At 63.1% G+C, this 55811-nt stretch carries 54 protein-coding genes and 3 pseudogenes (2 of these 57 running past the window's edge); 20 read left to right on the top strand and 37 right to left on the bottom strand.

From position 1 onward, the window contains the following. From rpsC to rpsL, 12 genes and pseudogenes are all read right to left on the bottom strand, one after another. Positions 1–105: the 5' end (the start) of a 30S ribosomal protein S3 gene (rpsC, locus tag VDQ28_RS21905; protein ID WP_323037948.1), read on the bottom strand. Its footprint begins 603 nt before the window's first position; only the first 105 of its 708 coding nucleotides appear in the window; the start codon lies at positions 103–105; its stop codon lies beyond the left edge, outside the window. Then, on the bottom strand, positions 105–485 hold the full coding sequence (rplV, locus tag VDQ28_RS21910; RefSeq protein ID WP_323037949.1) for a 50S ribosomal protein L22: 381 nt from the start codon (positions 483–485) through the stop codon (positions 105–107). Before rplV ends, rpsC begins: the two co-directional genes overlap by 1 nt. A 3-nt stretch (positions 486–488) precedes the next feature. After that, complete coding sequence (gene rpsS / locus VDQ28_RS21915) at positions 489–767, bottom strand: 30S ribosomal protein S19 (RefSeq protein ID WP_323037950.1); 279 nt, start codon at positions 765–767, stop codon at positions 489–491. A 3-nt stretch (positions 768–770) separates the two neighbouring features. Continuing rightward, entirely contained in the window at positions 771–1610 is an 840-nt protein-coding gene (gene rplB / locus VDQ28_RS21920) for a 50S ribosomal protein L2 (RefSeq protein ID WP_323037951.1), read from the bottom strand. 334 nt (positions 1611–1944) lie between these two features. Next, complete coding sequence (locus VDQ28_RS21925) at positions 1945–2241, bottom strand: 50S ribosomal protein L23 (protein WP_323037952.1); 297 nt, start codon at positions 2239–2241, stop codon at positions 1945–1947. Further along, complete coding sequence (gene rplD, locus VDQ28_RS21930) at positions 2238–2858, bottom strand: 50S ribosomal protein L4 (protein WP_323037953.1); 621 nt, start codon at positions 2856–2858, stop codon at positions 2238–2240. The genes VDQ28_RS21925 and rplD overlap by 4 nt, the downstream gene beginning before the upstream one ends. Beyond that, positions 2855–3577 carry a 50S ribosomal protein L3 gene (gene rplC, locus VDQ28_RS21935; protein ID WP_323037954.1) on the bottom strand — a complete coding sequence of 241 codons (723 nt, stop codon included), beginning with the start codon at positions 3575–3577 and terminating at the stop codon, positions 2855–2857. The genes rplD and rplC overlap by 4 nt, the downstream gene beginning before the upstream one ends. A 12-nt stretch (positions 3578–3589) precedes the next feature. Beyond that, positions 3590–3898, bottom strand: a complete 309-nt coding sequence (gene rpsJ / locus VDQ28_RS21940; protein WP_323037955.1) for a 30S ribosomal protein S10 — start codon at positions 3896–3898, stop codon at positions 3590–3592. Positions 3899–3952: 54 nt separating this feature from the next. Further along, positions 3953–5129, bottom strand: a pseudogene (gene tuf / locus VDQ28_RS21945) (elongation factor Tu). Positions 5130–5216: 87 nt separating this feature from the next. After that, positions 5217–7340, bottom strand: a complete 2124-nt coding sequence (gene fusA / locus VDQ28_RS21950; RefSeq protein ID WP_323037956.1) for an elongation factor G — start codon at positions 7338–7340, stop codon at positions 5217–5219. Positions 7341–7352: 12 nt separating this feature from the next. Beyond that, on the bottom strand, positions 7353–7823 hold the full coding sequence (gene rpsG / locus VDQ28_RS21955; protein WP_323037957.1) for a 30S ribosomal protein S7: 471 nt from the start codon (positions 7821–7823) through the stop codon (positions 7353–7355). 12 nt (positions 7824–7835) lie between these two features. Next, positions 7836–8207 carry a 30S ribosomal protein S12 gene (rpsL, locus tag VDQ28_RS21960; protein ID WP_323037958.1) on the bottom strand — a complete coding sequence of 124 codons (372 nt, stop codon included), beginning with the start codon at positions 8205–8207 and terminating at the stop codon, positions 7836–7838. Positions 8208–8577: 370 nt separating this feature from the next. On the opposite strand from rpsL, the gene VDQ28_RS21965 reads away from it, so the two are divergent. Further along, positions 8578–9441, top strand: a complete 864-nt coding sequence (locus tag VDQ28_RS21965; RefSeq protein WP_323037959.1) for a putative rhamnosyl transferase — start codon at positions 8578–8580, stop codon at positions 9439–9441. 46 nt (positions 9442–9487) lie between these two features. Here VDQ28_RS21965 and VDQ28_RS21970 read toward each other — a convergent pair whose 3' ends face one another. The 10 genes from VDQ28_RS21970 to VDQ28_RS22015 all read right to left on the bottom strand — a co-directional run bounded on the left by VDQ28_RS21970 (position 9488) and on the right by VDQ28_RS22015 (position 19865). Then, complete coding sequence (locus VDQ28_RS21970; RefSeq protein ID WP_323037960.1) at positions 9488–10402, bottom strand: FAD:protein FMN transferase; 915 nt, start codon at positions 10400–10402, stop codon at positions 9488–9490. Between the two features lie 2 nt (positions 10403–10404). Continuing rightward, complete coding sequence (locus VDQ28_RS21975; RefSeq protein WP_323037961.1) at positions 10405–10977, bottom strand: nitrous oxide reductase accessory protein NosL; 573 nt, start codon at positions 10975–10977, stop codon at positions 10405–10407. After that, positions 10974–11795: an ABC transporter permease gene (locus VDQ28_RS21980; protein ID WP_323037962.1), complete on the bottom strand. Its 822-nt coding sequence runs from the start codon at positions 11793–11795 to the stop codon at positions 10974–10976. The genes VDQ28_RS21975 and VDQ28_RS21980 overlap by 4 nt, the downstream gene beginning before the upstream one ends. After that, positions 11792–12688 (bottom strand): ABC transporter ATP-binding protein, encoded by an 897-nt coding sequence (locus VDQ28_RS21985; RefSeq protein ID WP_323037963.1) that lies wholly within the window; start codon positions 12686–12688, stop codon positions 11792–11794. The genes VDQ28_RS21980 and VDQ28_RS21985 overlap by 4 nt, the downstream gene beginning before the upstream one ends. Then, complete coding sequence (locus VDQ28_RS21990; RefSeq protein WP_323037964.1) at positions 12654–14006, bottom strand: nitrous oxide reductase family maturation protein NosD; 1353 nt, start codon at positions 14004–14006, stop codon at positions 12654–12656. Before VDQ28_RS21990 ends, VDQ28_RS21985 begins: the two co-directional genes overlap by 35 nt. 9 nt (positions 14007–14015) lie before the next feature. Continuing rightward, on the bottom strand, positions 14016–15959 hold the full coding sequence (gene nosZ, locus VDQ28_RS21995; RefSeq protein WP_323037965.1) for a TAT-dependent nitrous-oxide reductase: 1944 nt from the start codon (positions 15957–15959) through the stop codon (positions 14016–14018). Between the two features lies 1 nt (position 15960). Then, positions 15961–18153 (bottom strand): 4Fe-4S binding protein, encoded by a 2193-nt coding sequence (locus VDQ28_RS22000; protein WP_323037966.1) that lies wholly within the window; start codon positions 18151–18153, stop codon positions 15961–15963. A gap of 5 nt (positions 18154–18158) precedes the next feature. Beyond that, a complete protein-coding gene (locus tag VDQ28_RS22005; RefSeq protein WP_323037967.1) occupies positions 18159–18542 on the bottom strand; it encodes a hypothetical protein in 384 nt (127 codons plus the stop codon). Positions 18543–18766: 224 nt separating this feature from the next. After that, positions 18767–19093: a hypothetical protein gene (locus tag VDQ28_RS22010; protein WP_323037968.1), complete on the bottom strand. Its 327-nt coding sequence runs from the start codon at positions 19091–19093 to the stop codon at positions 18767–18769. A gap of 67 nt (positions 19094–19160) precedes the next feature. Further along, entirely contained in the window at positions 19161–19865 is a 705-nt protein-coding gene (locus VDQ28_RS22015) for an SGNH/GDSL hydrolase family protein (RefSeq protein ID WP_323037969.1), read from the bottom strand. Positions 19866–19953: 88 nt separating this feature from the next. On the opposite strand from VDQ28_RS22015, the gene VDQ28_RS22020 reads away from it, so the two are divergent. After that, positions 19954–20349, top strand: a complete 396-nt coding sequence (locus VDQ28_RS22020) for a rhodanese-like domain-containing protein (RefSeq protein ID WP_323037970.1) — start codon at positions 19954–19956, stop codon at positions 20347–20349. 39 nt (positions 20350–20388) lie between these two features. On the opposite strand, the gene dapD is transcribed toward VDQ28_RS22020, so the two are convergent. Beyond that, positions 20389–21216 carry a 2,3,4,5-tetrahydropyridine-2,6-dicarboxylate N-succinyltransferase gene (dapD, locus tag VDQ28_RS22025; protein WP_323037971.1) on the bottom strand — a complete coding sequence of 276 codons (828 nt, stop codon included), beginning with the start codon at positions 21214–21216 and terminating at the stop codon, positions 20389–20391. 89 nt (positions 21217–21305) lie between these two features. On the opposite strand from dapD, the gene VDQ28_RS22030 reads away from it, so the two are divergent. Further along, on the top strand, positions 21306–21752 hold the full coding sequence (locus tag VDQ28_RS22030; RefSeq protein ID WP_323037972.1) for a DMT family transporter: 447 nt from the start codon (positions 21306–21308) through the stop codon (positions 21750–21752). Here VDQ28_RS22030 and VDQ28_RS22035 read toward each other — a convergent pair. Continuing rightward, positions 21749–22669 carry a threonine/serine dehydratase gene (locus VDQ28_RS22035; RefSeq protein ID WP_323037973.1) on the bottom strand — a complete coding sequence of 307 codons (921 nt, stop codon included), beginning with the start codon at positions 22667–22669 and terminating at the stop codon, positions 21749–21751. The two genes, VDQ28_RS22030 and VDQ28_RS22035, sit on opposite strands and share 4 nt — an antisense overlap. A gap of 89 nt (positions 22670–22758) precedes the next feature. Between VDQ28_RS22035 and VDQ28_RS22040 the strand changes: the two genes are divergently transcribed. Further along, on the top strand, positions 22759–23577 hold the full coding sequence (locus VDQ28_RS22040; RefSeq protein ID WP_323037974.1) for a TIGR00730 family Rossman fold protein: 819 nt from the start codon (positions 22759–22761) through the stop codon (positions 23575–23577). Here VDQ28_RS22040 and VDQ28_RS22045 read toward each other — a convergent pair. Further along, positions 23574–25766 (bottom strand): ATP-binding protein, encoded by a 2193-nt coding sequence (locus VDQ28_RS22045; protein ID WP_323037975.1) that lies wholly within the window; start codon positions 25764–25766, stop codon positions 23574–23576. The genes VDQ28_RS22040 and VDQ28_RS22045 overlap by 4 nt on opposite strands. Positions 25767–26024: 258 nt before the next feature. Here VDQ28_RS22045 and dapE point away from each other — a divergent pair, with 258 nt between their 5' ends. Continuing rightward, complete coding sequence (gene dapE / locus VDQ28_RS22050; RefSeq protein WP_323037976.1) at positions 26025–27176, top strand: succinyl-diaminopimelate desuccinylase; 1152 nt, start codon at positions 26025–26027, stop codon at positions 27174–27176. Between the two features lie 97 nt (positions 27177–27273). Here the strand turns inward: dapE and lexA are convergent, their stop codons facing one another. The 8 genes and pseudogenes from lexA to paaG form a co-directional block, all read right to left on the bottom strand. Next, positions 27274–27966 carry a transcriptional repressor LexA gene (lexA, locus tag VDQ28_RS22055; RefSeq protein WP_323037977.1) on the bottom strand — a complete coding sequence of 231 codons (693 nt, stop codon included), beginning with the start codon at positions 27964–27966 and terminating at the stop codon, positions 27274–27276. 72 nt (positions 27967–28038) lie between these two features. Further along, positions 28039–29209, bottom strand: a pseudogene (gene glp / locus VDQ28_RS22060) (gephyrin-like molybdotransferase Glp). 85 nt (positions 29210–29294) lie between these two features. After that, a complete protein-coding gene (gene moaC / locus VDQ28_RS22065; RefSeq protein ID WP_323037978.1) occupies positions 29295–29777 on the bottom strand; it encodes a cyclic pyranopterin monophosphate synthase MoaC in 483 nt (160 codons plus the stop codon). Beyond that, positions 29774–30574, bottom strand: coding sequence for an indole-3-glycerol phosphate synthase TrpC (gene trpC, locus VDQ28_RS22070; protein ID WP_323037979.1), 801 nt, complete (start codon positions 30572–30574; stop codon positions 29774–29776). The genes moaC and trpC overlap by 4 nt, the downstream gene beginning before the upstream one ends. 171 nt (positions 30575–30745) lie before the next feature. Further along, positions 30746–31354, bottom strand: coding sequence for a TetR/AcrR family transcriptional regulator (locus VDQ28_RS22075; RefSeq protein ID WP_323037980.1), 609 nt, complete (start codon positions 31352–31354; stop codon positions 30746–30748). A 93-nt stretch (positions 31355–31447) separates the two neighbouring features. After that, complete coding sequence (paaK, locus tag VDQ28_RS22080; RefSeq protein ID WP_323037981.1) at positions 31448–32758, bottom strand: phenylacetate--CoA ligase PaaK; 1311 nt, start codon at positions 32756–32758, stop codon at positions 31448–31450. A 4-nt stretch (positions 32759–32762) separates the two neighbouring features. Then, positions 32763–33197, bottom strand: coding sequence for a hydroxyphenylacetyl-CoA thioesterase PaaI (gene paaI / locus VDQ28_RS22085; protein ID WP_323037982.1), 435 nt, complete (start codon positions 33195–33197; stop codon positions 32763–32765). Beyond that, complete coding sequence (gene paaG / locus VDQ28_RS22090) at positions 33194–33982, bottom strand: 2-(1,2-epoxy-1,2-dihydrophenyl)acetyl-CoA isomerase PaaG (protein WP_323037983.1); 789 nt, start codon at positions 33980–33982, stop codon at positions 33194–33196. The genes paaI and paaG overlap by 4 nt, the downstream gene beginning before the upstream one ends. 154 nt (positions 33983–34136) lie before the next feature. On the opposite strand from paaG, the gene VDQ28_RS22095 reads away from it, so the two are divergent. Beyond that, positions 34137–34997, top strand: coding sequence for an NAD(P)-dependent oxidoreductase (locus VDQ28_RS22095; RefSeq protein WP_323037984.1), 861 nt, complete (start codon positions 34137–34139; stop codon positions 34995–34997). Beyond that, complete coding sequence (locus VDQ28_RS22100) at positions 34994–35599, top strand: sugar transferase (protein ID WP_323037985.1); 606 nt, start codon at positions 34994–34996, stop codon at positions 35597–35599. The genes VDQ28_RS22095 and VDQ28_RS22100 overlap by 4 nt, the downstream gene beginning before the upstream one ends. Before the next feature lie 109 nt (positions 35600–35708). Here the strand turns inward: VDQ28_RS22100 and VDQ28_RS22105 are convergent, their stop codons facing one another. Both VDQ28_RS22105 and VDQ28_RS22110 read right to left on the bottom strand, forming a co-directional pair. Next, complete coding sequence (locus VDQ28_RS22105) at positions 35709–36344, bottom strand: GntR family transcriptional regulator (RefSeq protein ID WP_323037986.1); 636 nt, start codon at positions 36342–36344, stop codon at positions 35709–35711. Continuing rightward, positions 36341–37342 carry a phosphotransferase gene (locus VDQ28_RS22110; protein ID WP_323037987.1) on the bottom strand — a complete coding sequence of 334 codons (1002 nt, stop codon included), beginning with the start codon at positions 37340–37342 and terminating at the stop codon, positions 36341–36343. The genes VDQ28_RS22105 and VDQ28_RS22110 overlap by 4 nt, the downstream gene beginning before the upstream one ends. 123 nt (positions 37343–37465) lie before the next feature. Between VDQ28_RS22110 and VDQ28_RS22115 the strand changes: the two genes are divergently transcribed. The 7 genes from VDQ28_RS22115 to recQ all read left to right on the top strand — a co-directional run bounded on the left by VDQ28_RS22115 (position 37466) and on the right by recQ (position 48171). Further along, the gene (locus VDQ28_RS22115) at positions 37466–38737 is read left to right on the top strand and encodes an acyl-CoA dehydrogenase family protein (RefSeq protein ID WP_323037988.1); all 1272 of its coding nucleotides are present in this window, start codon (positions 37466–37468) and stop codon (positions 38735–38737) included. A 4-nt stretch (positions 38738–38741) separates the two neighbouring features. Further along, positions 38742–39539, top strand: coding sequence for an SDR family NAD(P)-dependent oxidoreductase (locus VDQ28_RS22120; protein ID WP_323037989.1), 798 nt, complete (start codon positions 38742–38744; stop codon positions 39537–39539). A gap of 195 nt (positions 39540–39734) precedes the next feature. After that, entirely contained in the window at positions 39735–41990 is a 2256-nt protein-coding gene (rnr, locus tag VDQ28_RS22125; RefSeq protein ID WP_323037990.1) for a ribonuclease R, read from the top strand. 228 nt (positions 41991–42218) lie between these two features. Further along, on the top strand, positions 42219–43394 hold the full coding sequence (locus VDQ28_RS22130; protein ID WP_323037991.1) for an acetyl-CoA C-acyltransferase family protein: 1176 nt from the start codon (positions 42219–42221) through the stop codon (positions 43392–43394). Positions 43395–43497: 103 nt separating this feature from the next. Next, on the top strand, positions 43498–45732 hold the full coding sequence (locus tag VDQ28_RS22135; protein WP_323037992.1) for a response regulator: 2235 nt from the start codon (positions 43498–43500) through the stop codon (positions 45730–45732). Positions 45733–45806: 74 nt separating this feature from the next. Continuing rightward, positions 45807–46094, top strand: a complete 288-nt coding sequence (locus tag VDQ28_RS22140) for a YggT family protein (protein ID WP_323037993.1) — start codon at positions 45807–45809, stop codon at positions 46092–46094. Positions 46095–46098: 4 nt separating this feature from the next. Beyond that, positions 46099–48171, top strand: a complete 2073-nt coding sequence (recQ, locus tag VDQ28_RS22145) for a DNA helicase RecQ (protein WP_416349413.1) — start codon at positions 46099–46101, stop codon at positions 48169–48171. Positions 48172–48178: 7 nt separating this feature from the next. On the opposite strand, the gene trhA is transcribed toward recQ, so the two are convergent. Together trhA and VDQ28_RS22155 are read right to left on the bottom strand one after the other, a co-directional pair. After that, on the bottom strand, positions 48179–48496 hold the full coding sequence (gene trhA / locus VDQ28_RS22150; RefSeq protein ID WP_323037994.1) for a PAQR family membrane homeostasis protein TrhA: 318 nt from the start codon (positions 48494–48496) through the stop codon (positions 48179–48181). 52 nt (positions 48497–48548) lie between these two features. Then, positions 48549–48899: pseudogene (locus VDQ28_RS22155) on the bottom strand (hemolysin III family protein); the annotation flags it as partial. 151 nt (positions 48900–49050) lie between these two features. Between VDQ28_RS22155 and VDQ28_RS22160 the strand changes: the two are divergent. From VDQ28_RS22160 to mrdA, 6 genes are all read left to right on the top strand, one after another. Then, positions 49051–49587, top strand: a complete 537-nt coding sequence (locus VDQ28_RS22160; RefSeq protein WP_323037995.1) for an acyl-CoA thioesterase — start codon at positions 49051–49053, stop codon at positions 49585–49587. Between the two features lie 280 nt (positions 49588–49867). After that, entirely contained in the window at positions 49868–51430 is a 1563-nt protein-coding gene (locus VDQ28_RS22165; RefSeq protein ID WP_323037996.1) for a 2-isopropylmalate synthase, read from the top strand. A 246-nt stretch (positions 51431–51676) separates the two neighbouring features. After that, positions 51677–52714 carry a rod shape-determining protein gene (locus VDQ28_RS22170; RefSeq protein ID WP_323037997.1) on the top strand — a complete coding sequence of 346 codons (1038 nt, stop codon included), beginning with the start codon at positions 51677–51679 and terminating at the stop codon, positions 52712–52714. Positions 52715–52741: 27 nt separating this feature from the next. Next, positions 52742–53749 carry a rod shape-determining protein MreC gene (mreC, locus tag VDQ28_RS22175; RefSeq protein ID WP_323037998.1) on the top strand — a complete coding sequence of 336 codons (1008 nt, stop codon included), beginning with the start codon at positions 52742–52744 and terminating at the stop codon, positions 53747–53749. Further along, positions 53742–54281 carry a rod shape-determining protein MreD gene (locus VDQ28_RS22180; RefSeq protein ID WP_323037999.1) on the top strand — a complete coding sequence of 180 codons (540 nt, stop codon included), beginning with the start codon at positions 53742–53744 and terminating at the stop codon, positions 54279–54281. Before mreC ends, VDQ28_RS22180 begins: the two co-directional genes overlap by 8 nt. Then, positions 54278–55811: the 5' portion of a penicillin-binding protein 2 gene (gene mrdA / locus VDQ28_RS22185; RefSeq protein WP_323038000.1), read on the top strand. Its footprint extends 416 nt past the window's final position; only the first 1534 of its 1950 coding nucleotides appear in the window; its start codon is at positions 54278–54280; the stop codon falls past the right edge of the window. Before VDQ28_RS22180 ends, mrdA begins: the two co-directional genes overlap by 4 nt.

Consider the following 55811-nt stretch of genomic DNA (forward strand, 5'->3'; position numbering starts at 1 on the left):
TTCAAGCAACAGATTGCCGTAGTTCTTGCCTTCGGCGTACCAGCGGCTGTCCCAGGTGCGGTTGACCTGAAGACGCATGCCGATCGGATTTACCTTCTGACCCATTACGCTTGCTCCTCGCGCTCACGCACCTTGATGGTGATCTCGGAAAATGGCTTCATGATCTTGCCGAAGCGACCACGCGCCCGCGGACGACCGCGCTTCATGGTCATGCGCTTGCCGACCCAAGCCTCGGCCACGATGAGGTTGTCCACATCAAGACCATGGTTGTTTTCGGCGTTGGCAACGGCCGACTGAAGGCATTTCTTCACGTCGATCGCGATACGCTTTTTCGAGAAGGTCAAATCGGCCATCGCCTTGTCGACCTTCTTGCCGCGGATGAGACCAGCAACCAGGTTCAGCTTTTGCGGCGAGATGCGCAGCATGCTGGCTTTGGCCATGGCTTCGTTATCAGCCACGCGGCGGGGATTATTCTCTTTGCCCATGACTTATTTCCGCTTCGCTTTTTTGTCAGCCGCGTGACCATAATAGGTCCGAGTTGGCGAATACTCACCAAACTTCTGGCCGATCATGTCCTCGGTCACGCTGACCGGGATGTGCTTCTTGCCGTTGTAAACGCCAAAGGTCAGCCCCACAAATTGTGGGAGAATCGTTGAGCGGCGCGACCAGATCTTGATCACTTCGCTGCGGCCGGAATCGCGCGCTTTTTCTGCTTTTTTCAGCAGATAGGCGTCGACAAAAGGGCCCTTCCAGACAGAACGTGCCATCGATTAGCGGCCCTTCTTCTTGGCGTGACGCGAGCGGATGATGTATTTATCCGTCGCCTTGTTCGAGCGGGTTTTCTTGCCCTTGGTGTCTTTACCCCAAGGTGTGACCGGAGTCCGACCGCCCGAGGTACGACCCTCACCACCACCGTGCGGGTGGTCGATCGGGTTCATGGCAACACCACGCACCGACGGACGCATGCCGTAGTGACGGTTGCGGCCAGCCTTGCCAAGGTTCTGGTTGGAGTGGTCAGCGTTCGAAACCGCGCCAATGGTTGCCATGCATTCCTGACGGATCATGCGCAATTCGCCCGAGGACAGGCGCAGCTGTGCGTAGCCACCGTCGCGACCGACGAACTGGGCATAGGTGCCAGCGGCGCGGGCGATCTGACCACCCTTGCCGGGCTTCATCTCGACGTTGTGCACGATCGTGCCCAGCGGCATGCCCGAGAACGGCATTGCGTTGCCCGGCTTGACGTCGGTTTTCGCGCCCGCGATGATCGTGTCGCCGACGGCCAGACGTTGCGGAGCCAGAATATAGGTCTGCTCGCCGTCTTCGTAGCGGATCAACGCGATGAACGCGGTGCGGTTGGGGTCATATTCAATGCGTTCCACGGTGCCGGGAACATCGAACTTGCGACGCTTGAAATCTACAATGCGATAGAGACGCTTTGCGCCCCCGCCGATGCGGCGCATCGTAATCCGTCCGGTGTTGTTCCGGCCGCCCGATTTCGTCAAACCCACGGTCAGGGATTTGACGGGACGTCCTTTCCAAAGCTCCGAACGGTCGATCAGAACCAGCCCTCGCTGGCCTGGCGTCGTCGGTTTGTACGACTTGAGTGCCATGCTTTCTGTCTTCCGTTGCTTTGCGGCGGGTTGCCCCGCCTCTCGGTTATAGCCCCCCGTAGGTGGCCTTAGTGCCAGACCCGGTAGGGCCCAAACTCATAACACACACGCCCCGGAACGAATCCCGAAGCGCGCGATCCGCGGCAGATAACAGGGATAGTTTGGGGTGTCTATAGGAGTCGCGGTGAATTTCCGCAGCGGGTGCGTGCAATGCCATTTTGCCGCTCGTGGCGCCATGCCCCGACGACACTGCCGGCGCCCCTCAACCAAACCCGGCATGGCAGAACGGCCCCCGCATACGCGAAGGCCGTTCCTGTTCTTCAGGATCTTCAGATCAAAGACCGGTGGAGACGTCGATTGCGTTGCCGTCCTCGAGGGTGACATACGCTTTCTTCACGTCTTTGCGCCGTCCGAGCATACCCCGGAAGCGCTTGGCTTTGCCTTTGGTGACCAGCGTGTTGACCGCTTTGACCTTGACGCCAAAGAGTGCCTCGACGGACTCCTTGATTTGCGGTTTGGTCGAGTCCATCGCCACTTCGAACACAACCGCGTTGGCCTCAGAGGCCATGGTTGCTTTCTCGGTGATGATCGGCTTGCGGATCACGTCGTAATGTTCTGCTTTCGCGCTCATGCCAAACGAGCCTCCAGTGCTTCGACACCCGCCCGCGTGATCACCAGGGTGTCGCGCTTGAGGATGTCATAGACGTTTGCGCCCATCGACGGCAGGATATCCACGCCGGCGAGGTTACGGGCAGCGGCGGCGAAGTTCGCGTTGACTTCGGCACCGTCGATGATCAGGACCTTTTTCCAGCCCAGATCGTTGACAGCTTTCGCCAGCATGGCGGTCTTGGCTTCGGCCAGATCGGCCGCATCCAGGATCACCAGTTTGCCAGCGGCCAGCTTTGCCGACAGCGCGTGCTTCAGACCCAGCGCACGAACCTTTTTGGGAAGGTCGAACGCGTGGCTGCGCGGAGTTGGGCCCTTGTAGACGCCACCCGAGCGGAAGATCGGGGCCTTCTTGGAGCCGTGGCGTGCGCCGCCGGTGCCCTTCTGGCGATAGATCTTCTTGGTCGAGAACGACACATCCGAACGGCCGAGAACCGAGTGGGTGCCGGCTTGCGCTTTCGCGCGCTGCCAGCGGACCACACGATGCAGCAGGTCGATGCGAGGCTCGAGGCCGAAGATCGCGTCGTTCAGCTCAAGCTCACCGGCGGAACCGGCGTCGAGTTTGATGACAGCGGCTTTCATTCTTGAGCTCCTTCAACAGCAGCAGGCGCAGCCTCTGCCGACGCCGTTGCTTTCAACGCAGCGGGACGCGGCGCATCAGCATGGGCAGGCTTCTTGACGGCATCCTTGATGGTGACCCAGCCACCCTTCGACCCCGGAACGGCGCCCTTGACCATGATCAGGCCACGGTCGGCGTCGCAACGGACGATCTGCAGGTTTTGGGTGGTCACACGGACAGCGCCCATGTGGCCGGCCATCTTCTTGCCTTTGAACACCTTGCCAGGGTCCTGACACTGGCCCGTGGACCCGTGCGACCGGTGGCTGACGGACACGCCGTGCGAGGCCCGAAGACCGCCAAAGTTGTGGCGCTTCATGACACCCTGAAAGCCCTTACCGATCGAGGTGCCGGCGATGTCCACGAACTGCCCGGGCAGATAGTGGTCAGCCGAAATCTCGGCGCCAACGTCGATCAGGTTGTCAGGGCTGACACGGAACTCGGCAAGCTTGCGCTTTGGTGCCACGTTGGCTTTCGCGTAGTGGCCACGCATCGGCGCGGACACTCGCTTGGCCTTGGCGGTACCGGCGCCGAGTTGGACAGCGGTGTAACCATCGGTATCAGCGGTGCGCTGGGCGACCACTTGAAGACCATCGAGTTGAAGAACGGTGACCGGAACCTGGCGACCATCCTCCATGAACAGCCGGGTCATGCCCAGCTTTTTTGCAATCACTCCAGAGCGCATCGTCTTGGCTCCTTATACCTTGATTTCGACGTCAACGCCGGCAGCGAGGTCGAGCTTCATGAGCGCGTCCACGGTCTGCGGGGTCGGATCGATGATGTCGAGAAGGCGCTTGTGCGTACGGATTTCCCACTGGTCGCGCGACTTCTTGTCGATGTGCGGACCACGCAGAACCGTGAACTTCTCAATTTTATTGGGCAATGGAATTGGCCCGCGAACGTTAGCGCCGGTACGCTTAGCCGTGTTCACGATTTCCGCGGTGCTGGCATCCAACACACGGTAATCAAAGGCTTTCAGCCGGATTCGAATAGTCTGACCTGACATTTGTCTTCCCTCAGGATTGGCGGCGGGGCCGGGTTACGGCCCCACCTCACCAAATCACTTGATGATCTTGGACACCACGCCAGCGCCGACGGTGCTGGCCGCCTTCGCGGATGGCGAAGCGCAGCTTCTCTTCCATGGCGATCGGCGCGATCAGTTCGACTTCGAACTTCAGGTTGTCGCCGGGCATCACCATCTCGGTGCCCTCGGGCAGCTTGACGGTGCCGGTGACGTCCGTGGTGCGGAAGTAGAACTGCGGGCGGTAGTTGGCGAAGAACGGCGTGTGACGGCCACCCTCATCCTTGGTCAGGATATAGGCCTCGGCCTCGAACTCGGTGTGTGGCAGAACCGACTTCGGCTTGCACAGAACCTGGCCACGCTCCACGCCCTCGCGGTCGATGCCGCGCAGCAGGATGCCGACGTTGTCGCCTGCCTCACCACGATCCAGCAGCTTGCGGAACATTTCCACGCCGGTGCAGGTCGATTTCTTGGTGTCGCGGATGCCGACGATTTCGATCTCGTCGCCAACGTTGATCACGCCGCGCTCGATCCGGCCGGTCACCACCGTACCACGGCCGGAAATCGAGAACACGTCCTCGATCGGCATCAGGAACGGCTGGTCCACGGCACGGGCCGGGGTCGGAATGTACTCGTCAACCGCTTTCAGCAGCGCGCGGATCGAGTTCTCGCCGATTTCCGGCTGCGTGCCGTTCATCGCGTGCAGCGCCGAGCCCTTGATGATCGGGATATCGTCGCCGGGGTACTCGTATTTGCTGAGCAGCTCGCGGATTTCCATCTCGACCAGCTCGAGCAGTTCCTCGTCATCCACCTGGTCGACCTTGTTCATGTAGACAACCATGTACGGAATGCCGACCTGACGGCCAAGCAGGATGTGCTCGCGGGTCTGCGGCATCGGGCCGTCGGCGGCGTTCACCACCAGGATCGCGCCGTCCATCTGTGCGGCACCGGTGATCATGTTCTTGACGTAGTCGGCGTGGCCGGGGCAGTCGACGTGTGCATAGTGACGCGTCTCGGTCTCGTATTCGACATGCGCGGTCGAGATCGTGATGCCACGGGCCTTCTCTTCGGGCGCGCCGTCGATCTGGTCATAGGCGCGGAAGTCGCCAAAATACTTGGTGATCGCAGCCGTCAGCGTCGTCTTGCCATGGTCAACGTGACCAATCGTGCCGATGTTCACGTGCGGTTTGTTCCGTTCAAACTTTGCCTTTGCCATGATGGCTTCTCCTAATCTTGTGTTGCGGGCGGCGGGGATAACCCCGCCCTACAGGGCTGGTAGGGCGGGGTTATCCCCGCCACACCGTCAAGCGTATTTCTTCTGGATCTCGTCCGAGATATTCTGCGGCACAGCGTCGTAATGGTCGAACTGCATCGAGAACACGGCGCGGCCCGAAGACATGGAACGCAGGTTGTTGATGTAGCCGAACATATTGGCCAGCGGCACCATGCAGTCGATGACGTTGGCGTTGCCGCGCGAGTCCTGACCCTGCACCATGCCGCGACGGCTGGTCAGGTCACCGATGATCGACCCGGTGTATTCCTCGGGCGTCACGACTTCGACTTTCATGATCGGCTCGAGCATCTTTGCCCCAGCCTTGCGCATCCCTTCGCGCATTGCGGCGCGGGCAGCGATTTCGAAGGCCAGAACCGACGAGTTGACGTCGTGGAAGGCACCGTCGATCAGCGACACTTTGAAGTCGATGACCGGGAAGCCTGCCAACGGGCCCGAATCCATCACCGATTTGATGCCCTTTTCGACACCCGGGATGTATTCTTTCGGCACCGTGCCGCCGACGATCTTGGATTCGAACGAATAACCTTCGCCCGGCTCGGTCGGTTCGATGATCAGCTTGACGCGCGCGAACTGGCCGGTACCACCGGTCTGCTTCTTGTGCGTATAGTCGATCTCGGCCTTGTGGCTGATGGTCTCGCGATAGGCCACCTGAGGCGCGCCGATGTTGGCCTCGACCTTGAACTCGCGCTTCATGCGATCAACCAGGATGTCGAGGTGAAGCTCGCCCATGCCCTTCATGATCGTCTGACCCGACTCAAAGTCGGTTTCGACGCGGAACGACGGGTCTTCGGCTGCCAGACGTGCCAGCGCAATACCCATCTTTTCCTGGTCGGCCTTGGTTTTCGGCTCGACTGCGATCTCGATCACAGGCTCAGGGAAGGTCATGGTTTCCAGAACCACCTGATTGGTCGGGCTGCACAGCGTGTCGCCCGTGGTGGTTTCCTTCAGACCGGCCAAGGCAATGATGTCGCCCGCAAAGGCTTCTTCGATTTCCTCACGGGCAATCGAATGCATCATCATCATGCGGCCGACGCGCTCGCGCTTGCCTTTGGTCGAGTTCATCATCTGGTCGCCCTTCTTGAGGGAACCGGAGTAGATCCGCGTAAAGGTCAGCGAGCCCACAAACGGGTCGTTCATGATCTTGAACGCCAGAGCCGAGAACGGCTCGGAGTCGTCGGCATGACGCTCGATGTTGCGGGTTTCCGTCTCATCGTCGGGCGAGAAGCCCATGTAGGCCGGAATATCCAACGGCGACGGCAGATAGTCGATGACAGCGTTCAGCAGGGGCTGCACGCCCTTGTTCTTGAACGCGGAACCAGCGGTCACCGGGAAGAACGCCAGCTTCAGCGTGCCCTTGCGGATCAGGCTGCGCAGGGTTTTCTCGTCGGGCTCCTTGCCTTCGAGATACGCTTCCATCGCCGCGTCGTCCATGTCGACGGCAAGCTCGATCAGATTGGCGCGCCATTCGTCGGCAACGTCCTGAAGCTCGGCGCGAATCGGCCGACGGACCCAGTTTGCGCCGAGGTCTTCACCGATCCAGACCCACTCTTCCATCTTGATGAGGTCAATGATCCCCTCCAGGTGGTCTTCGCAACCGATCGGCAGAGCGATCGGCAACGGCTGGCCACCGGTGCGGTCCTTGATCATCGCGACGCATTTGAAGAAGTCTGCGCCGATCTTGTCCATCTTGTTGACGAACACGATGCGCGGAACCTTGTAACGGTCAGCCTGACGCCAGACGGTTTCGGTCTGCGGCTCGACACCGGCGTTGGCGTCCAGCAAGCAGACAGCACCGTCGAGAACCGCCAGCGAACGCTCGACTTCGATGGTGAAGTCGACGTGGCCAGGGGTGTCGATGATGTTGAACCGGTATTTGGTTTCAGCCGTGCCTTCGTTGGTCGGATCTTCCTGACGCTGCCACGTGGTTGTGGTTGCAGCCGAGGTGATGGTGATCCCGCGCTCTTGCTCCTGCTCCATCCAGTCCATGGTCGCGGCGCCTTCGTGCGTCTCGCCCATCTTGTGGTTCTTGCCGGTGTAGAACAGGATCCGCTCGGTCGTCGTGGTTTTACCCGCGTCGATATGCGCCATGATCCCGAAGTTGCGGTAGCGTGGTAGCTGATACTCGCGTGCCATAATGTCAGCCCCTTACCAACGATAGTGGCTGAACGCTTTGTTTGCGTCGGCCATCTTGTGAGTGTCTTCGCGCTTTTTAACCGCGGTGCCGCGGCTGTTGACCGCGTCCGAAAGCTCGCCGGCAAGGCGCTCTTCCATGGTGTGCTCGTTGCGCTTGCGGGCCGCGATGATCAGCCAGCGAATCGCCAAAGCTTCACGACGGTTGGTCGCGACTTCGACAGGCACCTGATAGGTGGCACCACCGACGCGGCGCGACTTCACTTCGACCGACGGCTTGATGTTCTCAAGCGCCTCGTGGAACACTTCGATCGGCGAACGCTTCAGGCGCTGCTCAACACGCTCGAGCGCGTTGTAAACGATGGTTTCGGCGACCGACTTCTTGCCGTCGACCATCAGGTTGTTCATGAATTTTGTCAGTACCTGGTCGCCATATTTGGCGTCGGGCAGGACTTGGCGCTTTTCAGCGGCGTGACGACGTGACATCTGCGGATCTCCTTATTTCGGACGCTTCGCGCCGTATTTCGAACGACGCTGGCGGCGGTCTTTGACGCCTTGCGTATCGAGAACACCGCGGAGGATGTGGTAGCGAACACCGGGAAGGTCTTTGATACGACCGCCGCGGATCAGAACCACAGAGTGCTCCTGAAGGTTGTGCTTTTCACCGGGGATGTAGCTGATGACTTCAAAGCCATTGGTCAGACGCACCTTGGCGACTTTCCGCATAGCCGAGTTCGGCTTCTTTGGCGTCGTGGTGTAAACACGGGTACAAACGCCGCGCTTCTGCGGGCAGGATTCCAGGTGCATCGACTTGGAACGTTTAACTCGGGGCTGCCGCGGCTTGCGGATCAGCTGTTGGATCGTTGGCATATCAATCGCCCTATCTTGCAACCCGTTCGTCCATCCCTCGTCAGAGAGGTTTCCGGGGGCAGTCCGTACTTAGGCACCTTGCGCGTCCGCAAAGCACAAAACCGCATGCGTTTCCCGGTTGGGAGACGCCGCGGTGGAGTTCCAGAGGATCGAAGCGGTGAAGCCCGGATCATGACCACGTAGTGTTATCTAAAGCCCCGAGTCACACGACGTGCATGAACCGGGTGAGGGCCTTCTAGGGAGAGTCGCCCCCCTTGTCAACACAGCGCGAACCCCCGTGTGCCCCCGGTTTCAAGATTGTCGCCTTGGCCGCGTTGCCGCGCCGCTGGCTTGTTGCTAGGCTTGGGTTTTCCAACGGGAAATGCGCGCCATGTCGATCCGCCGCCGTCTTCTTCGCCATCGCGCGGCCCGCCGGTCGCAGGTCATCGGGTTGTGCCGGTTTTCCTATCCTGCCCTGGGCGGGTTTCAAAGGGTCCACGAGACACTCGACGAGCGAAGGGCGTTCCTGTACGCGCCCGAACGCCTGAATGAGCGCTTTCGCATGTTCGAGGCGCTCACCCTGCCCTCGCTGCGCGCGCAGACCGACCCGGATTTCACCTTTCTGATCGTCATCGGCGAGGATTTGCCGGGTGACCATCTGAACCGGCTGAAATCCCTCACGGCAGACCTGCCGCAGGTGATCATACAGGCGCATCCGCCGCTGCGGCACCGCACGATCATGGCCGAGGCGATCAACTCGGTGCGCCACAAGGACCGGTTCACCGTGCAGTTCCGGCTGGATGACGATGACGCGGTGGGGGTGAATTTCGTCGCGGCGCTAAGACGCAATTTGCGCCAGTGTCTCGATGTGTTCGACGACGCGGCTTTGTTGGCGATGGATTTCGTCAATGGCTATACCGCGCGCGCCAGTGCCAAAGGGCTGGAGGCCGAACCCGCCAAGCGGTTGCTGGTCAGTGCCGGTCTGGCAATCGCGTTTCGCCCCGGCCATCATCTGACGGTGATGAATTTCGGCCACCATGAGGTCTGGCAGCATATGCCGGTTCTCAGCCGCCTTGACCCGGATATGTGGATCCGCGGGGCAAATGATCACAACGATTCCCGAGAGGCCCTGGCGCAGAATGCCGTTTTGCTGACGCCCGCACAGGAACAGGACTTCCAGCGGGCGTTCGGCATCAATTCAGACGCGGTACGCGCAATCTGGCGGCGCAAAGATACGGCACAGGTTGGCGCGTGAGAGAGCAAAGGGCCTTGGTCGCGGCCCTTTGGTGTGGTGGCGCGACTTAGCTTGCGAAGGCGAGTGAGGCGCGCGGGAAGGCCGCCAGGGTCGCGGTGATCGCGTCTTGATCCATCAGGCAACACGCCGTGCTCAGGGCGTCGGCCAAGGCCGCCGTCGGCGCGGTCACGGTGATCAAGCGCCAATGCGCCGGGGCGGGCGCGCCGGTCTGCGGGTCAAGGATATGGCTGACCGTGCCCGACGCATCAAAGGTGATCGCGTGGGGCGAGGAGCTGGCCAAAGCGCCATCCCGCAGATGCACCGCATCCGGCGTCACCGTCTGCCCGTCGCTGAGCGAAACCGGCCAGTCGCCGCCCTGCGGATGCCCGCCAAGCGCCACGAACTCGCCGGTGTTGATCAGCACATCGTGCAACCCTTCGGCGCGCAGCAAAGCCGCCACTTTGTCGGCGATATACCCCTGCGCAATACCATTGAGGCTGAGCGCCATGCCGGGCTGCATCTCGATCGCGGCGGCGTCGATGCGCAGGCGCGACCAGCCGATCCGGCCCATCACCGTGGCAAGGCTGGCGGCGTCCGGCATCTGACCGGCGGAAATATGCTCGGCATACAGCGCCCAGAGCGGCTGGATCGTCGGGTCGAAACGCCCACCGCTGGCGGCATGAACGGCGCCGGCGGTGCTCAGGCATTCCAGCAGTTCAAAGGGCGGGTGATCCAGCCGCCCTGCGGTGTTCAGGCGAACCAGGGCCGAATTCGGATCATGCAAGGAGAAGATCGCCTCCAGCCGGGAAATCTCGCGCAGGGCGCGCGCGACAATCGCTTCGGCATCCGCATGCGCCAGCGTGATCGAGGCGTCCGCCCCCAGCGCCACGCCGCGCCATTGATGGATCGCTGTGGCCTTGGCCGGGGTGGCTGCGGCAAAGGCTGCGGAAATGGCGATGAAACGGCGTCGGGATAAAGACATGATCAGCCCTCCATTTGGCGTGACAAGGCGCGCAGGCGCTGTTCGAAATCGGATTCTTCTTCGGCGTCGGTGCCCTCGTCGATTTCGACAGGGGCCAGCACCAACGCATCGGGGATCGCATCGAGGCGCAGGATCTCGCCGCCATGCTCACCCACAAAGGCCTCGGCCTCGGCCTGGGTGGAGAATGGCACCAGTTCGGGCGCACCCATGCCGCCAACGATTTGCGAGCCCACCACATAAAGCGCCGTTTCCGCAGGTATCCAGTTGTGCGAGCCGGGGTCGTTCCAATCCGTCCCGCCGCCCATGTCGGACACATAGATCACGACAATGGCGTGGCTTTGCTCTGGCATCCGTTGATAGGCGACGGCATCGCGCACCTGGCTGAAGAACAGCGGATTCGGCAGGCCGCTCAAATGCACCTGCGCCTTGGGGCCGGGGTGTTCCAGCATGTTCATCTGGCAATAATGGCCCACCGCCTCGGCATTCATCTGCACGGCATCGGGCAACGAGGCGACCTCCTCGCGGCAGGCCCCGAGGGCCAGCAGCGACAGGGCAAACAGTGCGGGGCGGATCATGGCGTCACCTTGCGAAAAGCCAGCGTCGCCAGGCCGAGGCCGATCAACGGCCACAGCAGCACAGAGGCGAGCGCGTGGGTTGCGGGGATGGTGTTGGCGGCCCCGGCAATCCCGGCGGCGGCGGCGGTCGCCTCGGAGGCGGCGAGGTTGTAAAGCCGGAAGGCATCGGCCGGGTTGCCGATCAGCATCCACGGGAACACCTGCGTCGTGAAGGTGCCGCCGTTATCCGCGACCACGGCCGCCAGCAGCCCCAGATCATAGAGCACGATCACCACCAGCCACAGGCCGATCACCAGCCCCGCCGCTGCACCGGGGCGGCGCGCCCAGGCCGACAGGGCATAGCCCAGCGCCACAAAACTCGCACCCAGGAGTTCCGACGTCCAGAACAACCGCCACAGGGCCGGAAGGCCAGCCGTCGCGCGCGGGTCGGTCCAGATGGCGGCGGCGGCGGCGATGGCGTAGCCCACCGCCAAAGCCAGCGCCAGAATGCCGAGATGCGCCACGAATTTGCCCAGCAGCAGTTCCAGCCGCGACACGGGATAGGTCAGCACCAGCGACAGGGTGCCGCGTTCGACCTCGCCTGCCACGGCATCAAAACTCATCAACAAGGCCACCAGCGGCACGAGGTAAACCGCAAGGCTGGTCAGGCTGGCGACGGTGACCGACAGCCGGTCCGTGCCCACCTCGCCGGTCGGCGCGCTGCCCGCGGCGGACAGCACCATCGCGAACACCGCCATCATGCCGACGGCGATCACCACCCAGCGGTTGCGCAGTGCGATGCGGAACTCGGCGCCTGCGCCGGTCAGGATGCGGTTCATGACGGCCTCCTTTGGCTGAAATGGCTGTAGATATCCTCAAGGCTGGGCGGCAGGACCTCGACATCGTCAATCATCGCCCCCAGCGCCGCGATCTGACCGAGGCGGCCGAGCTTGTCGTCATACGAGCAGCTCAGATTGACCATCAGCCCATTGCAACGCGTGCCTTGCAGCATGGCCGCAACCTGATCGGCGGCGTCCGGCTTGGCGGTGATCTGCATCTGGATCGGCAAGGCCGCCCGACGCCGCAGCACCGACAGGGAATCGTTGGCGACCATCACGCCGCCCGACAGGATGACGATCCGGTCGGTGCGCGCCTCGACCTCGGTCAGGGCGTGGCTCGACAACAGGATCGACGCGCCATCGGCGGCCAATTCGTCGAGCATGGCGTAAAAATCGCGCCGCGACACCGGGTCGAGGCCCGAGGTCGGCTCATCGAGAACCAGCAGTTTCGGCTGCCCGATGATCGCCTGCGCCAGACCGACGCGCTGGCGCATCCCCTTGGAATAGGTGCCGATGCGGCGGTTGGCGGCATGGCCAAGGCCCACCCGCTCCAGCAGGGTATCGGCCATGTTCACCGGCTCGCCGCGCAAACGCAGGTAATAGCGGATCTGCTCGCGCCCGGTCAAAGCCGGGTGAAAGGCCACGTTTTCGGGCAGATAGGCCACCTGACGCCGCGCGGCATTGCTGCCCGGGGCGGCGTCGGTCACGCGGATCTCGCCGCTGTCGGCCTCGATCAGACCCAGGATGATCTTCATCAGGGTCGATTTACCGGCACCGTTATGACCCAGCAAGGCCACCCGCTCGCCGGGGGCCACGCTGAAGCCCACGGCATCCAGCGCGCGGGTCTCGCCAAAGGTCTTAGTGACCTTCGAGAGAAGAAGAGTCGTCATCATCTGTACTTCCGTCAAGCCACGCGGGCCGGGTTGTTGCCTCGATCTGGGCGATCTCGTCGGGCACCATGATCAGCAACGGCTGCGTGAGGGGAAAACTGTCGACCACGCCGCCAGGCAAGGTCGCGGGGAAATTGGCTTGGCTCCAGCGGATCAATTGCACCGCGGGCGAACCAAGCAGCAGCGCCGCAGCGGGTTGTGACCACAGGATATGGTCCATCAGGTCATTGGGGCGAAAGCGCGCATCGGCGATGCCGTCGCCATCCAGATCAAAGGCCGGATGGTCGGACCAGTAGTTGCCGCGCCCGTCATGGCTCCATTCGACATCGCTGGTGCCGACGTATTTGACCTGCGTCTGGTTGCCGATAAAGGCGTTGCCGGTGATCACGTTGCGTTCCGATCCGGCGGTGAAGTGAATGCCGATCTCGCAGCCCTCGAACCGGTTGCCCACGATCAGATTGCGGTGCGAGTTGTAGACAAAGGTGCATTTCTCGGTCGTCCCGCCGCGCACCAGATTGCCGCTGACATCGGCGTTGTTGGCATAGTTCAGCATCACCCCATGATCGCGGTCGGACAGCGACAGGTTGCCCACCAGCTGCACCCGGTTCGAGAACATGATCGCGTACCCCAGATGGTTGCCGATCGAGGCGTTCCCGGTCACCTCGCTCATGTTGGTATACATGAAATGCACGGCGAACCGCAGGTCGCGCATCACGTTGTCGCGAAAGATATTCTCGCGCGAGGCATTGGCGAATATCCCGTCGCGGCCATAGCGGATCTGGTTGCGTTCAACCAGGGTCCCCGGCGCATTCCAGACGTAGATGCCGTTCCCGCGCGAGTTCATGCGGTGCAGTCGCCGGCCAATGATCGTGTTGCCGCGCACGATGGAATCGCGGGCGCCGAACACATGCACGCCGACATGGTTCTCGATCAGGGTGTTGTTTTCAATCAGCGCGCGATGCGCCGTGCGGTCCAGCTTGATGCCCGAGTCAACCTCGGGGTGTGCATCACCAGAGCCGCGAATTTCCAGCCCGCGAATGGTGATATCGTCGCCGGTCACGGTGATCACCGAGCCCACGCCGTTGCCCTGCAACAGCGCCTCGCCGCCGCCGTCCAGCGTAATTTCAAATTCCAGCACCACCGGGCCGTCGTGACGGCCCGGGGCAAGCCGCAGAACATCGCCGGGGCTGGCCCCGGCGAGTGCCAACGCCAACGCCCCTGATTCAGCGGGCACCAACCGTTCCTCGGCACAGGCGAGGCCCGCGACCAAGGTGACGAGTGTCACCACAACGGCTGAAATCAGGAAACGAAGGCTTTGCATGGCTGTTCCTTATGCCGGTTCGACCAGCATCCGGCCGCGCATCTCCATGTGGAGCGCGTGGCAGAACCACTGGCAATAGTACCAGTAGACACCGGGCTTGGCCGCGACGAAGGTGATCGACGACGTTTGCTGCGGGCTGACCTCCATTGCGACGCCGTGGTCACCCAAGGTGAAGCCGTGGGTCAAATCGTCGATGTCGTCAAGGTTGGTGATGATCACAGTGACTTCATCGCCCTGCCGCACGGTGAACTTGTCCAACGAGAAGCTCGGTGCCAGCGAGGACATGTAGACCCGGACCTTGTTACCGTCGCGAATGACAGTATCCATCCACTCGTCAATGTTCACGCCGTCGATCTCGGCCTGGGCGCGCACGGCGTCAAAGCTGGGATCGTTGCGGTCATAGTTGTCGCGTGGATTCATCACCGACCGGTGCACGAGGATCGAATCGTGCGGCTCGGCAAAGGTTGGGCCGTCGTGGACCAGATGCAGCTCGTTGCCGTCGATGGCGAACAGTTGCTCGTTCTCTGGCTTGAGCGGGCCGACGTTGAGGAACCGGTCCTTGGAAAACTTGTTCATCGAAATGAAGTATTTTCCGTCGGCGTCGAGGGTTTCACCCATCGTCGTCGAGTTGTGGCCGGGCTGGTAGTGCACGTCGGTCTTCGAGAGCAGATACTCGACATCCGCGCCGTTGAAGTGCTCGATGGCTTTCTCGATGTTCCAGAAGGCAACCTGGCTGTCGAGGAACAACGTGGTATAGGCGTTGCCCTTGCCGTCGAACGCGGTGTGGAGAGGCCCGAGACCCAGTTCTGGCTCGGCCACGACACAAGACCGCATGTCAAGGCTGTCATCCTCGAACAGCGCATCCAGCAGACGCACGTCGATCACCGTCACGGTTGGCGACAGTTTGCCGGCAACGCACAGGTGGATCTTGTCGGGCGCCATGTTACAGCCGTGCGGGTTGTTCGGCACCGGGATGTAGCGGGTGTATTTCTTGTTATTGCCCTTGCGGCCGTCGATCACCTTGACGCCCTGAAGTTCAATATAGTCGCCCGCGGCGATACCGGCTTCGATCTCGGCGATGTTGAACACGACGACATGGTCCATGTCAGCCGCGGTCATATCGGGCAGATCCATGCCCATTTCCGAGTTGTACGAGGTCGAGAACGCGTATTTGCCGTCATAGTCGCAGTCGGTGTTATCGAGGTTGCCCGACACCATCACCTGCCACGCGACGGTCATCTCGTCGGCGTTGATCGCGGTGTAGAAGTTCACATACTGCGACGGATCATCCAGAATCGTGCCGTCGTTGACCATTGGCACTTCGTCTTCGCCGTTGGCGAACACATAGTTGGTGCGGGGCCATTTTTGCGGACGCAGACCGTGGATCGCCTTGGCGTTCGGGATTTCCAGTATCTTGTCGCATTTCATGACGTCGCAACGCACACGCGCAACGCGGGTGTTCGCCTTGTCGTTCATGAACAGGTAGCGCCCGTCATAGCGGCCTTCGGTGAAGGACATGTGGACGTGGTGCAAGTCGCCGTTGTCGTGGATCTTCTTGCCGTTGGCCTCAAGATAGGCCTTGGTGGCCGGCAGCATGTGCTCCTGGTGGATGGCGATCGACTCGTTGGTCGAGCCCCAGCCGGTGGCCGAGCAGCGGTTGAACACCGGCACGCGCATCAGTTCGCGCATCGACGGTACGCCCAGAATGCGCATCTCGCCGCACTGGCCCGAGGACCAGAAGCCATAGTATTCGTCCAACTGACCCGGTGCGACATGCGCATCTTCCATGGCGGTGGCCGAGGCACTGCGGCTTGACGCCAGGGTCGCCGTGCCTGCGGCACCGACCACCATCGCCGCGCGGGGCAAGCCCATCGCGCCCAGAGCTGCACCGGTTGCGGTGGCCCCCAGTACTCCGCGCCGGCTGATGCCGGTATTTTCAATTTTGTCAGACATTTTATGTCTCCTTTCTGACAGGTTTGGACTTAACGAGTTGGTCGAGTTTCTGGGCGGCGCTTCGCGTGCTCGCGGTCGCCGTTTCCATCCGCTTGACCTGCCGGATAACCACCGGGCATTTCGTTTTCGACTGATAGAGCACCTGACAATGCAGACAGTTCAGGCACTCATTGGGGTTGATCTCGCCGGTCGGGTGGATCGCTTGCACGAAACACTCATTGGCGCAGGTCTGACACGGGCTGCCGCATTCCTTGTAACGCTTGAGCCAGTCGAACATCCGCATCCGCGCCGGGATCGCAAGCGCCGCGCCCAGCGGGCACAGGTAGCGGCAATAGAAACGCTCGATGAACAGTCCGGCGAACAAAAGCGCCAGCGCGAACAGGACGAACGGCCAGGCGCGATCAAAACGCAGCACGATCGCAGTCTTGAACGGCTCGATTTCGGACAGCCGCTCGCCCCATTCCAGCGACGCCAGCGACGCGCCGAACAGTGCCAGGAAGATCATGTACTTGATCGGCCAGAGGCGCTCATGCAGCCCCCACGGCAGGGTGAGCTGTGGCACGCGCAGTTTGCGGGCGATCTGGTTGGTCAGTTCCTGCAACGCGCCGAACGGGCACAGCCAGCCACAAAACGCGCCCCGGCCCCAGAAGATCATCGCCGCCGCAACCGAGAACCACAGGATGAAGGTCAGCGGGTCCAGCAGGAAGGCCTGCCACGAAAACCCGGTCATCAAGGACTGGAACAGCGCCAGGATGTTGACCACCGACAGTTGCGCATTGGCATACCAGCCCAAAAAGAACAGCGTCACGGTCAGGAACGACATGCGGAACCAATAGGTGACACGCTCGGATTTGGTCAGGAAGCCCTGGAAGAAGAACGCCGCCGTCAGCACGAACAACATGCCAAGCAGGACGATGATCTCGTATTTCTGGTCGGACCAGATCCGCTCGATCAACGCCATTTGCGCATCGCGCTCGGCCTGTGCGTCGTGCAGGTCCTCGGCCATGACCGTGACCGGCACCGCGCGCTCGATCACGAAGGAGCGTGGCAGTTGATAGCCCAGATCGAAGGTGGTGAAGGCCCGTTCCAAGGCGGCAACGTCGCGCTGCACCAGCAGCTGCAAGCGCCATGGCTCGGCCGGATCGAACCCGGAGTCGGCGGGAATGCGGAACACGTCGGATTCGTTGAAGTCGGGCGCGCCATCGCTGGCCACGGTGCCCAGACGGCGGTGATCACGGTCGCGAAAGCGCACCGACATGTCGCCCTGGATCAGAACGATCCGGTCAAAAATGCCGCCGCGAACATACCCCGACCCCTTGAAGGAATACGGCCCCTGCCCGCCGACGAAGATCGCGTGATCGCCCTCGTCGAGCCAATCCGCCATATTGTCGTATTCGGCCTCGCCCATGATCTCACGGCCGATGCCCGGGACACTGACCAGCGCGGAATAGAGGTCGATGTAGGTGGACTCGGGCGGATCGGTCAGCGCACGACGGGCGGCGCGCGGGTCTTCCATTTCCGCGAAGGCGGCGTTGACCTGACCGACTTCCAGCGTCATGCGCCGCACGGTGCCGTCCCCAACCAGCCCGAACCAATCATTGGCGGCGACGGCCTCGGGGTTGATGTCGAATCGCGGACCGGTTGCGGGTGCTTGCGGCGTCAGCCCACCCAGCCCCAGCAACCGCGAGACACGAATACCCGAGCGCTGGATCGAATCGTCGATCACCATGATCGTGACCGTCGCACCCGAGATGATGTTGAGTTCTGGCGGTTCGGCACCGTTGGCCAACGCCGCCAGATTCAGCCCGACCTGTTCATCAATCGAGGCCCGGATACGCGACTCGGGGATACCAATCAGAACGATCGGCTCCGAGTGGTGGACGAGGTTGATGCCGAGGATGTTCGAGTCGTCGTCAAGCGCCACCATGATGTGAATCGGCTTGCCCGAATACCCCGTGGTGCCGACGAAATCGGAGGTGATGAACGCCCAGCCGATTCGCTCGGTGCCGCGCAGCAATGGCGCGACGGGCGCGTCCGCGCGGATCGCGCCAAAGCCATCCGCCCCTTCGACCAGTGCCGATGGCTCTGATTCTACCAAAAACCGCTGCAGGTGTGGCACTTGTGCGCTGGCTGCAATGGGCAGAAGCAGGGCCAATAAAAACGTGGCGAATAACCGGAGGGACGTGGCAAGCATGTGAATCAGACCTCGACGGGGGGGCCGCGTGCCGCCGTATGGAAGGCGGTAAACGAGCGCAGATTGACGTGCTGATCCACCGCGCGAACGCGCAAGGCGTTGCGGGTGAAGGACACATGGGTCAGCACGGGTGGAAGATAATATGCGACGGTGCTCAGGCAGTTGGAGCAGGGACGCGCATCGCAATGGCGGTCGGGATCAACCCGGTTGCCCGAACTGTCGACCGAGATGACGGAGGTGCCGCCGTTCGAATCGCAGATGACCATTTGCGTAAGCGGACCCATCTCTCGCTCAGGTTGCCCCTGCGCGAATCCCGTAATGGCCGCACCCGCCGCTAGCGACAGGGTCAGACACAAGGTCACGAGATATGAAAGAATCTTTTCACGCATGGGGCCACATAAGGGACAGTCGCAGGCAAGGGCATTGATATGGATCAACATGATCCAGTTTCGCGCCAAGACTCAGGCGTTGAAATGGATCAATCCGGCATCGGGCACGCGCAAGCCCGATAATTCAAGGTGTTACGACCCTGCTTGCCTTCCCTGGGGGAAAGACCAACCTGACATGCTTGATTTTCGAAACCGGGCTCGCAATCAGCGCTGTATGCGGCCGGTCAGTCGTTGAACGGCGTCATCTGTGCGACGATCACGGCGTTTTCCGCCAGCGCGCGCTCCATCAGGGTGCGCTCGGCGTCGTCGATCTCGTCGCCGTTTTCCAGCCGCTCTTCCAGCGTGCCATAACCGGTCACATCCAGCGGCGACATCTCGGCTTGCTTGAGGATTGCGACAGTTTCACGCACCGCTTCGGCCTCATCGACGCCCGAGGCATAGATCAGCAGCCCGGCCCCGGTGCTGCCCTTGGGCAAACCGTCCCCCTTGCTGCGGCCAACCTCGACCAAAAGGGTAAACACCTGCTGTTTGCTTTTGGGTTTCTCGGACATGGCGGCTTCTCGCATAGGGGGTGGACGCGGCAGTCTGGTCGCAGGAATCGCCTCAGGCCGCAAGGGTTCACGCAAATTCGCGGCGAATGGCGGCGGCCAGATCCTGCCCCCAGGCGGCATAGACCGCCGCGCCGGGGTGGAAGCCATCGCGCGCCATCATCGACGGCTCCAGCCGGGTTTCATCGAACGGCAGATGTTTCAACGCGTCGCTCGAGGCCGCCGCCAGCGCCCCGTCAAAGGCCCGCGCCTGCGCCCCCAGCACATCGCGCAGTGGGCGCGGCAACAGCGGAAACCGCGCCAGAGGCGGCAGGCCTGAGCGCCAATGCGCGCGCACCTGAAACCGTGCGGCCAGCAGGTCGGCAATCCGCGCCTGATCCGCCAGCCAGCGCCGCAGGGGCACCTGCCGCGTGACATCGTTGACCCCCAGCGCCGTGACCGCCACGTCAAAGGGCCCGGCCCGCAGCACCTGCAACCGGGTCAGCGTTTGCGCGGTGGTGGCGCCGGTTTGGGCTTCCAACTGCCATTCAACCGTGAAATCGGCCGCCAGCGCCTGCACCAACTGCCCCGCCAGCGCCAGATCCTGATGATCCACGCCAACCCCGGCAGCTGAGCTATCGCCCGCGATCAACAGCCGCAGCCGCGGCCCTGCCCCGGCAAGACCCCGGCGCGGCCCCGCCGCCTCGGGCAATTGCAAGGCGCGGCGGCGCACCTGCAGCGCTTGCGCCAGCAACACGGGAGACAGCAACACGCGGGAGGGAAACGACGCAAGCACTTGACTCCTCACTGTTCATATCATGCGTGCGATTGATACCGCGGCGGCGACGTGGCAGCATCCCCAAAATCCACAGGGAGAGATCACGATGAAGCGCGTCAAGGATATGGTGGCCGAGGCCAATGCAATTGTCCGCCACGCCCCGGCGGCAGAGCTGTTGGACTTGGCGCAAACCGAGGGCGTGACCTTCGTGGACCTGCGCGACCCGCGAGAGCTGGAGCGTGAGGGCATGATCCCCGGCGCGTTCCATTGCCCGCGCGGCATGTTGGAATTCTGGATCGACCCCGAAAGCCCCTATGCCAAGCCGCAATTCCAGACCGGCAACCAGTTTGTGTTCTACTGCGCGTCCGGGTGGCGCTCGGCACTATCGGCGCGCATCGCGCAGGACATGGGGCTGGAGAACGTGATGCACATCACCGACGGGTTCTTTGGCTGGCGCGACAGCGGCGGCCCGGTGGTGGCAAAGCCCGTAAAAAAGGGCTGACCCAAAGGCCAGCCCTTCAAACCTTGTCGTGCAACCCGATCAATCGCGCAGCAACTCGTTGATCGCCGTCTTCGACCGGGTCTGCGCGTCAACGCGCTTCACGATCACCGCGCAATACAGGTTGATGCCGTTCTTGGAGGGCATCGACCCGGCGACGACGACCGAATAGGGCGGCACTTCGCCATAGGTCACCGCGCCGGTCTCGCGGTCAACGATCTTGGTCGATTTGCCGATGAACACGCCCATGCCCAGCACCGAGCCTTCGCGCACGATGCAACCCTCGACGACCTCGGAGCGCGCGCCGATAAAGCAATTGTCCTCGATGATCGTCGGCCCGGCCTGCATCGGCTCCAGCACGCCGCCAATACCGACACCGCCCGACAGGTGCACGTTCTTGCCGATCTGCGCGCAGCTGCCGACCGTGGCCCAGGTATCGACCATGGTGCCGGAATCGACATAGGCGCCCAGGTTCACAAAGCTGGGCATCAGCACGACGCCGGGCGCGATATAGGCCGATTTGCGCACGATACAGTGCGGCACCGCGCGGAACCCGGCGCTGCGCCACTCGGCGTCACCCCAGCCTTTGAACTTGCTATCGACCTTGTCCCACCAGCCAGACCCCTGCGGGCCACCCGACTGCGGCTCCATATCTTTCAGCCGGAAGCCCAGCAAAACCGCCTTCTTGGCCCATTGGTTCACATGCCAGTCGCCGTTTTCCCGACGCTCGGCCACCCGCAGCGTGCCGCTGTCCAACGCATTCAGCGTCTGCTCGATCGCGTCCCGCGCTTCGCCCGTGGACGCGGGCGTGATCGTGTCGCGCACCTCCCAGGCAGCTTCGATGGCGGTTTCCAATTGTGCGTTCGACATGGTTGACTTCTCCCCCGGAGCTTGGCGTTGTTGCCTTGGCCTATAGCGGGCCGCCCGCCGCTGGGCAACCGTCAGTCAAAGGAAGCGCCATGTCGCCGCAGGTTCTGTTCTCATTATGCGTGGTCGCGGCATCGGGGGCGGCGGTCGCCCTGCAAGCCATGCTGAACGCCGCCCTGGGCCGCGCCGTGGAGTCAACCCTGGCCGCCGCCGCGATTTCCTTTGGCGTGGGGTTTGCGGCTCTGGTTGCCCTCACGCTGATCCTCGGCGACGGGGCGGCCTTTGCCCGCCTGCCCTCGGTGCGCATCGGCCTGCTGGCGGGCGGGTTGCTGGGCGCATTCTTTGTCTGGTCCATCGCCTGGGGCGTGCCGACACTGGGCGTCGTCTCGGCCTTTGCGGCGCTGATCCTGGGCCAGATGGTCGCCGCTTTGTTGCTTGATGCCGCGGGCGCGTTTGGTCTGGCCACCTATGACATCACCTGGAAACGCCTTGTCGCCGTGGCGCTGGTGGCGGGCGGCATGGTGATGTCGCGCCTCTAGGCAAGCGGGTCTTTGGACGGGTTCGCGCCACAGATCAAAACCGCCACACGCTCGCCCGGCGCGGGCGTGTAAACCCCGGACAACAACGCCGCAAGCGCCGTCGCCCCGGCTGGTTCGACCAATTGGCGGGCCTCTTTCCACAGCACCTGCTGCGCCGCGGCAATCGCGTTGTCCGTCACCCGCAACGCTGCAATGCCCTGCGCGCGCGCCAGATCGAAACAGATCGACCCGATCCGCTTTGCCCCCAGCGCATTCGCGGCGATGCTCGAAACCTCGACATCGACCGGCGCCCCCGCCGCCAAAGCCGCATGCAGCGTGCACGCCGTTTCAGGCTCCACGCCGACGACCTTGCGACGCGACTGCAACCACGCCATCGCGCCGCCGATCAACCCGCCACCACCGACGGCGATCAAGATCGTATCGGCCTCCAACCCCTGATGTTCCCATTCCGCCAGACAAGTCCCCTGCCCGGCAACCGTGGCAAGACCATCATACGCATGAACCTGCATCGCCCCGGTGCGCGACTCATAGTCCAGCGCCGCCGCCAGAGCATCGGCATAAACCCCTGGAACCACAGTCAAATCTGCACCTGTGCGGCGGATCAGTCCGATCTTTTCCGCGCCGGCCAACTCAGGCACAAAGATATGCGCCGGGATCCCGAGGCGGGCCGCGGCATACCCGACCGCCGCCCCATGATTGCCCCCCGAGGCCGCCACGACGCCCCCCGCAGGCACCTGCGCCGACAACAGGGAATTGAACGCGCCGCGCGCCTTGAAGCTGCCGGTGTGTTGCATTTGCTCCAGCTTCATCGCGACCGGATACGCCAGCCCCGACAGATCGAGGCTCAGAACCGGCGTGCGGCGGATATGGCCGGCAATGCGCTCTGCCGCGGCGATAATCTCAGGTTTCCAATCCATCGGACCTCTCTCGATTGCGTGTCTGCGTCTGGCGTTACCGGCTGCGCAAGGTTACTCATGAAACAAGAGTAGAAGAAAGGACTTAAGGCATGAAGAACCCGCGCAGCCATGTGTTCCGTGACAGCCACCAAGATATTGCGACCGCTCGCCAAATTCCGGACACGCCGCAAACGCGCTCACCTGCCTATCGGCTTGCGTTCGCCGACAACGACTTTTTGTGTCGTGAAGAATTGCGCCCCGTGCGGCTGCAACTGGAATTGCTCAAATGCGACATGGCGATGGTCGAGGCGGGGATCAAATCGACCGTGGTGTTGTTTGGCGGCGCGCGTATTCCCGCCCCCGAGAACGCCGACACCGCCCGCACGCCGATGTTGCGCGACTTGTCGAAATACTATGAAGAAGCGCGGCGGTTCGCGCAGATGGTGACAAAACTCAGCGTCGCCAAAGGCGGGACCGAAAACGTGATCTGCACGGGCGGCGGTCCGGGCGTGATGGAAGCGGGAAACCGAGGCGCGGCCGAGGCGGGCGGCATTTCCATCGGATTGAATATCGTATTGCCGCATGAACAAGCGCCGAATGCCTATGTCACGCCTGAACTGACCTTCAACTTCCATTATTTCGCGATCCGCAAGATGCATTTCTTGATGCGCGCCGGAGCGATTGTGGTGTTCCCCGGTGGGTTTGGCACGCTGGATGAAATGTTCGAAGCCCTGACCTTGATCCAGACCAAACGGATGAAACCGGTGCCCTTCTTGTTGTTTGGACGCAAGTTCTGGGAAACCGTCATCAATTGGCAGGCACTGGCCGATGCCGGGACGATTTCGGCCGAAGACCTCGAGTTGTTCCAGTTTGTCGAGACAGCCGAGGACGCCATCGCCGCGATCGAGAGGTCGTTGACCAACGCTTAATGCGCGCTGGATGCCCGCAACGGAACAACGCCGCCGGTTCGCCTGCGGCCACGTTCCAGAATCAGCTTGCCCAGGGCAGATCTGAGCCGGTCGAGTTGCAAGGGCTTTGTCAGGCAATCATCGAATCCGGCCTTCAGATAGCCGTCGACCTGATGCGACATCGCGTTGGCGGTGAATGCAATTATTGGAAGCAACGTCGCCGGGACGCGACCGCCCGGCGTCGTGGCGCGCTGGGCCTCGCGCGTGCGGATCTCCCGCAGCACCGTGACCCCGTCAATGGTCGGCATCGAGATGTCAAGGATCACCAGATCGAAGTCTTCTTTCTCATAGGCGGTCAGCGCTTCGGATCCATCGGACACCAAAACCGCCGCGATGCCAAGTTGCCCCATCATCGCCCCCAAGATCATGCGATTGGTGCGATTGTCGTCGGCGGCAAGGACCCGCAATCCTCTGATGTCGCAGTAATCCTCGGCATCCGAAACCTCGGGAACGATGATTTCGGCGGCATCGGTTTGCGGGATCGGAAGATCAATCGACACGACGGTTCCGGCACCGAGCGCGGACGTCAGCTCGATGGTCCCATGCATCATCTCGACCAGCCGGCGCACAATGGGCATCCCCAAGCCGGTGCCGCCGAATCGCCGCGCGATGGAACTGTCCGCCTGGCCAAACTCTTCAAAAACATAAACCTTTTGCGCCTCGGTCATCCCGATTCCGGTGTCGGCAATCGTGATGAGCATCCGATCGACCCTCTGGCAGTCGAAACTGACCGAGACAGATCCCGCCTCGGTGAATTTGACGGCATTCGAAATGACATTGTGCAAGATCTGAAGCACGCGGTGCGGATCACCCAGCCGCAGATATTGTCCGTCACCAAGGATTGTTACGCCCAAAGACAACTGTTTTTCCGATGCTTTCAACGTGTGCACGGATTCAACACGTTGCGCAATTTCGGCCGGCACAAAGGGGACGACCTCAATCACCATCTGATCCGCTTCGATTTTTGACATATCGAGCAAATCATTGATAATGTTCAGCAACAGCGCGCCTGAATCGTGCATGACCTTGACCATGCGTTGTTGATCCGGATCGTTGATCAACTGCTCAAGAACCTCGGCCACGCCCAACACACCGTTCAGAGGCGTGCGCATTTCGTGGCTCATTTTCGCCAGAAAATTCGACTTTGCCGCATTCGCGCGCTGCGCATCCGCGAGGGCCTCTTGCCGTTCACGCTCGGCAGCAACCTGGTTTGTGACATCGAGCAGGGCATAAACCACGCGCGCATCGCCGCCCTCTGCGCCAGTCACCGGGGCCGCATGCACCGAGCAATACCGCAAGCCGTCCGGACAATGGAGTGCGAAACGGTGCCCGACGACGGGTCTGGAGCTTTTGACGACGTCATCAAACGGCGTCTCGCCCGTGGCATAGGGCACGCCATCCTCGCGCGTGTAGGCCCAGCGGGCATCATCATGCGCAACGCCGATCATCTGCGCGCGCGTCGCCCCCAACACGGTTTCCGCCGCATCATTTGCAAACCGCACGATACCCGCGTGATCGAGCACCAGAATTCCCATCGCCGAGGTGGAGAGGATACTGGCAAGAAACGCCCGCTCATTGGCCAAGTCCGCCTGCGCCGCGCGCGCGGCATGATCTCGCTCGCGCCGCACCAAGACCGAACAGATCACATCCGCGACGGACTGCAAAAGATAGACCTCGCCGGGCAGGAACGCGTGCGTATTGCGGACACCGTCAAAGCCGACAAACCCGTAAGTGGCGCCTTCCCAACGCATCGGAACCAGTAAAATCGACTTGATCCCTTGAGATTCAAGAATTTCGCGCGAGGGAATCCCCTCTGGCAGTTCCGACACGTCAGGCACATGAAAATGCTCGCCCAAATCCAGCGACTCGGCAATCGGGCCATACATCTCAATAGGCAGGCCTTGCAGCTGGTCAATGGCCGGGTCAATGCCATTTGCACACCACTCATGCGTGTTGCTGGTATTGTCGCCCTCATGCACAAAAACATAGGCCCGATCGCGTACGCAATAATCACCGAGCCGCGCGATTGCCTGCTCTATCGAGGCGTCGGTTTCATCAATCGGCGCGCGCAGCAGATCATTCAGGATCTCGACAACCAGCGCCTGAATGCGTGTCAGGCGTGTTTCATTGCTGATGTTCTCGTTTTGCATGCGTAACCTGTTTTCGCGCCTTTTGCGCCCTACATACGTTCCCGTTTTTACACGACGTCGACTCTTGTGTACCAACAACTGGTTAAGTTTTGGTATTCAGCCATAAATGAATGTCACGCATATCGCAAAACACACGTTTTACGCGCGAAGTGTGGCCCTTTGCATCCTCTGCGTCAATAACCGCTGCAATCGCCAATGCTTGCGCGGACTCGGCCCATTCGATAGCACCCAGCGACAGGCCAGCAAAGGACCGCAATCATGACCGCTGTAGACCCCGTAGACCTGACCGCACGACTGATCCGATGCCCTTCGGTCACCCCTGATGAGGCGGGGGCGTTGACGCTTCTGGCCGATCTTTTGTCCGAGGCCGGGTTCGAGTGCACGCGTGTGGATCGGAATGGCACCGCCAATCTGTTCGCGCGTTGGGGGGCAAAGGGCGCGAACAAGAGCCTTGGCTTCAACGGTCATACCGATGTGGTTCCACCGGGAAACGCCGCCGATTGGCGGTTTGATCCGTTCAGCGCGACCGAAGCCGAGGGCAAACTCTGGGGGCGCGGGGCGTGCGACATGAAATCCGGGGTTGCGGCGTTCGTTGCCGCAGCCGTCGATCATGTGCGCAAGACACCCCCGGATGGGGCGCTCGTGTTGACCATCACCGGGGACGAGGAAGGCGACGCGACGGATGGGACCGTGGCATTGCTGGACTGGATGGCCGAGACCGGTGAAACCATCAGCCATTGCATCGTCGGCGAACCGACCTGTCCGACGGTGATGGGCGAGATGATCAAGAATGGTCGCCGCGGGTCGATGAACGCGAAAATTGTTGCCAGAGGGGTACAGGGGCACGCCGCCTATCCGCATCGCGCGAAGAACCCGGTTTCAGCACTGGTGCGGTTGCTCGATCATTTGGCGCGGTTCAGCCTCGACGATGGAAACGCGAACTTTGATCCGTCGACATTGGCGTTGACCTCCATCGACACGGGAAACCCCGCCACCAATGTCATCCCGGCGCAGTCCACGGCGGCCCTGAATATTCGGTTCAACGATCTGCATACGGGTGAGAGCCTGTCGCAGTGGCTTCATGCAGAGGCCGACAAGGTCGCCAAGGAGACGGGTGTCGCGTTTGACTTGAAGATCAAGGTTTCCGGGGAAAGTTTTGTCACCAACCCGGGCTGGTTTACCGATCTGGTCAGCGATGCGGTTGAGGTGGAGACCGGTCGGCGCCCGGTTTTATCGACCTCGGGCGGCACATCGGATGCTCGGTTTGTCAAGTCGATCTGCCCGGTGGTCGAAGTCGGTCTGGTTGGCTCGTCGATGCATCAGGTTGATGAGCATGTCGAGATCGCGCATATTCAGCAGCTCAACGCGATCTACGCGCGGATCATTGCGGCGTATTTCGATGACGCCTGACGCATAAGCGCCGCCGCCGTTTGTCTCGCGACCAAGGCAAAAGGCGCACCCTGACAGAGGCGCGCCTTCCAAACCCGGTTGCAGGGGGCTTTGCGTCTCAATAGCTGCGGATCAATCCCACCAGCCGACCCTGCACCTCGACCTGATCATCGCGCAACATGCGGGTTTCATAGGCCGGGTTCGCAGCCTCCAGTGCGATCATGCCGCGCATCCGCCGGAACCGTTTCAACGTCGCCTCTTGCCCCTCAACCAGAGCGACCACGATATCCCCGTTTTCGGCAGTCGATTGCTCGCGGATGACAACGATATCGCCATCGTTGATCCCCGCCTCGATCATCGAATCACCGCGCACTTCCAACGCGTAATGGTCGCCCTTGCCCGAGAGCATCGAGCCCGGAACCGCGACGTGATGCGAGATCTCCGAGATTGCCTCGATCGGCGTACCCGCGGCGATCCGGCCCATCACGGCCAGTTCGACCGCATCCACTTGGCGCACGGGCATCGCGCCCGCCGGGGCCTGCGCCGCATCACGCACGCCACCCTCGATCACCCGCGGAACATGCCGGGAGTCCGCGGTTTCCGGCATTTTCACCACTTCAATGGCGCGCGCCCGATGCGCCAGACGCCGGATGAAGCCACGCTCTTCCAGCGCGGTGATCAGCCGGTGAATGCCGGATTTCGACCGCAGGCTCAGCGCATCTTTCATCTCGTCAAAAGACGGCGGAACCCCATCCCGTTTCATGCGGGAATCGATCAGTTCCAAAAGCTCCAGCTGCTTACGGGTGAGCATGCGCCTCTCCTCAGGATGGTCCGTAAAGGTTCACCCTAAGTTCTATGCACGTTCTCAAATTCTGTCAAGAACCTACAAATGCAGGTAGCGCACCGGTTGTCCCTCGGGGCGCGCGGGGTCGTTGATCGGGCAAATCAGCAGCGCATCGGCCCCCGCCAGGACGCCCACCAGGGACGAATCCTGCCGCGAGACGGCCCGGATCCGGCCCTCGGGCTCCAGCACCGCGCGCATGTAATGCGCACGCGGGCCGTTGGCGGCAACCGGTTCGGCCAACACGGCGCTGCGGGTCTGCGAGGGCCATTTGCCAAGCCCCATCATGGCGCGCAACGCGGGCAGCAGGAACAGATGCGCGCAGACCAGGGCCGACACCGGGTTGCCGGGCAAGCCCATCATCAGCGCACCAAACAAGCGCCCGGCCATCAAGGGTTTCCCCGGACGCATGGCGATCTTGTAGAACGCCCGTTCTGCGCCCAGCGCCTCGGTCACCGGCGCGACCAGATCGTGATCGCCGACCGATGCCCCGCCCAGCGTGACAATCACATCCGACCCGCGTGCCAGTTTCAAGACGGCGGTCAGTTGCGCCACGCTATCGCGGGCGATGGGCAGGATATTCGCCTCGCCACCCTCGGCCTCGATCATCGCCTTGAGCGCAAAGACCGACGAGGCGACGATCTGATCGGGGCGCGGGTCCTCGCCGGGCATCACCAATTCGTCCCCCGTGGCAATCACCGCGACCCGAGGTCGCCGATATGCCGGCACCTGCGGGATGTTCATCGCCGCCAGCAGCCCCAGATCGACCGGACGCAAGCGGCGCGGTGCGCTGAGGGTATCGCCCGCGCGAAAATCCCCCCGCCGGGCGTACATTGCTATTCTGGCTCAGAGTGTCGCGCAGGGTGATCGTGTCACCCTCGCGGTCGACGTCCTCCTGGATCACCACATGATCGGCCCCGTCGGGCATCGGCGCGCCGGTAAAAATCCGCAGCGCCATGCCCTCGGCGACGCGGCCCGCAAAGGCATTGCCCGCCCCGGCCTCGCCGATCACCTGAAAGGTTTGGCCCACCGACACCGGGCCTTTGACGGCGTATCCATCCATCGCCGAGCCGACGAACGGCGGCTGATCACGGCGCGCCTGCACCGCTTTGGCCAACACCCGCCCCGAGGCATGGGCGAGCGGCACATCCTCAATGTCCAGCGGGTCACACAGCGCGAAAATGCGGCTCAGGGCTTCATCGACAGGGATCATGCGGTATCCTCCGTAAGCTGGGCTTTTTCCCAGTCGGCATAGGTTTGGCCCGTGGCGGTATTAGGTCACCTCGGGTCGTCTGAGTTTATCCCTCGGCTTTCCGGTAGGTGCCCGATTTGCCGCCCTCTTTCAACAACACCGCGATGCCGCCGATTTCCATGGATTTCTCGACCGCTTTGAGCATGTCATAAACCGTCAGGGCGGCGACCGAGGCGGCGGTCAGGGCTTCCATTTCGACGCCGGTCTGCCCGGTGGTCCGGACCTCGGCGGTGATGCGGACGCCGGGCAGGTCGGGGTCGGGGGTCAGATCGACGGCGACCTTGGTGATCGGCAGCGGGTGGCACAAAGGGATCAGATCGCTGCATTTCTTGGCGGCCATGATCCCGGCAATCCGCGCGACGCCCAGAACGTCACCTTTCTTGGCGGTGCCGGCGATGACATGGGCCAGCGTTTCGGCGGTCATGATAATATGTGCGCTGGCGGTGGCGGTGCGGCTGGTGACGGGCTTGTCGCCGACATCGACCATGATCGCGCGGCCCTCGGCGTCGAAATGCGTGAGGCCGCTCATGATTGCACCGGATTGGCCAGCAGGGCCTGGGTGGCGGCGGCGACATTTTCCTGCCGCATCAGGCTTTCGCCGATCAGGAAACAGCGCGCGCCGTGGGCGGCCATCTCGGCCAGATCCTGCGGCGTGAACAGTCCGCTTTCGCTGATCAGCAGGCGATCCGAGGGGACGCGGGCCGCGAGGTCACGGGTGGTGTCGAGCGAGGTTTCAAACGTGTTCAGGTTGCGGTTGTTGATGCCGATCAGGGGCGATTTCAGCCGCAGCGCGCGGTCGAGTTCGGGGCCGTCGTGGACCTCGATCAGGGCATCCATGCCCCAGGAAAACGCGGCGTCCTCCAATTCGGCGGCTTGGGTATCGGAAACCGAGGCCATGATGATCAGGATGCAATCGGCGCCCCAGGCGCGGGATTCGGCGACTTGATAGGGATCGTAGAGGAAATCCTTGCGCAGGCAGGGCAGGGAAACGGCGGCGCGGGCGTCCCGGAGGAACGCGGGCGCACCTTGGAAACTGGGGGTGTCGGTGAGAATCGACAGGCAGGCAGCACCGCCGGATTCGTAGGCGCGGGCCAGTTCGGGCGGGTTGAAATCGGCGCGGATCAGACCTTTGGAGGGGCTGGCTTTCTTGATCTCGGCAATCAATCCGTAGCCGGTCTGGCTGGCGCGGCGCAGGGCATTTTCAAACCCGCGCGGGGGGGCGGCGGATTTGGCCTGGGCGTCGATTTCGGCGGGCGAGACCGAGGATTTCGCGGCGGCGATTTCCTGCAGTTTATAGGCTTTGATGCGGTCGAGAATGGTGGTCATGGCGCGCCCCTTTGGTGGTGGTCTTTGACTAGCAAGGGATGGCGGTAAAGAAAAGGGAGGGATCGCCGCAGGGAGGGAGTCCCACGTTTTGTCCCGCGGGTTGTCCCACGTTTTGTCCCACGGGGGGACAAAACGCGGAGCAAGCAAAAACAAAGGCTTGGCTTGTCGCGTTTACCGCGTGTTAAGGCTTTCGGGGAGGCCACCGAGACCATTCAGCAACAGCGCGGTGGCGAGTTCGGCGTAATTTTCGCGCGTCACCGGGCCGCCGTCCTTGAACCACATATACACCCAGTTCAGCATGCCGAACAAAGACATGGTCACCGGCATCAGCAGTTGCGGCGCGAGGTCGGGCTGAACCAGCTTGATCACCGCAGAGAAGGCGCGCACGATCCGGCGCTCGATGGCGAGGATTTCATCGCGGTTCGCCTGTGGCAGGGTCGCCGTGCCGTTCAACTGGACCTTGTGGTAATTATCGGCGCCGCGATAGTTTTCCAGCACCGCACCGACCAGAACCCGCAACCGGGCGCGCGGCGCGAGCGTGGCATCATCGCCCCCCTCGACGGCCTCGACCAGCCCGGTCAGATGCGTGCGAATGATGTCGAAGATCAGCGCATCCTTGCTGGGATAATAGTGGTACAACAACGCCTTGGAGACGCCCGCCTGCGCCGCGATCTGCGCCATCGAGGCCTTGTCCATGCCCTGCTCGGCCAACACCGCCGCGGCGCTGGACAGGATGGCGCGTTGCTTGTCTTCGAAATCCGCGGCTCGGGTTCTGGCCATGAGCGGCCTCCAATTGAGAGGGGGTCAGGGGGCGTTGCCCCCTCTGGCCTTCGGCCATTCACCCCCAGAGTATTTTCGGCAAGATGATGTTGATCAGGTCTTGGTCCGATTGTCGATCACACGCTTGGCCTTGCCGTCGGAGCGCGCGCCCAGCCCGGGTTTGTTGACGTGGATCCTGGTGGAAACGCCAATCACCGATTTGATGTGATGCGCCAATTCCCGGGCGGAGGCGTCGCAGGCGGGATCATCGGCGGCGCTTGGCGTGGCTTCGACATGCACGATCATGCTGTCCATGCGCCCGGTGTTGACCAGTTCGACCTGGAAATGCGGCGTCAGGCCGGCGCATTTGAGGATCTGTTCCTCGATCTGGGTGGGGAACACGTTGACGCCGCGCAGGATCATCATGTCATCCGAGCGCCCGGTGATTTTCTCCATGCGGCGCATGGTGCGGGCGGTGCCGGGCAGAAGGCGCGTGAGGTCGCGGGTGCGGTAGCGCACCATCGGCAGGCCCTCTTTGGTCAGTGTGGTGAACACCAACTCGCCCATCTCGCCATCGGGGAGAACCTCGCCGGTGTCGGGGTTGATGATTTCGGGGTAGAAGTGATCTTCCCAGATATGCAGGCCGTCCTTGGTTTCGACGCATTCATTGGCCACCCCCGGCCCCATGATTTCCGAAAGCCCGTAGATATCGACGGCGTGCATGTCGAACGCCTCCTCGATCTCGCGGCGCATGGCGTTGGTCCAGGGTTCCGCGCCAAAGATGCCGACCTTGAGCGAGCTTTGCCGCGGGTCGAGCCCCTGGCGGTGGAATTCATCGAGCACCGACAGCATGTAGCTGGGCGTCACCATGATGATGCGCGGCTTGAAATCGTTGATCAGCGTCACCTGGCGTTCGGTCATGCCGCCCGAGATCGGCACCACGGTGCAGCCCAGACGCTCCGCGCCGTAATGCGCGCCAAGCCCGCCGGTGAACAGCCCGTAGCCGTAAGCGTTGTGCAGCATGTCGCCGGTCCGCCCGCCCGAGGCGCGGATCGAGCGCGCCATGACATCGGCCCAGACGTTGATGTCGTGTTTGGTATAGCCCACCACGGTCGGTTTGCCGGTGGTGCCCGACGAGCCATGCACGCGCACCAGATCGCGCTGCGGCACGGCGAACATGCCGAAGGGATAGGTGTCGCGCAGGTCGGCTTTGGTGGTGAAGGGGAATTTCGCGAGATCGGCCAGCGTCAGCAGGTCATCGGGGGTTATGCCATGCTCATCGAAGCGCTTTTTGTAGAAGGGCGAATTGGCGTAGGCGTGGCGCAGCGAGCGTTTCATGCGGTGGAATTGCAGGGCGGCGATTTCATCACGCGAGGCGGTTTCGATCGGGTCCAGATCGCCGGGACGGGGGGAGAGGTCTTCCATGGGTTTACTCCGGGTTTTCGGGCAGATGCGTGCCCTTGACGGTGCGGGAATGGCCGCGAAATTCCGCGATTTTGGTGCCGTGCTGATTGGTGACCTGGACATCGTAGATGCCGCCGCGGCCTTGTTTCCAGACCTCGGTGGCGGTGGCGGTCAGGGTGTCGCCCTGATACGCGGGCGCGAGGAAGCTGACGCTGGCCATTTGTGCCACGGTGCGCTGGTTGTAGGTGTTGCAGGCAAAGGCAAAGGCGCTGTCGGCGAGCGTGAAGATATAGCCGCCGTGGCAGGTTTTATGGCCGTTGGTCATCTCGGGGCGGATGATCATCGACATGGTGGCCTGGCCGGGTTTGACATTGGACAGGGTCATGCCGAGGTGTTGGGTGGCGTTGTCGCCGTCCCACATGGCCTGAGTGGCTTTGAGGGCGAGGTCGTCGGGGGTCATCGGCCTTGGAACCTTGGTGCGCGTTTGTCGAGGAAGGCGGCGACCCCTTCGGCGTAATCGGCGCTTTCACCGCAGGCTTTCATCAATTCCGCTTCAAGGTCGAGGTGCGCGTCAAGCGTGTTGGTGGCGGCGGCCTGGATGGCGCGTTTGGTCGAGGCATAGCCGAAGGTGGGGCCGGAGGCGAAATGGGCGGCTTGCGCGCGGGCGGTGGGCATGAGGTCGGCGTCCGGCAGGCATTGCCAGATCAGGCCCCAGGATTCGGCCTGTTGGGCGGGCAAGGATTGCGCGGTCAGAGCGAGGCCTTTGGCGCGGGCTTCGCCCAGCAGGCGCGTCAGGTTCCAGCTGCCGCCGGTGTCGGGGATCAGGCCGACCTTGCTGAACGACTGGATGAACTTGGCGCTTTGGGCGGCGAAGACCATGTCGCAGGCCAGCGCGAGCGACGAGCCAGCCCCCGCCGCGACGCCGTTCACGGCGCACAGCACCGGCAGCGGCAGCGCGCGGATCTGGCGCACCAGTGGCGCCCAGAAATTGCGCACGGTGGCGCCAAGGTCAGGCGGGCCGTCCATTTTGCGCGGATCACGGTCGCCCAGATCCTGGCCGGCGCAGAAGCCGCGCCCGGCGCCGGTCAGCAACACGCAGCGGATCGCGTCATCGTCTTGCGCGCCTTGCAGGGCGGCGCGCAGGGCGTGGTGCATCGGTTCGTTGAAGGAATTGAGGCGGTCGGGGCGGTTGAGCGTGACCTCGAGAACGCCGCCTGAAACAGTGCTGAGAATGGTGTCTGACATCGGCGTCACGGCTCCCCCCGATTGATGCGCATGGGATAAAACTTTCATACGCTGACCGTTCAGTCAATGAATTTCCAGCGGTGGCGTTGCGGTCGCTCTGGTCAGAGGGCGCTGTGCATGGCATTCAGGGTTAAAACTGCCTGGGAAGAACGATATGTCCGCCCTCTCGCTGATCGTTGTCGGTGCGAATGGCCGCGTCGGGCGGTTGCTGATCCCGGCGTTTCGGGCGCTGGGTGCGGCGGTGGGTCTGACGCAGCGCGACAGCAGGGCCTTGACCCCGGACATGGCCGAAGTGACCTGGGCACCGCTGGACGGCCCTGCCCCGTTGGCGGCGTTCATCGCGGCGCGGGGTGGTCCACCCAAGGCCATGCTGGTGCTGGCGGGCAGCACGCCAGGCACCGGGGCCGATATGGCGGTGAATATCGCGGTGGCGCAGGCCTGCACGGCGGCGGCGCGCGCGGTCGGGATTGGCCGGATCCTGTTGGCCTCGAGCTCGGCGATTTATGGGCATGGGCGCGCGACGCCGTGGCGCGAAACCGAGGCCGTCGCGCCGGCCTCGGCCTATGGTCACGCCAAGCTGGAGATGGAGCGGCGCTGCGCCGGGCCGGATGTCTGCGCGCTGCGCATTGGCAATGTCGCGGGCGCGGATGCCCTGCTGACCAACCCCCGCCGCCCGCTGGTGCTGGACCAATTCCCGGACGGCAACGGCCCGATCCGCAGCTATATCGGCCCGCAAAGCCTGGCGCGGGTGCTTGTGACGCTGGCGGAAACACCGCTGACGCTGCCGCCCGTGTTGAACATCGGCGCGCCTCTGCCCGTGGATATGGCCGATCTGGCGCGCGCTGCGGGCATTCCGTTTGACTGGCACCCTGCCCCGCCCGGTGCCACGGCGCGGTTGACGCTGGACCTGGGCCATCTTGAAACTCTTGTGACTTTCCAAGATAGAGACAGCACCGCCGCGGCGATGATCGCCCAATGGCGCCACTGCCAGACCCAGCCGGAACCACCGTCATGAATCCTGCCAAACGCGCCTTTGATCTGTGGACCGCGGCGATGATCACGCCGTTCGTGGTGCCGATGATCCTGATCATTTCGCTGCTCATCCTGATCACCGAGGGGCGGCCGATCTTTCACCCCGGCGAGCGGATGAAAACGCCGACGCAGGGGTTTCGGCTGTGGAAATTCCGCAGCATGAAGGTCGATCCCGGTGACAAGGGCGTGTCGGGCGCGGACAAGCTGGACCGCATCACGCCGATTGGCCGCAAATTGCGCCGGGTACGGCTGGATGAATTGCCGCAACTGTGGAACCTGTGGAAGGGCGATATGTCGGTGGTGGGCCCGCGCCCGCCGCTGCGCGAGTATGTCGAGCGGTTTCCCGAGGTCTACAATCAGGTGCTGCGGAACCGGCCGGGGCTGACCGGGCTGGGGTCGATCTATTTCAGCAAGCACGAGGCCTGGCTTTTGGCGCGGTCTGCGTCCCCCGACGACACCGACGCGATTTATTGCCGGGCCTGCGTGCCGCGCAAGGCGCAGATCGACCTGATTTATCAACGCCATCAGTCGTTTTGTTTTGATCTGGAGATCGTGCGCCGGACGCTGTTTCCCAGTGCGCGGTAAGACGGTTCAGGGGGCGTTGCCCCCTCGGCGCGATGCGCCTCACCCCCAGAGTATTTTTGGCAAGATGAGGCGCAATTTTAGGCAAATTGTTTGCATTTTGTTTGCAAGGTCAGCCGGGGGCGAAAACGCTGTCTGGCATGGATGGCAAGGCGGCGATCAGCGCGCGGATATGGGCGCGCGCGGCGGCTTCGGCCATGTCGGCTTGCCCGGCACTGATGGCGCGCACCAGATCGGCGCGGGCGTGGCGGCCCGGCGGGCGATTGACGCGCAGTTGGGCGCGGATCAGGTGGACCTGCACCATCGGCAGCAGGCGGTCGAGTTCGGTATTGCCGGCCAGAGTCGTCAGCGCGCGGTAGTAGCGGGCGCGAAGCCGGGGGCGGTCTTCGGTGGCGGCGTCATAGGCTTTGGCGGCCTCTTGCAGGGGGGTTGGGTCAGCGCCCTCGGCCACGGATTCGGCGGCCTGACGCGCGGCGAGGCCCAGCAGCAATTCGGTGACGCGCAGCACATCGCAGGCGGCGCGGCGGGTCAGCAGACGGATTTGTGCGCCGCGGTGCGGGGTTTGCACGACGACGCCCGAGGCGGCCAGTTTGCCCAGCGCCTCGCGCACGGTCGAGCGGCCCAGCCCGTAGCGCGCCATCAGGTCCGGTTCGGCGAGGCGTTGGCCGGGGACAAAGCGCCCCTCGGCCAGCCCTTGCAGGATGTCGCGGACCAGGGATTCGGGGCCGGAGTGGGCCTGGCTGTTCATCGGTCGGCCATGCGCCACGCGATCTGGGCCAGTGGTCCGGCGATCTTGCCCATTTCCGCGGCGCGGGTGTCGTTGGCGGTGCCATCGAGCGCGCGTTTGGCGATTCCCTGCACGATGGCCGCGATGCGGAACAGGCTGAGGATGACGTAGAAGTCGAAGTTTTCAGGGCGCGTGCGGCCGGTGCGGCGGCACCAATCGGCGATATAGGCATCCTCGGTCGGGATGCCGGTGCCGGTCAGGTCGAGGCCGCCAAGCCCGCGAAACAGGCCCGGCATGATGCGCCAGACCATGACGTTATAGGCGAAATCGGCGTAGGGGCAGCCCAGCGTGGAGAGTTCCCAATCGACCACCGCCAGCACGCGCGGTTCGGTCTTGTGCAGGATCAGATTGTCGAGGCGGAAGTCACCGTGGGCGAGGCGGATTTCCTCGGGTGCGGTGGGTTTGTTTTGCGGCAGCCAGTCGATCAGCGCATCCATCGCCGGGATCGAGACGGTTTCCGAGGCGCGATATTGTTTGGTCCAGCGCGAGATCTGGCGTTCGACATAGCCGCCGTGGCGCCCGAAATCGTCAAGGCCGACTTTGAGCGGGTCAACCAGCGAGATGGCGGCAATGGCGCGGTTCATGGCGTCGAAAATATCGGTGCGTTGGGTGGGCGTAAGGTCGGGCAGTTGCGGATCGAACAGGGTGCGCCCGTCGAGGTATTCCATGACGAAGAACATCGAGCCCATGACCGAGTCATCCTCGCACAGGGCATGGACACGGGGCACGGGGACGTCGGTGTCGGCGAGCGCCTTCATCACCCGGTATTCGCGATCCACCTGATGCGCCGAGGGCAGGGTTTTGCCCAGCGGTTTCTGCCGCAGGACATAGGGGCCGGAGGCGGCGTCGATGCGCCAGGTGGGGTTCGATTGCCCGCCCTTGAGCCGGGTCAGGGTGAGCGGGCCGCGGAAGCCGGCGACCTGTGCGGACATCCAGTCGGTGAGTTCTGCTTCGGCCATTGGTGCCTCCGTTGTTTGGGGTAGCATGCCTGTGTGGGGTCGCGTTGGTCAAGTGAGATCGTCAGACGATCTTGTCAGCTGTAGAATTCGGCGCTAGGCTGACCCAAACAGGAGGAATGCCCCATGATCCCCGATAAATCCGCTGCTGTCATCGACTATGAAGCCCGTCTCAAGGATTTCATGGATGAATATATCTACCCGAACGAGGCGCGGTTCTTTCGCGAGGCCGAGGAATTGGGGCCGTTTGCGACCTATCCGATCATGGGCGAGTTGAAGCCCAAGGCGCGGGCGGCGGGGTTGTGGAACCTGTTCCTGCCCGATTCGGACAAGGGCGCGGGGCTGAGCAATCTGGAATACGGGCATCTGTGCGAAATCATGGGGCGCAGCTTTCTGGCGCCCGAGGTGTTCAACTGCAACGCGCCCGATACCGGCAACATGGAAGTCATCGAGCGCTTTGGCACCGAGGCCGACAAGGAGCGCTGGCTGAAGCCCTTGCTGGCCGGGGAAATCCGCAGTTGTTTTGCGATGACGGAGCCGGATGTGGCCTCGAGTGATGCCACGAATATTCAGGCCGAGATCACCCGCGAGGGCGACGAATATGTGATCAACGGGCACAAGTGGTACACCACCGGCGCGTCGAATCCGGCCACCAAGATCTGCATCTTCATGGGCAAGACCGACCCGGGCAACCCAGACCGCCACAAGCAGCAGTCGATGATTCTGGTGCCGATGGATGCGCCGGGGATCACCGTGCTGCGGTCGTTGCCGGTGTTTGGCTATTACGGCGTGCCGGACCGGGCGTCGGAGGTGTTGTTCGAGAATGTACGCGTGCCGGCGGCGAATATGCTGCTGGGCGAAGGGCGTGGCTTCGAGATCGCGCAGGCGCGGCTGGGGCCGGGGCGGATTCACCACTGCATGCGGCTGGTGGGCATGGCCGAGCGGCTGTTGGAAACCATGGTGGACCGCGCCTTGCAGCGCGTGGCCTTTGGCAAGCCGGTGGCCGATCAGGGCGTGACCCGCGAGCGCATCGCCAATGCGCGGATCATGATTGACCAGTGTCGCCTGCTGACGCTGCACGCGGCGCACAAGATGGACACGGTGGGCAACAAGGAAGCCCGCGCCGAGATCGCGATGATCAAGATCGCCGCGCCGGTCATGGCCTGTCAGGTCGCCGACTGGGCGATTCAGGTCTGCGGCGGTGGTGGCACCGGCAATGATTTCGGCACCGCCGTGGCCTATGCCGGCGCGCGGGTGTTGCGTCTGGCCGATGGCCCCGACGAGGTGCACCGTGACCAGTTGGCGCGCATGGAGATCAAGAAGCGCAAGGGGTTGAACCATCCGGGCTGGGAGCCGATGGTCACCAAACTGGGCCGCAACCCGATGCTGGGGGAATAGGCGCATGAGCAATCCGGCCACCACCGATCTGACCGGGAAAACCGCAATCATCAGCGGCGCGGCGGGCGGGATCGGACGGGCCACCGCGCTGTTGATGGCACGGCGCGGGGCCTGCGTGGTGGTGGCCGATGTGAAGCCCGAGGTGCAAGCCACCGCCGAGCTGATCGAGGCCGACGGTGGGCGGGCCATGGCGGTGCAAACCGATTGCGCGACCGACGCGGGCGTGGCGCGGATCGTCAAGACCGCGCTGGAGGCTTTCGGCGGCATCGACATTCTATTCGCCAACGCCGGGATCACCGGCGGCATGGTGCCACGCCTCGACACCGCCAGCGACAGTTTCATGGAGGTGTTGCGGATCAATCTGCTGGGGCCGTGGATCGCCGTGCGTGAGTGCCTGCCGCATATGAAAGCGGGTGGTGCGATCGTGCTGACGGCCTCGGTTGCGGGCCTGCGGGCGGGGGCCGGGCCGATCCCCTATTCGGCGTCGAAAGCCGGGGTGATCAGCCTTGTGCAGACCACGGCGATGGCGCTGACCGGGCAAGGCATTCGCATCAATGGCGTGGCACCGGGGTTGATCGAGACGCCGATGACCGCGCCGCTGTTCGACGACGCGCGCGCCACGGGCCGCGAGGGCAAGATCGGCCAGTTGAACCCGACGCGGCGCGGAGGCGAGGCCGAGGAGATTGCGCAAACGGTGGCGTTTCTGGCCTCGGATGCGGCGTCCTATGTCAACGGGCAGGTGCTGGCGGTGGATGGCGGCCTGTCGGCGCAGCATCCGTTCACGCCCAAATGGTCGATATAAGCGCGCCGTTCGAGCAACCTGGCGGACGCGCAAGCGCGAGGTCTGTTCCAAGGCGTCAGGGGGCATTCTGCCCCCTCTGCGCGTGCCGCGCATTCACCCCCTGAGGATATTTGAAGAACAAAGACTCGGGGCGGCGGGCGGTTTCGGTGCCGGTTTGCAGGTGACGGCCCGATTGCGCCATGCTACCTGCAAACCATGAGCCATATGCCATCAAAATCCGAACTCTCCGCCTGGCTGTCCGAGCAGCAGGGTACACCGACGCTGCGCGAAATTGGCCGCGCCTTTGGGATCAAGGGGGGGGCGGCCAAGGTTGATCTGAAACGCCTGCTGTCCGAGATGGAGGCCGAGGGGCTGTTCACACGGCGCAAACGGCGCGCGGTGACGGGTGATCTGCCGCCGGTCACGGTGTTGCGGGTCAGCGGGCCGGACAAGGACGGCGATCTGCTGGCAGAGCCCGCGGATTGGCAGGGCAAGGGCGCGCCGCCCCGCATCCAGATCCTGCCGGGCAAGGACCAACCCGCGCTGGGTGCCGGCGACCGGGTCCTGGCCAAGCTGTTGCCGGCAGGCAGCGACGGCTATCACGCGCATCCGATCCGCAAGCTGCAATCGGGGCCAGCCACGGTTCTGGGCATTTATCGCACCGGGTCCGAGGGCGGGCGCATCATGCCAATCGACAAGGGTGTTGATCTGGAGTGGATGGTCAGCCCTGCCGATGCCAAAGGCGCCAGGGACGGCGAATTGGTCGAGGCCGAGCAGCGCGGCACGCGCCGCATGGGCTTGCCGCAAGCGCGGATCCTCGCCCGGCTGGGCGACCCCAGCGCGCCGCGCGCGGTGTCACTGATCGCGATTCACCAGCACGGCATCCCGGATCGCTTTCCCGACGAGGTGATCGCCGAGGCCGAAGCCGCGCCGGAGGCCAGCGCCGAAGGTCGCACCGATCTGCGCGCGCTGGACCTGATCACCATCGACCCATGGGATGCGCGCGACCATGATGACGCGGTCTATGCCGAGCCGGACAGCGACACCACCAACCCCGGCGGCCATGTCGTCTGGGTGGCGATCGCCGATGTCGCCGCCTATGTGACCCCCGGCAGCGAGTTGGACCGCGAGGCCCGCAAGCGCGGCAACTCCAGCTATTTCCCCGACCGCGTGGTGCCGATGCTGCCGGACCGTCTGTCGGGCGATCTGTGCTCCCTGCACGAGGGCGTCGACCGTCCGGTTCTCAGCGTGCGCATGGTTCTGGATGCGCAGGGCAACAAACGCGCCCACCGCTTTGAGCGCGCCGTGATGCGGTCACGCGCCTCCTTGAGTTATGAGCAGGCGCAGGCGGGGTTCGACGGGCGCTTTGACGACGCAACCGAACCCTTGGCGACGATGCTGGGCCATCTTCATGCCGCCTGGAAAGCCACGCTGATCGCCCGCGAGGTGCGCCAACCGCTGAACCTTGACCTGCCCGAACGCCAGATCATCCTGGGCGAGGACGGAAAGGTGACGTCGGTGGCCTTCAAGGAACGTCTCGATGCCCATAAGGTGATCGAGGAATTCATGGTGATGGCCAATGTCGCCGCCGCCGAGACCCTGATCGAACGCCGCACGCCGCTGCTGTTCCGGGTCCATGAGGAACCGACGCTGGAAAAGATCAACGCGCTGCGCGAGGTGGCCCTGGCGGCCGGACTGGTGCTGGCCAAGGGGCAAGTGTTGCAGACCCGCCACCTGAACAAGCTTCTGGATCAGGCCGAGGGGGGCGAATTTGACGAACTGATCAACATGGCCACGCTCAGGTCCATGACTCAGGCCTATTACGGCGCGGAAAACTTCGGCCATTTCGGTCTGGCGCTGCGCAATTACGCGCATTTCACCTCGCCGATCCGGCGCTATTCCGACCTGATCGTGCACCGCGCGCTGATCACCGCACACCGCTTCGGGCCGAACCCGAAACACGACGGCCTGTCAGACTGGGACATCGAAAACCTCGCCGAAACCGCGACGCAGATCTCGGAAACCGAGCGCCGCTCGATGACCGCTGAACGCGACACCACCGACCGCTACCTCGCCGCCTTCATGGCCGACCGCATCGGCGCCACGTTCTCGGGTCGCATCGCCGGAGTCGCGCGGTTCGGGCTGTTCGTGAAACTGGACGAAACCGGCGCGGACGGCCTGATCCCGATCCGCACCCTGGGCAATGAATTCTTCCGCCACGACGTCGAGGGCCAGACCCTGACCGGCGAACGCTCGGGGCAGGTGCTGGGACTGGGGCAACGCGTGCAGGTCAAACTGGCCGAGGCCGAGGCGATGACCGGCGGCTTGCTGCTGGAACTCCTCGAGGTCGAAGGCCGGGAAATTCCCCGCCAACCGCGTGGCAAAGCCGGGCGCACTTTGGGCCGCAAAACCGCCGCGACCAAAGCCAAACGCATGAAAATCCGCAAAAAGACCGAGCGCAAACGCGGCTGACCACGCGCCTTCATCTTGCCGCAAATACTCACCGGGTTCCCCAAGGGGGCGGTGGCCCCCTTGGGCGGGGTGCTGGGGCTGGCCCCCCGGCGCGCGTGGCCCCTCGATGGGGCCCAAGCGCCGTCCCCACCGCAGAACGTGACGTTCCGCACCAAGCCCGCTCTTTGCAGAACGGCCGCGCCGTGGTTATAAAACATCGGACCAACACAGCACACACAGGGGATGCTCATGGACGAGATTGTCATACTCAGCGGCGCGCGCACCGCGATTGGGACCTTTGGCGGCAGTCTCGCCAACAACCCGCTGTCCGACATTGCCACCCATGTCACCAAAGCCGCCCTTGAGCGCGCCAGGATTGACCCGGCGCAAATCGGCACCGTGGTCTTTGGCCATGTCATCAACACCGAACCGCGCGACGCCTATCTGTCGCGCGTCGCCGCCATGCAGGCCGGCATCCCCGACACGACACCGGCGATGAACGTCAACCGGCTGTGCGGGTCGGGCGCGCAGGCCATCGTTTCGGCGGTGCAGGCGCTGGCGCTGGGGGATGCCGATTACGCGCTGGCCGGGGGTGCCGAATCGATGAGCCGCGCGCCCTACAGCGTGCCCGCCGCGCGGTGGGGCCAGAAGATGGGCGACGCCAAGGTGCAGGACATGATGCTGGGCGCCCTCACCTGCCCGTTCGGCACCGGTCACATGGGCGTCACCGCCGAAAACGTCGCCGCCGAACATGAGATCACCCGCGCGCAGCAAGACGCCTTTGCGCTGGAAAGCCAGGAACGCGCCGCCCGCGCCATTGCCGAGGGGCGGTTCGTCGATCAGATCGCGCCTTTCATGCTGAAATCGCGCAAGGGTGATATTGCCTTCGACACCGACGAGCACCCGAAGAAAACCACGCTCGAGGCTTTGGCCGGGCTGCGCCCCGCGTTTCAGAAAGACGGCACCGTGACGGCGGGCAATGCCAGCGGCATCAATGATGGTGCGGCGGCCGTTGTTCTGGCGCGGGGCGATGTGGCACGCGCGGCAGGTCTGGTGCCGCGCGCCCGCGTGCTGGGCTATGCCGTGGCCGGCGTGCGCCCCGAGGTGATGGGCGTCGGCCCGATCCCGGCGGTGGAAATGCTGTGCCGCCGCATCGGCATGTCACCCGCTGAGTTCGACGTGATCGAATCGAACGAGGCCTTCGCCGCGCAGGCGCTGGCGGTCAACAAGGCGCTTGGCCTCGACCCGGCCAAAGTGAACCCCAACGGCGGCGCGATTGCCCTGGGGCATCCGGTGGGCGCGACCGGCGCGATTGTCACGATCAAGGCGCTGTATGAGCTGGAGCGCACCGGCGGTCGCTTCGGCCTGATCACCATGTGTATCGGCGGCGGTCAGGGCATCGCGCTGGCAATCGAACGTTTGTAAGAAAAAAAATGACCTGCGGTTAAGCAGGTCTTCATGGATCACGACAATTCTGGGCGGACCGACCTCGGTGTCGGTCCGTATTTTTTCAGGGATCCATGCGTCCATGACCATGTTCGACAAGCTGACGTCAGAGCGCCGCGCGCGTCTGACTGCCGAAAGGCAGCTTGAACATCGCACGCGTGAACTTGAGTCCGCTCTGTCACTGCTGGAACAGGCCCGCGTTGAGCTGCACAACCTGCGCCAGAATGGCCGGACCTCGGCGCTGGAGGAGGCATTGCGCGTTGCCGAGGCGAAAAACCTTCAGGTGCGCGCGCGCGAAGACGTGGAATCCGCGCATCAAAACGCGGTCATGGCCGAACGGCGCCTGTGGGATTCGATCAACACCCTGCACGATGGTTTTGCCGTCTTTAACCGCAATCAAGAGCTGGTGATCGCCAATCAGGCCTATCTGGGGGTGTTTGCGGGCTACGCCGAGGTGCAACCGGGTGTCCCCTACCGCCGATTGCTTGAAATTCTTGCGCTCGATGGGCGTGTCGTCCTGGAGGAAACGCCCCCACAAGCCTGGATCGAAAGGATGGAGCGGCGCTGGACGGATGAACGGATAGAACCCATCATCCTGAAATTCTCGCGCGGCGATACCGCGCGAATCCATGACCGCCGCGCGCGCGGCGGCGATATCGTCAGTCTGGTGCGTGACATCACCGACGTGGAGCGTCATGCCGCCGAACTCGAGGAGGCGCGCCGCCATGCCGAGGCCGCGAATCGCGCGAAATCGGCGTTCCTGGCGAATATGAGCCACGAAATCCGCACGCCGATGAATGGCGTCGTGGGCATGTCGGAACTGTTGTGCGACACGCAACTGAGCGACGAACAACGGCTCTACGCCGAGACGATTCGCTCCTCGGGCGAAGCATTGTTGAACATTATCAACGATGTCCTCGATTTCTCCAAGATCGAGGCCGACAAGCTGACGCTGTTCCCGGAACCCTTCGATCTGGAGCGCTGCATCCATGAAATCCTGATCCTGCTGCAAGCGGGGGCGCGCAAGCGCTCGATTGATTTGCTCATGGATTACGATCTGTTCCTGCCGACACGTTTCATGGCCGACCCGGGCCGGATGCGGCAGGTTTTGACCAATCTGATCGGCAACGCGGTCAAGTTTACCGAGTCAGGCCACGTTCTGATTCGGGTGGTGGGCTTCGATGTCGGCAACGGGATGCAACAGTTGAACGTCACCATCGAGGACACCGGCATCGGCATTGCCCCCGAGAACATCCAACGCGTGTTCGGCGAATTCGCGCAGGTCGACGATCAGGCGAATCGCAAATTCGAGGGCACCGGGCTGGGTCTGGCCATCACCCGCCGCCTGATCGAGCTGATGGGCGGGCAGATCTGGGTCGAGAGTGACTTTGGCAAAGGGTCGTGCTTTGGCTTCACGCTCACCTTGCCGCTGACCGAAACCACACAACTATTGCCCGCCGATCCGATCCACCTTGAACATGTGCTGGTGGCCGACGATCATCTGATCAACCGCACGATTCTGGAACGTCAACTGGCGGCACAGGGTCTGAAAGTCACGCTCTGCGCAACGGGGATTGACGCATACACCCGTATCGCCGCCGCGCAAACGGACCCTGACCGCCCGAATTTTGATCTGCTGATCACCGATCACGAAATGCCGGGGATGGATGGTTTGGCCCTGACGCTGAAGCTGCGGCAAAACGGCTTCGATCTGCCGGTCATCCTGCTCAGTTCCAGCCCATCGGTCACGTCGGACCATCCCGCGATCCCCGAAATACGGTCAATTTTACAAAAACCCATGCTGCGCCACGACCTTGTGCGCCAGCTCCAGCTCCTGTCCTCGCCCGAAAAGCTCGACGCCCCGATTGCGTCAACGCAAAAGGCGCAGTTTACCCCACAAACCGGCACGCGCCTGATGCGCATTCTGTGCGCCGAGGACAATCGCACCAACCGCCTGGTCTTTTCGAAAATGGTGCAGGGTCTGGCCATCGATCTGATCATGGCCGAGGACGGGCGCGCCGCGGTCGACAGCTTTGTCTCGCACCGCCCGGACCTGATCTTCATGGATATTTCAATGCCCGAAATGGATGGGCGCGAGGCAACCCGCGAAATCCGCCAATTGCCCGGCGGGGCACAGATCCCCATTGTCGCCCTGACGGCACACGCGATGGCCGGCGACAAAGACGACATCCTTGCCGCGGGTCTGGACCATGTCATGACCAAGCCGTTGAAGAAACCGCTGCTGATCGAGATGATTAAACGCTATGTGCCCGACGGCATCAGCCCGATCGAAATGCCGATGGATGAAATCGGCTGACGGGCCAATGGCCTTGCTCTTGGCGGCAACGCACTCTACCTGATAAGCCAAGTCTCATAACCTTCGGAGCCGCCATGCTGTCTGTCATTCAGATCCTTTTCCTCATCCTCAACGTGATCTGGTGGATCGTGATCGCGCATGTTGTCATGTCATGGCTGATCAATTTTCAGGTCCTGAACCTGCGCCAGCCCCTGGTTGCGCAGATCTGGGACGGGCTGAACAAGTTGCTGGACCCGATTTACTCGCGGATTCGGACCTTCCTGCCCAGCATGGGTGGCCTCGATCTGGCGCCGCTGATTGTTCTGCTGGCGATTTACGCGATCCGGATCGTGATCATCAACAACATGTCGGCGCTGCTTTGATCCTGTGACATATCTTTCCGGCGAAACGGCCGCCCCTTCGGAAACGCTCAACGCGCTGCTGGCGCGGGTCTTTGGATTCTCGCAATTCCGACCCGGCCAGGAAGACATCGTACGCGCCGTGATCGACGGGCAGGATGTTCTGGCGATCATGCCGACCGGCGGCGGAAAATCCCTTTGTTTTCAACTGCCTGCTTTGGCGCGTGAGGGGTTGACGGTGGTAATTTCGCCGCTGATTGCCTTGATGCGCGATCAGGTTGGCGCGATGCAACTGGCCGGAGTCCCGGCGGCCTCGTTGACCTCGGGAAACTCTCCAGAGGAAAACGACGAGATTTTTGCCGCGCTCGAAGAAGGCCGTTTGAAGCTGCTCTACATCGCGCCCGAGCGCCTGGCCACCAGCGCCACCACGTCGCTGCTGCGGCGCTCCAACTGTCGCCTGATCGCCGTGGATGAGGCGCATTGCGTCAGCCAATGGGGGCATGATTTCCGCCCCGACTACCTGCGCATCGGCGCGCTGCGCCGCGCGCTTGGGGTGCCACTGGCCGCGTTTACCGCCACCGCCGACGCCGCGACGCGCGCGGAAATCGTCGAGCGGCTGTTCGATGGCGAGGACCCGCCAACCTTTCTGCACGGGTTCGATCGCCCGAATATCCGGATGGCCTTTGCCGTCAAGGACAGCCCGCGCAAACAGATCATGGCCTTTGCCGCGACGCGGCGTGGGCAATCGGGCATCGTGTATTGCGCGACCCGGGCGCGCACCGAAACCCTGGCCAAGGCGCTGGTCGAGGCCGGGCACCCGGCGCGCGCCTATCACGGCGGGTTGGAGGACTGGGAGCGGCGCAAGGTCGAAGGGCTGTTCCAGACCGAGGACGGGTTGATCGTCTGCGCCACGGTGGCGTTTGGCATGGGGGTCGACAAACCCGATGTGCGCTGGGTTGCGCACGCCGATCTGCCCAAATCCATCGAGGCCTATTATCAGGAAATTGGCCGCGCCGGGCGCGATGGCCTGCCAGCCGACACGCTGACCCTGTTTGGCCCCGATGATATCCGCCTGCGACGCGCGCAAATCGACGACTCCAATGCCCCGGCCGAACGTCGCCAGGCCGATCACGGGCGGCTGAACACGCTGCTGGGTCTGGCCGAGGCCACCTCGTGCCGCCGACGCATGCTGCTGGCCTATTTTGGCGAGATCAGCGAGCCCTGCGGCAATTGCGACCTGTGCGAAACGCCCGCCCGGTTGTTTGACGCGACGGACCCGGTGCGAAAGGCGCTGTCGGCAATGCTGCGCACCGGCGAGAGTTTTGGCACGCATCATCTGATCGACATCCTGACCGGCAACGCCACCGACAAAGTGCGCCAGCGCGGCCATGATCAACTGCCGACCTTTGCCGTGGGCAAGGATCTGAAGCGCGCCAGTTGGCAGGCGGTTTTCCGGCAGATGATGGGCCGCGATCTGGTGCGGCCCGACCCGGATCGCCATGGCGCACTGCGCATGACCGAGAGCGCAAGGCCGATCCTGCGGGGCGAATCATCCCTTCAATTTCGGGCAGACAGCGTGGAAAAGGCGACCACGCAGCATGAACCGAAAGCGCTGGTGTCGGATGATGATGCGCCGATGCTCTCGGCGCTCAAGGCGCTGCGCCGTGAGTTGGCGCAGGCGGCCAAGGTGCCACCCTATTTCATTTTCAACGACCGAACGCTAATCGAAATGGCCGAAAAGCGCCCGGCCTCACTGGACGCGTTCGCGCGGATTTCCGGCGTCGGGGCAACCAAACTGGAGCGCTACGGGGCAAATTTCCTGTCGGTGCTCACCGGTCACGACGATGCGCCCGAGCACCCCGCCCGTGTCAAACTGGCGGCAAAGGGCGATGGATCTTTGTTTGATCGGCTGATGGACGCGGAGCAGAGCTTGATGCGTGGTGCTTGTGGCACGCTCAAACCGCTGTCCCTGACCACGGCGCAACGCGCGCGATTGGCCAGCCAGAAGCCCGGTGACATCGCCGGATTGACGCGGCTGATTGGTGAGAAATCCGCCGAACGGTTCGGGCCAGCATTCCTCGATATCCTGCGCGAGGGTTAGCCGGTCATCAGGCCGTGGGTGCCATGAAAACAAACACCAGAACCGCCGCATAAAACACGAAACTGGCTGCCAAAACAAAGACATGCCAGATGGTGTAATGGAACGGCAGCTCGCGCCAGAGGTAGAAAACGACGCCCAGGGTATAAAGCCCGCCGCCAATGCTCATCAGCACCAGAACCGGCACCGGCAAGGATGCAAACAGCGAGCCGCCCGCCACGACCCCCGCCCAGCCCATGCCCAGATACAGCGCCAGCGCCGCCCATTTGAACCGCTCGGGCGAGATGATTTTCAGGGTGATCCCGGCAAAAGCGGCCTGCCCAGACACCGATGGTCAAGGCCACACCATGCCCTGACAGCAGGGTAAACGGCGTGTAGGTGCCGGCAATTTTCAGGTAGATCGCCGAGTGATCCAGACGGCGCAGCAACCATTCTCTGGCCCGGCCAAACCCCGAGGTTTCGCCGATGTTATAGAGCGCCGAGAACAAGATCATCGCGAACAGGGCCGCGCCATAGATTGACACCCCGGTCACCGAGGCGGCGTCGCCGCGATAGAGCGCGGTCAAAACGATCAAAACCGGCACCGCCATCAAGACCAGCGACAGCCCCGCGACATGCACGACCGCATCCGAGACCTTCTCGGCCCGCGTATAGGCCTTTTGAAACGCCTCTGTCATTTGCTCTGCCCTTTGGATGATTGCCCCAAGGTTACGCGGCTTTTGCGGAACCATCAATGCCGACGCGGGGGCAAGTCTGACGGCAAAGGATCACCGTTTGGTAAACAGGCGTCCTTTTTCGTGACGCCACGCCTGACTTGACGTGCGTGGCAAGGTGGCGGCATTGCGGGGACTGACCCCGACCGCGTGACCAGAGGCCGTGCCCATGTACCCTGTTATCCGACTGATCAAAGAGCGCTATCAACATGGCGCGCGTCCGCTTGGCCTGTTTGAACCCCATGTTTCAACGCATATTTGCTGGCCGTGGGATCTGGACCCGTGGATGGAATTGAACAATGGGCGCACCCTGACGCTGTATGATCTGGGCCGCATTCCGTTGATGATCCGCACGGGCTTTATTGCGGCGATAAGGGCGCGCGGTTGGGGGATGACGGTGGCCGGGTCGCATGTGCGGTATCGGCAGCGCATTCGGATGTTTCAACGCTTCGAGATGCACAGCCGGGTTGTGGGCTGGGACCACCGTTTCGTGTATCTCGACCAGTCCATGTGGCGCAACGGCGTGGCGCTGAACAACCTGCTGGTGCGCATCGCCGCGACGCAGCCCTCGGGCATTCTGCCACCCGCGCAGTTGATGGCCCAGATGGGGTGCACCGATCTGGAGGGGCCTGCATTGCCGGAGTGGGTGCAGGCGTGGATCGCCGCCGATGCGCAGCGCCCCTGGCCGCCGCAGATTTCAGCCTGACGAGCGCCGCCCATCACCCCGAAGCAAAACGCGACGCCCCCGCGAATTCGGCCTTTTCTTTTCGGTTTCGCGGATTATAGTCGCCCGCATGGAATGCACGCGCCCCCCTTTTGCGTCTGAATCGCAACCGGCCTTTGCCGGTCACGGGATTGGTCTGCGCGGCCTGCTGCTGCTTGGCAGCCTCTGAGCGTGCCCTTGGGCGCGACCGCTCAGAGGTAGCCAGCGCCCATGTCACACCACAGGCACATTGCTAAGACACTCCGGAAGCACGAGAAATCCCATGACTGACAAGACACAACAAGACCGCGTATTGATCTTTGACACGACCTTGCGCGACGGCGAGCAATCGCCCGGCGCCACCATGAGCCACGAAGAAAAGCTGGAAATCGCGCAGTTGCTGGACGATATGGGCGTCGATATCATCGAGGCCGGGTTCCCGATTGCCTCGGATGGCGATTTCGAGGCGGTTTCGGCGATAGCCGCGCAATCGAAAAACGCGGTGATCTGCGGTCTGGCGCGCGCCAGCACCAACGACATCGACCGCTGCTGGGAGGCGGTGAAACACGCCGCCCGCCCGCGCATTCACACGTTTATCGGCACCTCGCCGCTGCACCGCGACATCACCGCGCTGGACCAGGAGCAGATGGTCGAAAAGATCCAGGCGACCGTCGCCCATGCGCGCAATCTGTGCGGCGATGTGCAATGGTCGCCGATGGATGCCACGCGCACCGAGCATGACTATCTGTGCCGCGTGGTCGAAGCGGCGATCAAATCAGGCGCCACGACGATCAACATCCCCGACACGGTGGGCTACACCGCGCCGCGCGAATCCGCCGACCTGATCCGCATGTTGCTGGAGCGGGTGCCGGGCGCCGACGAGATCATCTTTGCCACGCATTGCCACAACGATCTGGGCATGGCGACGGCGAATGCCTTGGCGGCGGTCGAGGCCGGCGCGCGGCAAATCGAGTGCACGATCAACGGCTTGGGCGAGCGTGCCGGCAACACCGCGCTGGAGGAGGTGGTGATGGCGATGCGGGTGCGCAACGATATCATGCCGTACCGGACCGGCATCGACACCACCAAGATCATGCATCTGAGCCGCCGGGTCAGTCAGGTTTCCGGCTTTGCGGTGCAGTTCAACAAGGCGGTGGTCGGCAAGAACGCGTTTCTGCACGAAAGCGGCATCCATCAGGATGGCGTGCTGAAAAACGTGCAGACCTTCGAGATCATGCGCCCGGAAGATATCGGGCTGAATGCCAAGAATATCGCCTTGGGCAAACATTCGGGCCGCGCGGCGCTGCGCGCGAAACTGGGGGAATTGGGCTATGAGTTGGGTGACAACCAGCTCAAGGACGTGTTCGTGCGCTTCAAGGCGTTGGCCGACCGCAAGAAGGAAGTCTATGACGACGACCTGATCGCGCTGCTGGCCGATGCCTCGGCGTCGGCGGCGGATGATCACCTGCAGGTGCGCAAGCTGCGCGTGGTCTGCGGCACCGAAGGCCCGCAAGAGGCCGAATTGACGCTGGCGGTGGCAGGTGTCGAGCAGTTTGTCGATGCCACCGGCGACGGGCCTGTCGATGCGGTGTTCAACGCCGTCAAGATGATCTACCCGCATGGCGCGAAACTGGACCTTTATCAGGTGCAAGCCGTGACCGAGGGGACCGATGCGCAGGCGACGGTCTCGGTACGGCTGAGCCTGGATGGACGGGTGTTCACCGGGCAATCGGCGGATACGGACACGGTGGTGGCCTCGGCCAAGGCCTATGTGAACGCGCTGAACCGACTGCACGCGGGTCAGGGGCGGCCCAGCAACTCGGCGCTGATGCAATCGGCGAGTTGAGCGGAACAGGGGGGGGGCGCGCGTCCCCCCCGCCTTGCCGGCACACATGCGCGCCCGTGATTCCAAGATGAGTATTTTTTGCAAGATGAAGGGGCAAGATGACCGCAACGTGACACACGGGGCGGCAGATTAGCGCCTATAAGCGGGCAGTCGACCCTTTACGCCAACACTCCACCAAGCCTATAACGACGCCGAATGCCCCCGCCTGTGCGGGGGTGTCGTGCTATTTTATTGGAAAGCCGCGCAATGTTTGGACTCAGGGGCCTGTTTTCGTCAGATATGGCGATCGATTTGGGCACAGCGAATACGCTTGTCTACGTCAAGGGCCGGGGCATCATCTTGAATGAGCCGTCGGTCGTCGCCTATCATGTGAAAGATGGCCGCAAGCAGGTTTTGGCCGTTGGCGAGGATGCCAAGCTGATGTTGGGCCGCACGCCGGGCAGTATCGAGGCGATCCGCCCGATGCGCGACGGGGTCATTGCCGATTTCGACGTGGCCGAGGAAATGATCAAGCATTTCATCCGCAAGGTGACGCGTCGCTCAACCTTTTCAAAGCCCAAGGTCATTGTCTGCGTGCCCTATGGCGCCACCCCGGTCGAGAAACGTGCGATCCGGCAGTCGGTCCTGTCGGCGGGTGCGCGGCGCGCTGGCCTGATCTCGGAGCCCATTGCGGCGGCGATTGGCGCGGGGATGCCGATCACCGATCCGACCGGCTCGATGGTGGTCGATATCGGCGGCGGAACAACCGAGGTTGCGGTGCTGTCCTTGGGGGACATTGTCTATGCGCGTTCGGTGCGCGTCGGTGGCGACCGGATGGACGAGGCGATCATCAGCTATTTGCGCCGCCATCAGAACCTGCTGATCGGCAAATCAACGGCCGAGCGGATCAAGACCACCATCGGCACGGCGCGGATGCCCGACGACGGGCGCGGCAAGGTCATGCAGATCCGCGGCCGCGACCTGCTGAACGGCGTGCCCAAGGAAATCGAGATCACGCAGGGCCAGGTGGCCGAGGCGCTGTCGGAAACCGTGCAGACGATCTGCGAGGCGGTGATGATCGCGCTGGAGACCACGCCGCCCGATCTGGCGGCGGATATCGTCGACCGGGGCGTGATGCTGACCGGTGGCGGCGCGCTGCTGGGTGATCTGGATCTGGCGCTGCGCGAGCAGACCGGGTTGATCATCACCGTGGCCGACCAATCGTTGAACTGCGTGGCGTTGGGAACCGGCAAGGCGCTGGAATACGAAAAGCAGCTGCGCCACGCCATCGATTACGACAGCTGACCGAGAGGTCCGCCGAGAGGGATCGACGTGCCAAGCGACCGCAACAACGAGGCCGATTTTGCCCGCCCGGTACGCCGCCTTGTTCTGGCGGTACTGGCGATCTTCCTGCTGGGGCTGTTCCTGCTGTGGCGCATCGACAGCCCGCGCGTGGAGCGGTTCCGCAGTGCGGTGGTCGATACCGTCGTGCCGAACATGGATTGGGCGATGGCGCCGGTCACGCAACTGGCGCGCATGGTCGAGGATTTCCGCAGTTATACCCGGATTTATGAACAGAACCAAGAGCTTCGCCGCGAGTTGCAGCAAATGCGGGCATGGCGGGAAGCGGCGTTGCAACTGGAGCAACGCAACGCGCAATTGCTGGATATGGCGCGGGTACGGCTGGACCCGCAACTGACGCATGTGACGGGCGTTGTCATGGCGGATTCGGGCTCGCCGTATCGCCAGTCGGTGCTGCTGAACGTCGGCGCGCGCGATGGTATCGTCGATGGCTGGGCGGTGATGGATGGGCTTGGTGTGGCAGGGCGCATTGCCGGCGTGGGGGATCGCTCGTCGCGGGTGATCCTGCTGACCGATTCCAACAGTCGCGTGCCGGTGATGGTACAGCCGTCCGGGCAGCGCGCGTTGCTGAGCGGCGACAACAGCCCGGTGCCGGTGCTGGAATTTGTTGACAATGCCGATGCGTTGCGCCCGGGCGACCGGGTGGTCAGTGCCTCGGATGGTGGGGTTTTTCCGCCCGGCCTGCTGGTCGGTGAGGTGGTGCAAGGCAGCGACGGGCGGTTGCGGGTGATGCTGGCGGCGGATTACGGGCGGCTGGATTTCCTGCGGATTCTGCGCTCGCGCCCGGCGGAACGCATCGAGCAATCCGGCACATTGCTGCGCCCGCTGGATGCCAGCGGCACGCCGCTCGATCCGGTCACGGGTCTGCCGTTCAGGCCGGATACGCCCGAAGACACATCGGATACGATGACCGAAACCGTGGCACCGGTTCCGGCGCTGCCGATTCCCGGCGGCGCTGAGGGTGGCGCGAATGAATGAGTTCCTGCGCTGGGATACGCTGGTCAGCCTGGGGTTGTGGCTGCTGATCGCCGGCTTGACGATCCTGATTCGCATGCTGCCCCTGTCGATCCCCGAAGGCAGCCTGCCCCGCCCCGATTTCTTGCTGACATTGACGCTGGCCTGGGTACTGCGCCGCCCCGCGCATTTGCCCGCCATCGCCATCGTCGCGGTGTTCCTGATCGAGGATCTCTTTCTGTTTCGTCCGCCCGGCCTTTGGGCGCTGATGGTGCTGGCGGGCACGGAGTTCCTGCGGCGGCGGCAGTCGGTGGTGCGCGAGATGCATATCTTTCTGGAATGGGCGCTGGTCTCGGCGGTGATCGTGGCGATGTTTGTCGGAAATCGGCTGGGTCTTGTGATTGTGATGAGCCCACGCCCCCCGCTTGACTTGAGCCTCATCCAACTTGTCTTCACACTGGCCTCGTATCCGCTGGTGGTCTGGGGCCTGCAAAGTCTGTTGCGGGTGCGCAAGGCCGCGACTGGCGAGGTTGATGATTTGGGTCGCAAAGTATGAAACGCCCGCCAAAGGAAGCCGAAGAAAGCGCCCGCAAGATTTCGCGGCGCGCGGCGCTGCTGGGCGGCGTGCAACTGGCGTTTGCCGGCGTGCTGGTGCTGCGGATGCGCTCGTTGCAATTGGGTCAGGCCGAGGAATACCGGCTTCTGGCCGAGGAAAACCGCATCAACATCCGGCTTTTGCCGCCCTCTCGCGGGCTGATCCTGGATCGCAATGGCGCGGTGCTGGCCGGAAACGTGCAGAACTATCGGATCGTGCTGGTGCGCGAGGATGCCGGCGACGCGCGCCCGGCGCTGGACCGTCTGGCGCAGCTTATCGCCCTGTCGGAAGAGGACATCATCCGCGCCGAGCGTGAGATCATGCGGCATCGGCCGTTTGTTCCGGTGACGATCATCGACCAGTTGAACTGGGAAGAGGTGGCGCGGGTGGCCGCCAACGCCCCCGCCCTGCCCGGTATCACGCCCGAGGTTGGCCTGACCCGGTTCTATCCGTTTGGCGCCGATTTCGCGCATTCCGTGGGCTATGTCGGTCCGGTGTCCGAACGGGACCTTGCCGCCCGCGAGAACCCGGACCCCTTGCTGATGATCCCGCGCTTTCAGATCGGCAAGATCGGCGTCGAGCGCGAGATGGAGGAACACCTGCGCGGCAGCGCCGGGCATCGGCGCATCGAGGTGAACGCGGTTGGCCGCGAGATGCGCGAACTCGACCGCCAGGAGGGCGACCCCGGTGTGAACGTGCAACTGACGCTGGATCGCCAGTTGCAGGCCTTCTGTCTGGCGCGGCTGGGCGAGGAAAGCGCCTCGGCGGTGGTGATGGAGATCGCCAGCGGCAATATTCTGGCGCTGGCCTCGGCACCGTCATTCGATGCCAATCTGTTCGTGCGCGGCATTTCGGTGGCGGATTACGCAGGACTGCGCGACAACGACCATCGCCCGATGTCGAACAAGGCGGTGCAGGGTGCCTATCCGCCCGGCTCGACCTTCAAGATGGTCACGGCGCTGGCCGCCTACGAAGACGGTCTGGCCACCCCCGAGGAGCGGATTTTCTGCCCCGGGCATCTGGAAGTCAGCGGTCGGCGCTTTCACTGCTGGAACCGCGGGGGCCATGGCCGCGTGAACCTGATCTCGGCGCTGGCGGAAAGCTGCGATGTCTATTTTTACGAGATGGCGCAACGGGTTGGCATCGACAGCATCAACGCCATGTCCGAGCGCCTGGGGCTGGGTGTGCGCTATGATCTGCCCTTGTCCGGCGTGTCGAGCGGGCTGAACCCGTCGCGCGAATGGAAGCGTGAGCGGCGTGATGCCGAGTGGGTGGTCGGCGATACGATCAACGCCTCGATCGGGCAGGGATTTGTGCTGACCACACCGCTGCAACTGGCGGTGATGACCGCGCGCCTTGCCACCAACCGGGCGATCCTGCCGCGGCTGGTGCATACGATTGACGATGTTGAACAACCGATCCCCGAGCAACCCACGCTGGGCCTGTCGGCGGCGGCCTTGGCGCAGGTTCGGCGCGGGATGTGGGAAGTGT

The organism is Pararhodobacter sp. (assembly GCF_034676545.1).
In the GTDB taxonomy this organism is placed as follows: Bacteria; Pseudomonadota; Alphaproteobacteria; order Rhodobacterales; family Rhodobacteraceae; genus Pararhodobacter.

What these genes read in the sequence shown, in the direction of transcription:
- VDQ28_RS21970 (WP_323037960.1), bottom strand. Translation starts at nt 10,402, where the DNA reads ATGTCTTTATCCCGACGCCGTTTCATCGCCATTTCCGCAGCCTTTGCC.
- VDQ28_RS22110 (WP_323037987.1), bottom strand. Translation starts at nt 37,342, where the DNA reads ATGGCCGAAGCAGAACTCACCGACTGGATGTCCGCACAGGTCGCCGGC.
- dapE (WP_323037976.1), top strand. Translation starts at nt 26,025, where the DNA reads ATGACCGCTGTAGACCCCGTAGACCTGACCGCACGACTGATCCGATGC.
- rplC (WP_323037954.1), bottom strand. Translation starts at nt 3,577, where the DNA reads ATGCGCTCTGGAGTGATTGCAAAAAAGCTGGGCATGACCCGGCTGTTC.
- VDQ28_RS22120 (WP_323037989.1), top strand. Translation starts at nt 38,742, where the DNA reads ATGAGCAATCCGGCCACCACCGATCTGACCGGGAAAACCGCAATCATC.
- VDQ28_RS22135 (WP_323037992.1), top strand. Translation starts at nt 43,498, where the DNA reads ATGACCATGTTCGACAAGCTGACGTCAGAGCGCCGCGCGCGTCTGACT.
- paaG (WP_323037983.1), bottom strand. Translation starts at nt 33,982, where the DNA reads ATGTCAGACACCATTCTCAGCACTGTTTCAGGCGGCGTTCTCGAGGTC.
- rplB (WP_323037951.1), bottom strand. Translation starts at nt 1,610, where the DNA reads ATGGCACTCAAGTCGTACAAACCGACGACGCCAGGCCAGCGAGGGCTG.
- nosZ (WP_323037965.1), bottom strand. Translation starts at nt 15,959, where the DNA reads ATGTCTGACAAAATTGAAAATACCGGCATCAGCCGGCGCGGAGTACTG.
- paaK (WP_323037981.1), bottom strand. Translation starts at nt 32,758, where the DNA reads ATGGAAGACCTCTCCCCCCGTCCCGGCGATCTGGACCCGATCGAAACC.
- rpsL (WP_323037958.1), bottom strand. Translation starts at nt 8,207, where the DNA reads ATGCCAACGATCCAACAGCTGATCCGCAAGCCGCGGCAGCCCCGAGTT.
- VDQ28_RS22095 (WP_323037984.1), top strand. Translation starts at nt 34,137, where the DNA reads ATGTCCGCCCTCTCGCTGATCGTTGTCGGTGCGAATGGCCGCGTCGGG.
- VDQ28_RS22100 (WP_323037985.1), top strand. Translation starts at nt 34,994, where the DNA reads ATGAATCCTGCCAAACGCGCCTTTGATCTGTGGACCGCGGCGATGATC.
- rnr (WP_323037990.1), top strand. Translation starts at nt 39,735, where the DNA reads ATGAGCCATATGCCATCAAAATCCGAACTCTCCGCCTGGCTGTCCGAG.
- VDQ28_RS22170 (WP_323037997.1), top strand. Translation starts at nt 51,677, where the DNA reads ATGTTTGGACTCAGGGGCCTGTTTTCGTCAGATATGGCGATCGATTTG.
- VDQ28_RS21990 (WP_323037964.1), bottom strand. Translation starts at nt 14,006, where the DNA reads ATGCAAAGCCTTCGTTTCCTGATTTCAGCCGTTGTGGTGACACTCGTC.
- VDQ28_RS21965 (WP_323037959.1), top strand. Translation starts at nt 8,578, where the DNA reads ATGTCGATCCGCCGCCGTCTTCTTCGCCATCGCGCGGCCCGCCGGTCG.
- VDQ28_RS22030 (WP_323037972.1), top strand. Translation starts at nt 21,306, where the DNA reads ATGTCGCCGCAGGTTCTGTTCTCATTATGCGTGGTCGCGGCATCGGGG.
- VDQ28_RS22115 (WP_323037988.1), top strand. Translation starts at nt 37,466, where the DNA reads ATGATCCCCGATAAATCCGCTGCTGTCATCGACTATGAAGCCCGTCTC.
- VDQ28_RS22130 (WP_323037991.1), top strand. Translation starts at nt 42,219, where the DNA reads ATGGACGAGATTGTCATACTCAGCGGCGCGCGCACCGCGATTGGGACC.
- rpsS (WP_323037950.1), bottom strand. Translation starts at nt 767, where the DNA reads ATGGCACGTTCTGTCTGGAAGGGCCCTTTTGTCGACGCCTATCTGCTG.
- VDQ28_RS22020 (WP_323037970.1), top strand. Translation starts at nt 19,954, where the DNA reads ATGAAGCGCGTCAAGGATATGGTGGCCGAGGCCAATGCAATTGTCCGC.
- VDQ28_RS22165 (WP_323037996.1), top strand. Translation starts at nt 49,868, where the DNA reads ATGACTGACAAGACACAACAAGACCGCGTATTGATCTTTGACACGACC.
- VDQ28_RS21925 (WP_323037952.1), bottom strand. Translation starts at nt 2,241, where the DNA reads ATGAGCGCGAAAGCAGAACATTACGACGTGATCCGCAAGCCGATCATC.
- VDQ28_RS22010 (WP_323037968.1), bottom strand. Translation starts at nt 19,093, where the DNA reads ATGTCCGAGAAACCCAAAAGCAAACAGCAGGTGTTTACCCTTTTGGTC.
- VDQ28_RS22105 (WP_323037986.1), bottom strand. Translation starts at nt 36,344, where the DNA reads ATGAACAGCCAGGCCCACTCCGGCCCCGAATCCCTGGTCCGCGACATC.
- VDQ28_RS22045 (WP_323037975.1), bottom strand. Translation starts at nt 25,766, where the DNA reads ATGCAAAACGAGAACATCAGCAATGAAACACGCCTGACACGCATTCAG.
- rplV (WP_323037949.1), bottom strand. Translation starts at nt 485, where the DNA reads ATGGGCAAAGAGAATAATCCCCGCCGCGTGGCTGATAACGAAGCCATG.
- VDQ28_RS21985 (WP_323037963.1), bottom strand. Translation starts at nt 12,688, where the DNA reads ATGATGACGACTCTTCTTCTCTCGAAGGTCACTAAGACCTTTGGCGAG.
- VDQ28_RS22040 (WP_323037974.1), top strand. Translation starts at nt 22,759, where the DNA reads ATGAAGAACCCGCGCAGCCATGTGTTCCGTGACAGCCACCAAGATATT.
- fusA (WP_323037956.1), bottom strand. Translation starts at nt 7,340, where the DNA reads ATGGCACGCGAGTATCAGCTACCACGCTACCGCAACTTCGGGATCATG.
- lexA (WP_323037977.1), bottom strand. Translation starts at nt 27,966, where the DNA reads ATGCTCACCCGTAAGCAGCTGGAGCTTTTGGAACTGATCGATTCCCGC.
- rpsJ (WP_323037955.1), bottom strand. Translation starts at nt 3,898, where the DNA reads ATGTCAGGTCAGACTATTCGAATCCGGCTGAAAGCCTTTGATTACCGT.
- VDQ28_RS22000 (WP_323037966.1), bottom strand. Translation starts at nt 18,153, where the DNA reads ATGCTTGCCACGTCCCTCCGGTTATTCGCCACGTTTTTATTGGCCCTG.
- VDQ28_RS22035 (WP_323037973.1), bottom strand. Translation starts at nt 22,669, where the DNA reads ATGGATTGGAAACCTGAGATTATCGCCGCGGCAGAGCGCATTGCCGGC.
- VDQ28_RS22005 (WP_323037967.1), bottom strand. Translation starts at nt 18,542, where the DNA reads ATGCGTGAAAAGATTCTTTCATATCTCGTGACCTTGTGTCTGACCCTG.
- moaC (WP_323037978.1), bottom strand. Translation starts at nt 29,777, where the DNA reads ATGAGCGGCCTCACGCATTTCGACGCCGAGGGCCGCGCGATCATGGTC.
- VDQ28_RS21975 (WP_323037961.1), bottom strand. Translation starts at nt 10,977, where the DNA reads ATGATCCGCCCCGCACTGTTTGCCCTGTCGCTGCTGGCCCTCGGGGCC.
- VDQ28_RS22180 (WP_323037999.1), top strand. Translation starts at nt 53,742, where the DNA reads ATGAATGAGTTCCTGCGCTGGGATACGCTGGTCAGCCTGGGGTTGTGG.
- VDQ28_RS22140 (WP_323037993.1), top strand. Translation starts at nt 45,807, where the DNA reads ATGCTGTCTGTCATTCAGATCCTTTTCCTCATCCTCAACGTGATCTGG.
- trpC (WP_323037979.1), bottom strand. Translation starts at nt 30,574, where the DNA reads ATGACCACCATTCTCGACCGCATCAAAGCCTATAAACTGCAGGAAATC.
- paaI (WP_323037982.1), bottom strand. Translation starts at nt 33,197, where the DNA reads ATGACCCCCGACGACCTCGCCCTCAAAGCCACTCAGGCCATGTGGGAC.
- VDQ28_RS22075 (WP_323037980.1), bottom strand. Translation starts at nt 31,354, where the DNA reads ATGGCCAGAACCCGAGCCGCGGATTTCGAAGACAAGCAACGCGCCATC.
- rplD (WP_323037953.1), bottom strand. Translation starts at nt 2,858, where the DNA reads ATGAAAGCCGCTGTCATCAAACTCGACGCCGGTTCCGCCGGTGAGCTT.
- VDQ28_RS21980 (WP_323037962.1), bottom strand. Translation starts at nt 11,795, where the DNA reads ATGAACCGCATCCTGACCGGCGCAGGCGCCGAGTTCCGCATCGCACTG.
- VDQ28_RS22160 (WP_323037995.1), top strand. Translation starts at nt 49,051, where the DNA reads ATGTACCCTGTTATCCGACTGATCAAAGAGCGCTATCAACATGGCGCG.
- dapD (WP_323037971.1), bottom strand. Translation starts at nt 21,216, where the DNA reads ATGTCGAACGCACAATTGGAAACCGCCATCGAAGCTGCCTGGGAGGTG.
- rpsG (WP_323037957.1), bottom strand. Translation starts at nt 7,823, where the DNA reads ATGTCACGTCGTCACGCCGCTGAAAAGCGCCAAGTCCTGCCCGACGCC.